The organism is Aeromicrobium camelliae (assembly GCF_003850045.1).
In the GTDB taxonomy this organism is placed as follows: domain Bacteria; phylum Actinomycetota; class Actinomycetes; order Propionibacteriales; family Nocardioidaceae; genus Aeromicrobium; species Aeromicrobium camelliae.
In genome coordinates this window covers 1-57,444 of record NZ_RQJX01000016.1, presented here as the reverse complement: position 1 = coordinate 57,444, position 57,444 = coordinate 1, and the positions used below count along the sequence as shown (strand labels likewise).

At 69.2% G+C, this 57,444-nt stretch carries 51 protein-coding genes (1 of these 51 only partly in view); 25 read left to right on the top strand and 26 right to left on the bottom strand.

From position 1 onward, the window contains the following. The 4 genes in view from dapF to galE are tightly spaced (at most 58 nt apart) and all read left to right on the top strand, a layout consistent with a single transcriptional unit that may run on beyond the window. On the top strand, positions 1-550 hold the 3' portion of the coding sequence (gene dapF / locus EHW97_RS11865; protein WP_124237387.1) for a diaminopimelate epimerase. Its footprint begins 272 nt before the window's first position; 550 of the gene's 822 nt are visible here — the last part of the coding sequence; the start codon falls outside the window, past its left edge; it ends in the stop codon at positions 548-550. Next, positions 547-1,929, top strand: a complete 1,383-nt coding sequence (gene hflX / locus EHW97_RS11860) for a GTPase HflX (RefSeq protein ID WP_243696422.1) — start codon at positions 547-549, stop codon at positions 1,927-1,929. The genes dapF and hflX overlap by 4 nt, the downstream gene beginning before the upstream one ends. 58 nt (positions 1,930-1,987) lie before the next feature. Then, positions 1,988-3,931: an ATP-dependent DNA helicase gene (locus EHW97_RS11855; RefSeq protein ID WP_124237385.1), complete on the top strand. Its 1,944-nt coding sequence runs from the start codon at positions 1,988-1,990 to the stop codon at positions 3,929-3,931. Positions 3,932-3,957: 26 nt separating this feature from the next. Beyond that, positions 3,958-4,917 (top strand): UDP-glucose 4-epimerase GalE, encoded by a 960-nt coding sequence (gene galE / locus EHW97_RS11850; RefSeq protein WP_124237384.1) that lies wholly within the window; start codon positions 3,958-3,960, stop codon positions 4,915-4,917. 1 nt (position 4,918) lies between these two features. Here the strand turns inward: galE and lexA are convergent, their stop codons facing one another. After that, entirely contained in the window at positions 4,919-5,641 is a 723-nt protein-coding gene (gene lexA, locus EHW97_RS11845; protein ID WP_124237383.1) for a transcriptional repressor LexA, read from the bottom strand. Between the two features lie 64 nt (positions 5,642-5,705). Continuing rightward, positions 5,706-6,656: a YihY/virulence factor BrkB family protein gene (locus EHW97_RS11840; RefSeq protein WP_124237382.1), complete on the bottom strand. Its 951-nt coding sequence runs from the start codon at positions 6,654-6,656 to the stop codon at positions 5,706-5,708. 212 nt (positions 6,657-6,868) lie between these two features. Here EHW97_RS11840 and EHW97_RS11835 point away from each other — a divergent pair, with 212 nt between their 5' ends. Continuing rightward, positions 6,869-7,270, top strand: a complete 402-nt coding sequence (locus EHW97_RS11835; RefSeq protein WP_124237381.1) for a LysM peptidoglycan-binding domain-containing protein — start codon at positions 6,869-6,871, stop codon at positions 7,268-7,270. Between the two features lie 76 nt (positions 7,271-7,346). On the opposite strand, the gene EHW97_RS15795 is transcribed toward EHW97_RS11835, so the two are convergent. Then, entirely contained in the window at positions 7,347-9,140 is a 1,794-nt protein-coding gene (locus EHW97_RS15795; RefSeq protein WP_124237380.1) for a DUF6596 domain-containing protein, read from the bottom strand. 316 nt (positions 9,141-9,456) lie between these two features. Here EHW97_RS15795 and nrdR point away from each other — a divergent pair, with 316 nt between their 5' ends. The 7 genes from nrdR (at position 9,457) to EHW97_RS11795 (ending at position 20,158) form a co-directional block, all read left to right on the top strand. Further along, entirely contained in the window at positions 9,457-9,972 is a 516-nt protein-coding gene (nrdR, locus tag EHW97_RS11825; protein ID WP_124237379.1) for a transcriptional regulator NrdR, read from the top strand. 35 nt (positions 9,973-10,007) lie between these two features. Beyond that, the gene (locus tag EHW97_RS11820) at positions 10,008-12,908 is read left to right on the top strand and encodes a vitamin B12-dependent ribonucleotide reductase (protein ID WP_124237378.1); all 2,901 of its coding nucleotides are present in this window, start codon (positions 10,008-10,010) and stop codon (positions 12,906-12,908) included. Between the two features lie 151 nt (positions 12,909-13,059). Beyond that, complete coding sequence (gene pgm / locus EHW97_RS11815) at positions 13,060-14,694, top strand: phosphoglucomutase (alpha-D-glucose-1,6-bisphosphate-dependent) (RefSeq protein ID WP_124237377.1); 1,635 nt, start codon at positions 13,060-13,062, stop codon at positions 14,692-14,694. 83 nt (positions 14,695-14,777) lie between these two features. After that, positions 14,778-16,847, top strand: coding sequence for an acyltransferase family protein (locus tag EHW97_RS11810; RefSeq protein ID WP_124237376.1), 2,070 nt, complete (start codon positions 14,778-14,780; stop codon positions 16,845-16,847). A 59-nt stretch (positions 16,848-16,906) separates the two neighbouring features. Beyond that, positions 16,907-17,344 (top strand): SRPBCC family protein, encoded by a 438-nt coding sequence (locus tag EHW97_RS11805; RefSeq protein ID WP_124237375.1) that lies wholly within the window; start codon positions 16,907-16,909, stop codon positions 17,342-17,344. Continuing rightward, positions 17,341-18,921, top strand: coding sequence for a phytoene desaturase family protein (locus EHW97_RS11800; protein WP_124237374.1), 1,581 nt, complete (start codon positions 17,341-17,343; stop codon positions 18,919-18,921). The genes EHW97_RS11805 and EHW97_RS11800 overlap by 4 nt, the downstream gene beginning before the upstream one ends. 58 nt (positions 18,922-18,979) lie before the next feature. After that, positions 18,980-20,158: an alcohol dehydrogenase catalytic domain-containing protein gene (locus EHW97_RS11795; RefSeq protein ID WP_124237373.1), complete on the top strand. Its 1,179-nt coding sequence runs from the start codon at positions 18,980-18,982 to the stop codon at positions 20,156-20,158. Between the two features lie 55 nt (positions 20,159-20,213). On the opposite strand, the gene EHW97_RS11790 is transcribed toward EHW97_RS11795, so the two are convergent. Further along, a complete protein-coding gene (locus tag EHW97_RS11790) occupies positions 20,214-21,548 on the bottom strand; it encodes a hypothetical protein (protein WP_243696421.1) in 1,335 nt (444 codons plus the stop codon). A gap of 158 nt (positions 21,549-21,706) precedes the next feature. On the opposite strand from EHW97_RS11790, the gene EHW97_RS11785 reads away from it, so the two are divergent. Further along, complete coding sequence (locus tag EHW97_RS11785) at positions 21,707-22,000, top strand: DUF2510 domain-containing protein (RefSeq protein ID WP_124237372.1); 294 nt, start codon at positions 21,707-21,709, stop codon at positions 21,998-22,000. On the opposite strand, the gene EHW97_RS11780 is transcribed toward EHW97_RS11785, so the two are convergent. Further along, positions 21,986-22,930: an ADP-ribosylglycohydrolase family protein gene (locus EHW97_RS11780; protein ID WP_124237371.1), complete on the bottom strand. Its 945-nt coding sequence runs from the start codon at positions 22,928-22,930 to the stop codon at positions 21,986-21,988. The two genes, EHW97_RS11785 and EHW97_RS11780, sit on opposite strands and share 15 nt — an antisense overlap. Further along, positions 22,927-23,250, bottom strand: a complete 324-nt coding sequence (locus EHW97_RS11775; protein WP_124237370.1) for a putative quinol monooxygenase — start codon at positions 23,248-23,250, stop codon at positions 22,927-22,929. The genes EHW97_RS11780 and EHW97_RS11775 overlap by 4 nt, the downstream gene beginning before the upstream one ends. Before the next feature lie 105 nt (positions 23,251-23,355). On the opposite strand from EHW97_RS11775, the gene EHW97_RS11770 reads away from it, so the two are divergent. From EHW97_RS11770 to EHW97_RS11755, 4 genes are read left to right on the top strand one after another with little or no spacing between them, the layout of a single operon-like run. Continuing rightward, positions 23,356-24,384 carry an iron-siderophore ABC transporter substrate-binding protein gene (locus tag EHW97_RS11770; RefSeq protein ID WP_208002014.1) on the top strand — a complete coding sequence of 343 codons (1,029 nt, stop codon included), beginning with the start codon at positions 23,356-23,358 and terminating at the stop codon, positions 24,382-24,384. Positions 24,385-24,395: 11 nt separating this feature from the next. Further along, positions 24,396-25,430 (top strand): FecCD family ABC transporter permease, encoded by a 1,035-nt coding sequence (locus EHW97_RS11765; protein ID WP_124237368.1) that lies wholly within the window; start codon positions 24,396-24,398, stop codon positions 25,428-25,430. After that, the gene (locus EHW97_RS11760) at positions 25,427-26,452 is read left to right on the top strand and encodes a FecCD family ABC transporter permease (RefSeq protein ID WP_124237367.1); all 1,026 of its coding nucleotides are present in this window, start codon (positions 25,427-25,429) and stop codon (positions 26,450-26,452) included. Before EHW97_RS11765 ends, EHW97_RS11760 begins: the two co-directional genes overlap by 4 nt. Beyond that, on the top strand, positions 26,449-27,273 hold the full coding sequence (locus EHW97_RS11755) for an ABC transporter ATP-binding protein (protein WP_124237366.1): 825 nt from the start codon (positions 26,449-26,451) through the stop codon (positions 27,271-27,273). Before EHW97_RS11760 ends, EHW97_RS11755 begins: the two co-directional genes overlap by 4 nt. Here EHW97_RS11755 and EHW97_RS11750 read toward each other — a convergent pair. The 6 genes from EHW97_RS11750 to EHW97_RS11725 form a co-directional block, all read right to left on the bottom strand. Further along, positions 27,266-28,120: a hypothetical protein gene (locus EHW97_RS11750; protein WP_124237365.1), complete on the bottom strand. Its 855-nt coding sequence runs from the start codon at positions 28,118-28,120 to the stop codon at positions 27,266-27,268. The genes EHW97_RS11755 and EHW97_RS11750 overlap by 8 nt on opposite strands. Before the next feature lie 48 nt (positions 28,121-28,168). Then, on the bottom strand, positions 28,169-28,876 hold the full coding sequence (locus EHW97_RS11745; protein WP_124237364.1) for an anti-sigma factor: 708 nt from the start codon (positions 28,874-28,876) through the stop codon (positions 28,169-28,171). Next, positions 28,876-29,469 carry an ECF RNA polymerase sigma factor SigK gene (gene sigK, locus EHW97_RS11740; RefSeq protein ID WP_124237363.1) on the bottom strand — a complete coding sequence of 198 codons (594 nt, stop codon included), beginning with the start codon at positions 29,467-29,469 and terminating at the stop codon, positions 28,876-28,878. The genes EHW97_RS11745 and sigK overlap by 1 nt, the downstream gene beginning before the upstream one ends. A gap of 20 nt (positions 29,470-29,489) precedes the next feature. After that, positions 29,490-30,110, bottom strand: coding sequence for a fasciclin domain-containing protein (locus EHW97_RS11735; RefSeq protein ID WP_124237362.1), 621 nt, complete (start codon positions 30,108-30,110; stop codon positions 29,490-29,492). Positions 30,111-30,183: 73 nt separating this feature from the next. Further along, the gene (locus EHW97_RS11730) at positions 30,184-31,689 is read right to left on the bottom strand and encodes a molybdopterin-dependent oxidoreductase (RefSeq protein ID WP_124237361.1); all 1,506 of its coding nucleotides are present in this window, start codon (positions 31,687-31,689) and stop codon (positions 30,184-30,186) included. Positions 31,690-31,724: 35 nt separating this feature from the next. After that, positions 31,725-34,304, bottom strand: coding sequence for a DEAD/DEAH box helicase (locus EHW97_RS11725; protein ID WP_124237360.1), 2,580 nt, complete (start codon positions 34,302-34,304; stop codon positions 31,725-31,727). 69 nt (positions 34,305-34,373) lie between these two features. Between EHW97_RS11725 and EHW97_RS11720 the strand changes: the two genes are divergently transcribed. From EHW97_RS11720 to EHW97_RS11710, 3 genes are read left to right on the top strand one after another with little or no spacing between them, the layout of a single operon-like run. Continuing rightward, a complete protein-coding gene (locus EHW97_RS11720; RefSeq protein WP_124237359.1) occupies positions 34,374-36,509 on the top strand; it encodes a carbon starvation CstA family protein in 2,136 nt (711 codons plus the stop codon). Next, the gene (locus EHW97_RS11715; RefSeq protein WP_124237358.1) at positions 36,506-36,685 is read left to right on the top strand and encodes a YbdD/YjiX family protein; all 180 of its coding nucleotides are present in this window, start codon (positions 36,506-36,508) and stop codon (positions 36,683-36,685) included. The genes EHW97_RS11720 and EHW97_RS11715 overlap by 4 nt, the downstream gene beginning before the upstream one ends. Before the next feature lie 39 nt (positions 36,686-36,724). Continuing rightward, positions 36,725-37,543 carry a dioxygenase family protein gene (locus EHW97_RS11710; protein ID WP_124237357.1) on the top strand — a complete coding sequence of 273 codons (819 nt, stop codon included), beginning with the start codon at positions 36,725-36,727 and terminating at the stop codon, positions 37,541-37,543. Here the strand turns inward: EHW97_RS11710 and EHW97_RS11705 are convergent. Further along, on the bottom strand, positions 37,533-38,186 hold the full coding sequence (locus tag EHW97_RS11705; protein ID WP_124237356.1) for a hypothetical protein: 654 nt from the start codon (positions 38,184-38,186) through the stop codon (positions 37,533-37,535). The genes EHW97_RS11710 and EHW97_RS11705 overlap by 11 nt on opposite strands. 208 nt (positions 38,187-38,394) lie before the next feature. Between EHW97_RS11705 and EHW97_RS11700 the strand changes: the two genes are divergently transcribed. Next, on the top strand, positions 38,395-38,745 hold the full coding sequence (locus EHW97_RS11700) for a hypothetical protein (RefSeq protein WP_124237355.1): 351 nt from the start codon (positions 38,395-38,397) through the stop codon (positions 38,743-38,745). A gap of 104 nt (positions 38,746-38,849) precedes the next feature. On the opposite strand, the gene EHW97_RS11695 is transcribed toward EHW97_RS11700, so the two are convergent. Both EHW97_RS11695 and trxA read right to left on the bottom strand, forming a co-directional pair. Next, positions 38,850-40,355 carry an acetyl-CoA hydrolase/transferase family protein gene (locus EHW97_RS11695; protein WP_124237354.1) on the bottom strand — a complete coding sequence of 502 codons (1,506 nt, stop codon included), beginning with the start codon at positions 40,353-40,355 and terminating at the stop codon, positions 38,850-38,852. Positions 40,356-40,406: 51 nt separating this feature from the next. Then, positions 40,407-40,778, bottom strand: coding sequence for a thioredoxin (trxA, locus tag EHW97_RS11690; protein WP_124237353.1), 372 nt, complete (start codon positions 40,776-40,778; stop codon positions 40,407-40,409). Positions 40,779-40,879: 101 nt separating this feature from the next. Between trxA and EHW97_RS11685 the strand changes: the two genes are divergently transcribed. After that, a complete protein-coding gene (locus tag EHW97_RS11685; RefSeq protein ID WP_124237352.1) occupies positions 40,880-42,019 on the top strand; it encodes a PQQ-dependent sugar dehydrogenase in 1,140 nt (379 codons plus the stop codon). Positions 42,020-42,198: 179 nt separating this feature from the next. Here EHW97_RS11685 and EHW97_RS11680 read toward each other — a convergent pair whose 3' ends face one another. After that, on the bottom strand, positions 42,199-42,402 hold the full coding sequence (locus tag EHW97_RS11680) for a cold-shock protein (RefSeq protein WP_121794043.1): 204 nt from the start codon (positions 42,400-42,402) through the stop codon (positions 42,199-42,201). Positions 42,403-42,826: 424 nt separating this feature from the next. Here EHW97_RS11680 and EHW97_RS11675 point away from each other — a divergent pair, with 424 nt between their 5' ends. Continuing rightward, positions 42,827-45,205, top strand: a complete 2,379-nt coding sequence (locus EHW97_RS11675) for an immune inhibitor A domain-containing protein (protein WP_243696425.1) — start codon at positions 42,827-42,829, stop codon at positions 45,203-45,205. 60 nt (positions 45,206-45,265) lie between these two features. Here EHW97_RS11675 and EHW97_RS11670 read toward each other — a convergent pair whose 3' ends face one another. Genes EHW97_RS11670 through EHW97_RS11625 form a run of 10 tightly spaced genes read right to left on the bottom strand, consistent with a single transcriptional unit; the run spans position 45,266 to position 53,574 of the window. Next, entirely contained in the window at positions 45,266-46,564 is a 1,299-nt protein-coding gene (locus EHW97_RS11670) for an MFS transporter (protein WP_124237351.1), read from the bottom strand. After that, positions 46,548-46,970: a MarR family winged helix-turn-helix transcriptional regulator gene (locus tag EHW97_RS11665; RefSeq protein ID WP_124237350.1), complete on the bottom strand. Its 423-nt coding sequence runs from the start codon at positions 46,968-46,970 to the stop codon at positions 46,548-46,550. Before EHW97_RS11665 ends, EHW97_RS11670 begins: the two co-directional genes overlap by 17 nt. A 28-nt stretch (positions 46,971-46,998) precedes the next feature. Further along, complete coding sequence (locus EHW97_RS11660) at positions 46,999-47,802, bottom strand: exodeoxyribonuclease III (RefSeq protein ID WP_208002011.1); 804 nt, start codon at positions 47,800-47,802, stop codon at positions 46,999-47,001. Positions 47,803-47,855: 53 nt separating this feature from the next. Further along, positions 47,856-48,680, bottom strand: coding sequence for an aldo/keto reductase (locus EHW97_RS11655; protein ID WP_124237349.1), 825 nt, complete (start codon positions 48,678-48,680; stop codon positions 47,856-47,858). Between the two features lie 34 nt (positions 48,681-48,714). Then, positions 48,715-49,962 (bottom strand): geranylgeranyl reductase family protein, encoded by a 1,248-nt coding sequence (locus tag EHW97_RS11650; protein ID WP_124237348.1) that lies wholly within the window; start codon positions 49,960-49,962, stop codon positions 48,715-48,717. Then, positions 49,959-50,693 (bottom strand): queuosine precursor transporter, encoded by a 735-nt coding sequence (locus EHW97_RS11645; protein WP_124237347.1) that lies wholly within the window; start codon positions 50,691-50,693, stop codon positions 49,959-49,961. The genes EHW97_RS11650 and EHW97_RS11645 overlap by 4 nt, the downstream gene beginning before the upstream one ends. Before the next feature lie 12 nt (positions 50,694-50,705). After that, positions 50,706-51,899, bottom strand: a complete 1,194-nt coding sequence (tgt, locus tag EHW97_RS11640) for a tRNA guanosine(34) transglycosylase Tgt (RefSeq protein ID WP_243696420.1) — start codon at positions 51,897-51,899, stop codon at positions 50,706-50,708. 5 nt (positions 51,900-51,904) lie between these two features. Further along, the gene (locus EHW97_RS11635; RefSeq protein WP_124237345.1) at positions 51,905-52,471 is read right to left on the bottom strand and encodes a M50 family metallopeptidase; all 567 of its coding nucleotides are present in this window, start codon (positions 52,469-52,471) and stop codon (positions 51,905-51,907) included. 3 nt (positions 52,472-52,474) lie between these two features. Next, a complete protein-coding gene (locus EHW97_RS11630; protein ID WP_208002010.1) occupies positions 52,475-52,879 on the bottom strand; it encodes a hypothetical protein in 405 nt (134 codons plus the stop codon). Between the two features lie 32 nt (positions 52,880-52,911). Then, positions 52,912-53,574, bottom strand: a complete 663-nt coding sequence (locus EHW97_RS11625; protein ID WP_124237344.1) for a hypothetical protein — start codon at positions 53,572-53,574, stop codon at positions 52,912-52,914. Between the two features lie 70 nt (positions 53,575-53,644). Here EHW97_RS11625 and EHW97_RS11620 point away from each other — a divergent pair, with 70 nt between their 5' ends. Next, positions 53,645-54,775 (top strand): metallophosphoesterase family protein, encoded by a 1,131-nt coding sequence (locus tag EHW97_RS11620; RefSeq protein WP_124237343.1) that lies wholly within the window; start codon positions 53,645-53,647, stop codon positions 54,773-54,775. 11 nt (positions 54,776-54,786) lie between these two features. Next, complete coding sequence (locus tag EHW97_RS11615; RefSeq protein ID WP_166367495.1) at positions 54,787-57,366, top strand: ATP-binding protein; 2,580 nt, start codon at positions 54,787-54,789, stop codon at positions 57,364-57,366. The last annotated feature ends 78 nt before the right edge of the window (positions 57,367-57,444 follow it).

Below are 57,444 nucleotides of genomic sequence, written 5' to 3'. Positions count from 1 at the left end.
CCTCCTCGAGGAGGGCCTGGTCAGCGACGACGAGTTTCTCGTCGGAACCCGCGACGGCGACAAGCGGGTCGTCGTCGACGGCGACCAGATCCGTGTCGACATGGGCGACTACGTCACCGGCGGCACCAGCAAGGTGACCACGGCCGAGGGTGCCACGCTCGAGGCCCGCGAGGTCCACACGGGCAATCCGCACGCCGTCGCGTTCGTCGACGATCTGTCGTCGGCGGGCGCCCTGCTCAGCGAGCCCGAGTTCGACCGCAGCGTGTACCCCGAGGGCGTCAACATCGAGTTCGTCGCGCGACGCGCGCACGGCCACGTCGCGATGCGCGTGCACGAACGCGGCTCCGGCGAGACCCGGTCCTGCGGTACCGGCGCCTGCGCCGTGGCGATCGCGACCGCGCTCGCCGACGGCCAGGACGCGGCTGCTCCGCGGTACCGGGTCGATGTTCCGGGTGGCACCGTCCTGGTCGACCTGACCTCCGACGGCCATGTGCACCTCACGGGGCCGGCCGTCATCGTGGCTTCTGGAACGATGGAGTGGCGCGCGTGACCGAACCGTTCGACAACGACCGCGGCGAACTCGAGCTCGAGGAGCGCTCATCGCTGCGTCGCGTGGCGGGTCTCTCGACCGAGCTGCGCGACATCACCGAGGTCGAGTACCGCCAACTGCGGCTCGAGCGCGTCGTCCTCGTCGGGGTGTGGACCGAGGGCACGGCCGAGGACGCCGAGAACTCGCTCACCGAGCTCAAGATGCTCGCGGAGACCGCTGGCTCGGAGGTGCTCGACGCACTCGTGCAGCGGCGGCAGAAGCCCGACCCGGCGACCTACATCGGCCGCGGCAAGGTCGAGGAGCTGCGTGCTGCAGTGGAGGCCAGCGGCGCGGACACCGTCATCTGCGACGGCGAGCTCGCACCCAGCCAACTGCGCAACCTCGAGGACCGCGTCAACGCCAAGGTCGTCGACCGTACGGCGCTGATCCTCGACATCTTCGCGCAGCACGCGAAGAGCGCGGAGGGCAAGGCGCAGGTCGAGCTGGCGCAGCTGCAGTACCAGACTCAGCGGCTGCGCGGCTGGGGCGGCAACCTGTCGCGTCAGGCCGGCGGTCGCGCGGCCGGCGGTGAGGGCATCGGCGGCCGCGGCCCCGGTGAGACCAAGCTCGAGACGGACCGCCGCCGCATTCAGGCGCGGGTGGCGAAGCTGCGTCGGGAGCTGGCCGAGCTGCGGGGGACCCGCGACACCAAGCGCGCCAACCGTCAGCGTCACCAGATCCCCTCGGTGGCGATCGCCGGGTACACCAACGCCGGCAAGTCGAGCCTGCTCAACCGGCTGACCAAGGCGGGCGTCCTCGTCGAGGATGCACTCTTCGCGACCCTCGACCCCACCACGCGTCGCACCCAGACGCCTGACGGCCGCATCTACACGCTGTCGGACACGGTCGGATTCGTCCGGCACTTGCCGCACCAGTTGGTCGAGGCGTTCCGCTCGACGCTGGAGGAGGTCGCCGATGCCGACCTCGTCGTCCACGTCGTGGACGGCTCGCACGTCGACCCGCTCGGTCAGATCGCCGCGGTGCGCGAGGTGTTCGCCGAGATCGGCGCCAGCAAGGTCCCCGAGATCGTCGCGATCAACAAGGCCGACGTCGCCGACCCCGACACCGTCAAGCAGATCGTCGCCAAGGAGCCGCACGCCGTGGTGGTGAGCGCCCGCACCGGCGAGGGCATCGACGAACTGCTCAACGCGATCGAGAGTGAGCTGCCGCAGCCGGCGGTGCCGGTCGACGTCGTGCTGCCCTACGACCGGGGTGACCTGCTCAACCAGATCCACGAGCACGGCGAGATCGATGAGGTCGAGCACCGCGGCGACGGGACGCACGTTTCGGCGCGTGTCGATGCCGACCTGGCCGCCGATCTGGCTCCCTACGCGCGGTGATCCGGACGGCTGTGGACACGCCGCCGCCCTCGCGGTCGCGGACGATAACCTGCTCGGCATGACCCCGACCGTCCGCGATGTGCTCGACGCTGCCGTCGCATCGGTCGGCGGCACCCAGCGGCCGGGCCAGGTGGCCATGGCCGAGGCCGTGGAACGGGCGTTCCGCGAGAAGAAGCACCTGCTCGTCCAGGCCGGGACAGGTACCGGTAAATCGCTGGGGTACCTCGTCCCGAGCCTGCTGCACGGCGACCGCGTCGTCGTGGCCACCGCGACCCTCAACCTGCAGCACCAGCTCGTCGAGCGCGACATCCCGGCGCTCAAGGACGCGGCCCGGTCCACGCTCGACGAGGTGCCGCACCACGCGGTGCTCAAGGGTCGCAGCAATTACGCGTGCCTTCATCGTGTGCGCGAGGGTGCTCCGGACGACCAGGGCGTCCTCGTCGAGGTGCCCGAAGGCACGCTCGGCGCCGAGGTCGTGGCGCTGCGCGAGTGGGCCGAACACGCTGCTGAAGACGGACACAGTGGCGACCGCGACAGCGCTCCGTCGCATTCGGAGCGCTCCTGGCGCCAGGTCAGCGTCAGTGCTCGCGAATGCCTCGGCGCGTCGCGCTGCCCCTACGCCACGGAGTGCTTCGCCGAACGCGCGCGTGAGGATGCGCAGGATGCGCAGATCGTCGTCACCAACCACGCGATGCTCGCGATCGACGCGATCGACGGCGTCCCGATGCTGCCGCAGTTCGACACGGTCGTCGTCGACGAGGCGCACGAACTCGCCGCGCGAGTCACGCAGGCGGCCACCCAGGAGCTGGATCCGGCGGGGATCGAGCGCGCGGCGCGTCGGGCCCGGCCGCATCTCGACGAACCGCAGACGGCCGACGACCTCAGCGACGCGGCCGACTCCCTGGCCGACACCCTCACCCACCTGCAGCCCGGACGGATCGATGAGATCAGCCAGCCGTTGCGCGCCGCACTGGAGTTCGTGCGCGACACCGCGCGCGCCTGCTTCTCCGCCTTCGGCAAGGAGTCCGGCGGACCCGGCGGTGAGGCGGACCCGGCCCGCCAGCAGGCGCGCGGGATGGTCGACGAGCTGCGGCAGGTGGCTGAGCGCATGGCACGCGGCAGCGAGACCGACGTGCTCTGGCTGGGCGACACGCGCAGCGGACTGCAGCTGCGGGTGGCTCCGATCGACGTGTCCGGCGCGTTGCGCGACAAGCTGTTCGGCGAGAAGACCGTCGTCCTCACCAGCGCGACGCTGACACTCGGTGGCACCTTCGATCCCGTCGCGCGATCACTCGGGTTGTGGGAGGACGAGGAGTGGATCGGACTGGACGTCGGGTCGCCCTTCGACTACGCCAAACAGGGGATGCTGTACGTCGCGCGGCATCTTCCCACGCCAGGGCGGGAAGGCCTCGAGGAGGACCAGCTCGGTGAGATCACGGCGCTCGTGAAGGCTGCCGGCGGCCGCACGCTCGGACTGTTCTCGTCGCGCCGGGGTGCGGAGCGCGCCGCCGAGTACGTCCGGCTCGCGCTTCCCGAGGTCGAGGTGTTGTGCCAAGGAGACGCGCAGCTTCCCGAACTCGCGCGACGGTTCGCCGCCGACCCGCGCACGTGCCTGTTCGGCACCTTGAGCTTGTGGCAGGGCGTCGATCTGCCCGGCGACACGTGCACCCTCGTCATCATCGACCGCATCCCGTTCCCGCGTCCGGACGATCCGCTCATGAGCGCCCGGCAGCGGCTCGTCGAGAAGCGCGGCGGCAACGGCTTCATGCAGGTCGCCGCCCACCATGCGGCGCTCCTGCTCGCCCAGGGTGCGGGGCGACTGATCCGCCGCGCCGACGATCGGGGGGTCGTGGCGATCCTCGACCCGCGGCTGGTGACGGCGCGGTATGGCGGATTCCTCGCCGCGTCGCTGCCCGGGCTGTGGCGCACCACCGACCGGGCGACCGTCATGGGCGCGCTGCGACGACTCGACGACGCTGCCACCGCCCGTGACGCCACCTGAGGCGGGCGCACCAGTAGGCTGACGCCATGGCGATCTTGGTCACCGGTGGTGCTGGATACATCGGTTCGCACATCGTTCGCGCGTTCCGGCTCGCCGGGCTCGACCCCGTCGTCGTCGACGACCTCTCCAGCGGCCATCGGGAGTTCGTCCCCGACGACGTACCGCTCATCGAACTCAACATCGTCCGCACCAAGAAGCTCACCGAGGCCTTGCGCGACCACTCGATCGAGGCCGTCGTGCATCTGGCCGGCTTCAAGTACGCGGGGGTGTCGGTCCAGCGGCCGCTGCACACCTACCAGCAGAACGTGCAAGGCACGGTGAGCTTGCTGCGCGCGATGGCCGAACACGACATCGACAAGATCGTCTTCTCCTCCAGCGCCGCGGTGTACGGCACTCCCGACGTCGATCTGGTGACGGAGCGGACGGCGACGCACCCCGAGTCCCCCTACGGCGAGAGCAAGCTCGTGGGGGAGTGGGTCATCGCGGCTCAGGGGCGAGCCACCGGCTTGCGGCACACGTCGCTGCGGTATTTCAACGTCGTGGGGTCGGCAACCGACGAACTCTACGACTCCAGTCCGCACAACCTGTTCCCGCTGGTGATCCGTGCCCTCACCGAGGGACACCGCCCGAAGATCTTCGGCGACGACTATCCGACGCCCGACGGCACCTGCGTGCGTGACTACGTGCACGTGGCCGACCTCGCGGATGCGCACGTGGTCGCAACTCAGAAGCTGCTCGCCGGGCAGGAGCTCGAGCCGGTCTACAACCTCGGCAGCGGTGATGGCGTGTCGGTGCGGCAGATCATGACGGCCGTCGCCAGGGCGACCGGGATCGACTTCGAGCCGGTCGTGGCGCCGCGCCGCCCCGGAGATCCGGCGCGCATCGTCGCGTCCGGGCAGCTCGCGGCTCGTGACCTGTCATGGACGATGCGCCACACCCTCGACGAGATGGTCGAGAGCGCCTGGAACGCACGCCACCAGAGCTGAGTCAGACTCGACGCAGGACAGCCGTGACCTTGCCGAGGATCGTGGCGTGGGTGCCGTCGATCGGCTCGTAGGCCTCGTTGTGCGGGAGTAGCCAGACCTGTCCGTTCTTGCGCTGGAAGGTCTTGACGGTTGCGTCACCGTCGATCATCGCCGCGACGATCTCGCCGTTCTCGGCAGTCGGCTGCTGACGGATGACGACATAGTCGCCATCGCAGATGGCCGCGTCGATCATCGAGTCGCCGCTGACCTCGAGTAGGAAGAGCGTGCCGTCGCCGACCAGTGAGCTGGGCAGCGGCATGACCTCCTCCACGCGCTCCTCGGCGAGGATCGGCCCGCCGGCCGCGATCCGGCCGACCACCGGAACATAGGTGGCGGTGGGACGGGCGTCGCCGAGCGCCGTCACGTCGGCGACCTCGTCAGGGTCGGCGTCACCGAGCGAGCGCCGCACTTCGGGCAGGTGGATCTCCAAGGCGCGCGGCCGGTTGGGATCGCGCTTGATGAAGCCCATCTTCTCCAGCATCCGCAGCTGGTGCGAGACCGAGGACGTACTGGCCAAGCCGACGGCCGCGCCGACCTCGCGCATGCTGGGCGGGTACCCGCGTTCGCGCAGACTATCGCGGAGGAATTCGAGCACCTTGCGCTGCCGCGGTGTCAGCCCGCTGGCATCGGCCGGGCCATCGGGCAGTTCGCTCACGGAGTCGGTGGATCGCGCGTCGCTGCTCATGGCCATGACCGTATCGAGACACCGCGGCGAAATCAAACACCTGTTCGAACCGTGGCGCGTCGCATCATCCGGGTCCGGGTTCCCGCCGGCGCCGCAGGTCGTCCAGGAAGGCGTCGAGCGTCGCCTCGATCTCGGCGTGGACGCGCTCCTGCTCGGTGCGGGCGAGCGAGGCCGCCTGGTCCTCTGCGACCGTCTCCGGTGTCACGACCGTCTCGTCCACGGCTTGGAGGGCGGCGCCGAGCAGGACCGCGAACAAGCCGATCCACAACCACAGCAGAAGCACCACGACGCCGGCCAGTGCCCCGTATGTCCGCCCGTAGTTGCCGAAGGAGTTGACATATACGGAGAAACCCACCGAGACGAGCAACCACAGGGCCGACGCGACGATCACGCCGCGGCTCATGAATCGATTGGGGTGGGGGCGGTTGGGTGCAAGGCGGTACATCATCGCGATGATCGCCATCACGAGAGCGATGAGGACGAGCCAGCGGGTCACCTCAGCCGCCCAGCGGACGCCGGGAACGGCGTCGACGAGATTCAAGACGGCGGGAACGACCGCTACGAGAGCGATCGCCACGATGGCGAAGCCGATCGCGGCGACGGTCATGCCGAGCGCCAGGGCCTTGCGCTTGACGAAGCCGCGGTCGTCACCGAGCCCGAACATGAGGTTCACGGCGGTCAGCAGGTTGCCGACCCCGCCGGACGCGCTCCACAGCGCGACGGCCAGGGCGATCACGGTGGTGACGCCCAAGGTCCCGCTCGACGTCGCGGTGAGTTCTTCGATCTGGCCGGTCATCAGCGAGGCGGCATCGGCGGGAAGCAGGTCCTCGAGGCGGTCGGTCTGTTCGGCGACCGTGCGTGGCGACGCGATGAGGCCGTAGAGCGACACGCCGGCGATCATCGCTGGGAACAGTGACGTGAAGGCATAGAAGGCGACACCGGCCGCCAGGAGGGGTGCCTGACGGGAGGACGCCTGTTTCCAGGCCAATTTCAGGGTCTGGAACAACGCTCGCATGCGACGAAACTACCGGCTGGAGAGGGTTCTCGCCGAGTTCGGCTGAGACGAATGTTCGACCACATGTTCGAACGGTGCTTGTTTTGTCAGTGGGTCGCCGTATAGTCGTACACGTGTTCGATCGAACGTCTGTTCACTTCGAATGACATCGTACGCCAGGCGTTCGGTTGGACACGCCAGACCCACCCTCTTCTTCCCCCTTGGAGGACGCTATGAGCACCATCGCCTATCACGAGCTTCCGGTTCGCCCCGCCCACCCGCGTGAGCGCCACTTGCACGCCGTGCCGCTGGCGGCTCCGTCCAGCCCGGCGGCGGCACCGTTGCGCCTCACTCGGCGCGGCCGTGTGGTCGTGTTCGCCGCGGTCGCGCTGCTTCTCGCGGTACTCAGCGTCGTGCTCGGCGCCTCGGTCGCTGCCACGGACGACGACGCCGCCCTCGCGACCACGACGGTGCAGGTCCAGCCCGGACAGACGCTCTGGGAGATCGCGGCCGAGGCCAACCCCCGCGGCGATATCCGCAGCACCATCGATGACATCGTGCGGCTCAACGCGCTGCCGAACGCCAGCGGGCTGAAGATGGGCACCACCTTGGCGGTCCCGGTCTACGAAGACTGACCCCCCACGACAACGGTCCCGGCGACACCACCTGGGGAAGGGTGGGTCGCCGGGACCGTGGCGTTGATGGGGCGGCTCAGTTGTCGAGCTGACCGCCCTGGTTCTCGAGGTGCGCGCGCACGAACCAGTGAAAGAGCTCCATCGTCTTGATCTGGCCGATCAGCATGTCCTCGGTGATCGGGTCGATCTCGGCGACCTGCGCCTGGACCTTGCGATGGTCGTCGAGCAGGCCGACGTAGACCTCGTCGAGGGCCTTGAGGTGCTCGGTGGTGGTCGCCCGGTCGAGCGGATAGCCCTTCCACGTCCGGCCCTCGACGATCGCGGTCGGCGTACCCTGCGGAGCCACGCCCAGGGTGGCGATGCGCTCGGCGGTCTCGTCGACCATGTCGCGCACCTCCACGACGTGCGGATCGATCATCTCGTGCACCGCGATGAAGTGCGGGCCCACGACGTTCCAGTGCACGTGCTTGAGCGTGAGCATGAGGTCGTTGAGTGCGTTGAGCCGGTCCTGCAGCATCGCGGCGACCTGCTGGCCGTCCTCGAGCGACAGTCCCGGAACCGTGTACTTCGGGGTAGCTGGCATGTCTTCACCGTACGGCGGTGTGTCGTCCTCGCAACTCGACGCGTCACGGGCCGAACGTGTCGTCATGTAGGCCTGCTCGGTCAGGTTGCCCGCCAGCTCTGCGCCCGTGCGCCACACGTCGGCGGCCTCGTCGGGGCGCCCGAGACGCTCCAGTAGATCGGTCTTCACGGCGAACCACAGGTGCGATTGGGCGGGGACCGCGTCGACGGCTTCGAGAGCTGCCTCAGGGCCGTCCACCTCGGCGAGTGCGACGGCGCTGTTGAGCTCCATCGCAGGGCTCGGAGCAAGGATTCGCAGTTCGTCGTAGTGCGCGAGGATCCGGTCCCACTGCGGCGTGCCGCCGTCGATGGTCGCGGCATACTCCGCCTGAATCTGCGCCTCGACCGTGTAGCGGGTGCGACGGCGCGACCGTCGCGCTTGGCGCAGGAGGAATCGGGCTTCAGCGGTCATCACACGGTCCCAGAGCCTCCGGTCCTGCTCGGGTAGCGCGACGAGCTCGCCGTCGGGCCGCACGCGTGCTGCCCGGCGAGCCTGGATGAACAGCATGAGTGCGAGCAGCCCCCGCACGTCGTCCTCGTGCGGTAGTAGCTCGAGCACCATGCGGGTCATCGCGATGGCCTTCGTCGACAGGTCGTCGTCGGTGAGCGAGGTGCTCTGCGATCCGACGTACCCCTCGTTGAAGATGAGGTACAACACAGCCAGAACGGCGTCGAGACGTCGCTGGCGGTCCCGCTGTTCCGGCTCGGCGAACGCGATGGCGCCGTTGAGAATGGGCGCTTTGGCGCGTTCGAGCCGCTGTGCCATGAGGGGCTCGGGCGCCACGAACACGCCGGCGATCTCGGCCGTCGTGAGCCCTCCGACCAGGTGCAACGTCAGCGCGACCTGGGCGGGAAAGGCCTGCGCGGGGTGGCAGCAGGTGAAGATCAGGGCGAGCCGCTCGTCGGCCGAGGCGTCAGTTCCCTGCGCCAGCGCCGCGAGCGCTGCCGGGTCGGCGCCAGTTCGGCGCAGACGTTCGACGGCCTTGCGGCGCGCCGTCTCGAGGATCCAGTGACGGCAGGACGGGGGAGTACCTCGGTCGGGCCAGTGGCGGGTCGCCTCCTCGAACGCATCGGCGACGGCGTCGACGGCAAGGTCGACGTCGCCGCCGGTGGCGTGGGCGATCACGGAGACGGCGCGCGCCCGCTCGGCACGGAAGACGCCTGCGATCTGGTCGATCGAGGCATTCTCCTCCGGGAGGTCGGACTCGCCGCGCCGCAGGGCATCACGACGACGTTCGGCATCGGCCACGTCAGTGTCTCCTCGTGGGCGGCGTGAGCTTCGGACGGCGCGTGCTCGGATTCGTGGTCATGGCGTGAGAGATCATTCCCGACACGCCGTCACAGCGCATGTGCAGGGCTGTGACCTGGGCAAACACAAAGTGTCAGACCCATGCGCCAGGCTGTTTGCATCGGGAGGGTCCGCGACGTAGAGTAACCACTAGATGTAGTAGTTACAGGCGTGTAGTTCTCCACATCTAGCCCACAGCGACAGCCGGGTTTCCCACAGGATTCGCGACCGTCCACATCGAGATCCACCGTTTTGTCCACAGCGAAAGGAGCCCGCGATGCGCTGCCCGTTCTGCAAGAACGACGACACCCGCGTGCTCGACAGCCGTGCCTCCGACGACGGCGGATCGATCCGCCGTCGGCGCGTCTGCTCCGCGTGCGAGAAGCGCTTCACCACGCTCGAGCAGATGCAGCTCACCGTGGTGAAGAAGTCCGGCGCCACCGAGCCCTTCCAGCGTGACAAGGCCATCGCCGGGGTCGCCAAGGCGTGCAAGGGCCGCCCGGTCTCGGCCGACGATCTCGCCTGCCTCGGTCAGCAGGTCGAGGACACGCTGCGAGCGAGCGGCGCGGCGGAGATCCCGGCCCACGAGATCGGCCTCGCGATCCTCGAGCCGCTGCGATCCCTCGATGAGGTCGCCTACCTGCGATTCGCCAGCGTGTACAAGGCGTTCGACTCCGCCGACGACTTCGTCGCGGAGATCGCCGCGCTGATGGCGGCCGCGACCGACGGCGAACTGGCCGAAGAGACGGCCCGCTCGGCGTCGCGCACCCACGACACCGACACCACGAACTGACACCACCACCACCGGAGAATCAGGAGCACCAAGGCATGACGGAGACGGTCAGCAACAGCCGAGCATCCCGCGGCGGGGCCGGCGCTCGCAAGGGCGCCAAGAAGGGCCTGTCGATCCAGCGGGTCTACACGACCGAAGGGGTCCACCCCTACGACGAGGTCACCTGGGAGCGCCGCGATGTGGTGCAGACCAACTGGAAGACCGGCGAGAACGTCTTCGAGCAGCGTGGCGTGGAGTTCCCGGACTTCTGGAGCGTCAACGCGTCCACCATCGTCACCACCAAGTACTTCCGCGGTGCCGTGGGCAGCGACCAGCGTGAGACGAGCCTCAAGCAGCTGCTCGACCGCGTCGTCCTGACCTACGTCAAGGCCGGCAAGGAGCACGGCTACTTCGCGACCGACGCCGACGCCGAGATCTTCGAGCACGAGCTGACGTACATGCTGCTGCACCAGGTGTTCAGCTTCAACTCCCCGGTGTGGTTCAACGTCGGTACCTCGAGCCCGCAGCAGGTCAGCGCGTGCTTCATCCTCGCCGTCGACGACTCCATGGACTCGATCCTCAACTGGTACCGAGAGGAGGGCCTGATCTTCAAGGGTGGTTCCGGTGCAGGCCTCAACCTCTCGCGCATCCGCTCGAGCAAGGAGCTGCTCCGTTCCTCGGGCGGCACGGCCTCCGGTCCGGTCTCCTTCATGCGCGGCGCCGACGCCTCGGCCGGCACCATCAAGTCCGGTGGCGCGACGCGCCGCGCGGCCAAGATGGTCGTGCTCGATGTCGATCACCCCGACATCGTCGAGTTCGTCGAGACCAAGGAGCGCGAGGAGGAGAAGATCCGCGTTCTGCGCGACGCCGGCTTCGACATGGACCTCGGCGGTTCGGACATCACCAGCGTCCAGTACCAGAACGCCAACAACTCCGTGCGTGTGAACGACGCGTTCATGGAGGCCGTGGAGAACGGCACCGAGTTCGGTCTCACCGCGCGGACCACGGGCGAAGTCATCGAGACCATCGACGCTCGTGAGCTGTGGGGCAAGATGGCCAAGGCCGCCTGGGCCTGCGCCGACCCCGGCATCCAGTACGACTCGACGATCAACGACTGGCACACGACGCCGGAGTCGGGTCGCATCACCGCGTCCAACCCCTGCAGCGAGTACATGCACCTGGACAACTCCAGCTGCAACCTCGCCAGCCTCAACCTGCTGAAGTTCCTCAATGACGACGGCACGTTCGCGGTCGAGAAGTTCGTCAAGAGCGTCGAGCTGATCATCACCGCGATGGACATCTCGATCACGTTCGCGGACTTCCCGACCGAGGCGATCGGCGACACGACGCGCAAGTTCCGCCAGCTCGGCATCGGCTACGCCAACCTGGGCGCCCTGCTCATGGCGTCGGGCTTGGCCTACGACTCCGACGGCGGCCGGGCGCTCGCCGCGGCGATCACCTCGCTCATGACCGGCACGTCCTACCGGCGCAGCGCCGAGCTCGCCGGCATCGTCGGTCCGTACGAGGGCTACGCCAAGAACGCCGAGCCGCACCAGCGGGTCATGCGCAAGCATCTCGCGGCCAACGACGACATCAAGACCAAGCACGCGATGGATATCGCCGTGCAGAAGGAAGCCACCAAGCAGTGGGCCGAGAACCTCAAGATCGGTGAGACCAACGGCTGGCGCAACGCCCAGGCGTCGGTGCTCGCGCCGACCGGCACCATCGGCTTCATGATGGACTGCGACACGACCGGCATCGAGCCCGACTTCTCGCTCGTCAAGTTCAAGAAGCTCGTCGGCGGCGGTTCGCTGCAGGTCGTCAACCAGACGATCCCGGTCGCACTGAAGAAGCTCGGCTACACCGGCGAGACCATCGAGGCGATCGTGGAGTACATCGCCGAGCACGGCCACGTCATCGACGCGCCGGGCCTGCGTCCGGAGCACTACGAGGTGTTCGACTGCGCAGTCGGCGAGCGCGCGATCAAGCCGATGGGCCACGTGCGGATGATGGCGGCCTGCCAGCCGTTCCTCTCCGGCGCCATCAGCAAGACCGTCAACCTGCCCGAGACGGCCACCGTCGACGACATCGCCGACATCTACTTCCAGGGCTGGAAGCTCGGCCTCAAGGCGCTCGCGGTCTACCGCGACAACTGCAAGGTCGGTCAGCCGCTCAGCGACGCCAAGGCCAAGAGCAAGGACGCCGACAAGCCGGCCGAGACCGAGGTCAAGACGGTCGTCGTCGAGAAGCCGATCCGTCGTCGTCTGCCCAAGAAGCGTCAGTCGATCACGACGAGCTTCAGCGTGGGCGGCGCCGAGGGCTACATGACCTCCGGTGCCCACGAGAACGGCGACCTCGGTGAGCTGTTCCTCAAGCTCGGCAAGCAGGGGTCGACCCTGGCCGGCGTGATGGACGCGTTCAGCATCGCCGTCTCGATCGGTCTGCAGTACGGCGTGCCGCTGGAGACCTTCGTCACGAAGTTCACCAACCTCAAGTTCGAGCCGGCCGGTCTCACCGACGACTCGGACGTGCGCATGGCGCAGTCGATCATGGACTACGTCTTCCGCCGCCTGGCGCTGGACTACCTCGACTTCGACACGCGGTCGGCGCTCGGCATCTACTCGGCCGAGGAGCGTCAGCGCTACCTCGACACCGGTTCGTACGAGCCCGTCGAGGGCGACGGCACGACGGCTGCCGAGCTGGTGAGCGATGAGCCGAAGGCCGACCCGCAGGTGGCCAAGCAGGTCGAGGCCGAGTCCGACGTCGCGTCGGCCAAGGTCCAGGTCGAGTCCGCCCGTCCGGCACCGTCGACGGCCCACACGTCGGCCGAACTCCTCGAGGAGATCACCGGCGGGGCGATCGACAGCCCGCTGTGCATGACCTGCGGCACCAAGATGCGTCCGGCCGGTTCGTGCCACGTGTGCGAGGGCTGCGGCAGCACCAGCGGCTGCAGCTGAGTCAGTGAGACAAGGGGCGGGAACCACGCGGTTCCCGCCCCTTGCGCGCGCTTGCTGGCTGCCCGCGTCTGCAGCGGCGGCGGGCACGGGAAGCGGATCGTAGAGTGGGTCCAGACCTCGACCGCAGCTTCGCTGCTGACCGAAAGGACCCATGAGCGCTGCCGATCCGCGCGCCGGCCACCCGGCCGAGCCCGCTGACCTCGTCGACCTCGCCCACCTGGTGACCGCCTATTACACGGTGCACCCCGATCCGGATGACCCTGCGCAGCAGGTCGCGTTCGGCACCAGCGGGCATCGCGGCAGCAGTCTCACCGCGTCCTTCAACGAGCACCACATCCTGGCCACGACGCAGGCGATCTGCGACTACCGCCGTGCCCAGGGCATCGGCGGTCCGTTGTTCATCGGCCGCGATACCCACGCGCTGTCCGAGCCCGCGTGGGCGACCGCGCTCGAGGTGCTGATCGCCAACGACGTCATCGTCCTCGTCGATGCGCAGGACGGCTACACCCCCACGCCTGCTGTCTCCCACGCCATCTTGCGGGCGAACCATGGAGGCGCAGCCGCGGACGGCATCGTGGTGACGCCTTCTCACAATCCGCCCACCGACGGCGGCTTCAAGTACAACCCGCCGCATGGGGGGCCAGCGGACTCCGAGGCGACGAAGACGATCGCGGCGCGCGCCAACGAGCTCATCGCCGGAGGACTCCGTGAGGTGCGCAGGGTGCCGTTCGCCCGCGCCCGCGCCGCGTGCGAGTCTTACGACTTCCTCGGCACGTACGTCGACGACCTTCCCACGATCGTCGATCTGGAGCGCATCGCCGGCGCCGGGGTCCGCATCGGGGCCGATCCGCTCGGCGGCGCCAGCGTGGCCTACTGGGAGCGGATCGCCGAAACGCACGGCCTGAACCTCGAGGTCGTCAACCCGCTCGTCGACGGCACGTTCCGATTCATGACGCTGGACTGGGACGGCAAGATCCGGATGGACTGCTCCAGCCCCTCCGCGATGGCCTCGCTCGTCGAGCGGCGAGATCGCTTCGACATCGCCACCGGGAACGACGCGGACTCGGATCGCCACGGCATCGTGACGCCGGACGGCGGGCTCATGAACCCCAACCACTATCTCGCCGTGGCGATCGACTACCTCTTCGGCGGAGCCCGCCCCGGGTGGGGGGACACAGCGACGATCGGCAAGACCCTGGTCTCCTCGTCGATGATCGATCGGGTCGCCCAGGGCCTGGGTCGCCCGCTCACCGAGGTTCCTGTCGGTTTCAAGTGGTTCGTACCGGGCCTGCTCGACGGGTCCTTCGGTTTCGGTGGGGAGGAGTCGGCCGGAGCCTCGTTCCTGCGTCACGACGGTTCGGTCTGGACGACCGACAAGGACGGCATCATTGCGTGCCTGCTGGCTTCGGAGATCCTCGCGGTGACCGGTCAGACGCCGAGTCAGCGCTACGCCGGCCTCACCGAGCGGTACGGCGACCCGGCCTACGCGCGCACCGACGCACCGGCCTCGCGGGAGCAGAAGGCCAAGCTCGGCACGATCGGTGCTTCCGACGTCACCGCCACGGCACTGGCCGGCGAGGAGATCACCGCCATCCTCACCGAGGCGCCGGGCAACGGCGCCCCGATCGGCGGAGTGAAGGTCACCACGGAGTCGGCATGGTTCGCGGCCCGACCGTCGGGCACGGAGGACGTCTACAAGATCTACGCCGAGTCGTTCCGCGGGCCCGACCATCTCGCGCAGGTGCAGTCCGAGGCTCAACAGCTCGTCGACGCCGTTTTGGCCTGAAACTGGCCCCTCACTGGTAGTCTGGCGCGGTTTGCGTGTTGTCACGCGGACGCGACCTTTCGGCTTCACAGGAGTAGTAGTACGTGGGTTCATCGACGCTGGGCACGGTCGATCCCGGGCACCGGAATCTCGAGACCTCGTCCCCGTCGCAGAGCGGCTTCATCATTGAGCTTCACGGGGTCCGCGGGATCGCTCTCGCACTCGTCGTCCTGTTCCACATCTTCGGGCAGGGCCGGGTGTCCGGTGGCGTCGACGTCTTCCTGCTGTTCTCGGGGTATCTGCTGACCGCGAGCCTGTTCCGCCGGTCCCTGCGGCGCGAGCCGGGCCGGGTGGTGCGGCATTACGCCCGCACCATGACGCGTCTCGTTCCGGCAGCGGTGACGGTGCTGGCCGGGGTCGTCGTCGCCGTCGTGGCGGTGCGTCCGCTCGGCGGCCAGGGTCAGGACCTGCGTGAAGTCATCGCCTCGCTGCTGTACGTGGAGAACTGGGAACTCATCAGCTCACAGTTGGCGTACGGAGCCGCGGGGCCCGATGCCAGCATCGTCCAGCACTTCTGGTCCTTGTCGGTGCAGGGACAGTTCTTCCTGCTCTGGCCCTGGGCCGTCGTCGGGCTCGTCGCGCTGGGGCAGCGGTGGAACGGGCGAGCCTGGATGCTCGCGTTCGCCGGGACACTCGCGATCACGCTGTTCTCGTTCGCCTGCGCCCAGGTCATGGTGGCCGTCGACCAGCCCCGAGCGTACTTCCACAGCGCCGCGCGCTGGTGGGAGCTCACGCTGGGTGGTCTCGTCGCCCTCCTGGCGGTGCGGTGGCAGGTGCCGCCGCGGGGGCGGGCGGGCTTGTGCTGGCTGGGGCTGGCGATCATCGTCTCGAGCGGTTTCGTCGTCGAGGGCGCTACCGCGTTCCCGGGCCTCTGGGTGTTGTTGCCCCTCGCCGGCGGAACCATGGTTCTTCTCGGCGGGAACAGCGGGGGAGGAGGGCCGGCCCGGTTGCTCTCGTCACGGCCACTGACCGCCGTGGCGAACCTCTCGTACGAGCTCTATCTGTGGCATTGGCCCGTCATCATCGTCACGCTCACGCTCCAGCAGCGTGAGGTCGTCGGCCCGCGAACCGCGGTGCTGATCCTCGGTGTCTCGTTCGCGCTGGCCTGGCTGACGCGTCGCTTCGTCTCGTGGCCCGCGCTGCGGCTTCGTCGGGCGTCCGCAGGCCAGGTCATCACCGTCCTCATCGCCGCCGTACTGATCGCAGTAACCGCGGTCTCGGCAGCCGGGCAGCGGATGGAGGAACGGGTGTCACAGGCCCTCGACCCTCAGGCGTATCCGCTCGCAGACTTCCCGGGTGCCGAAGTCGTGCGACAGCCCGCGTTGCGGCAGAACAGCTATCGCCTGCCCGCCGGACCGCCGCTCGACGTGATCGCTCAGGACAACGACGTCATCGGCTCGGACTGCTGGTACACCTCGCTCGACGACCCGGTGCGGTGGTGCGAGTACGGACCGTCCGACGCACAGGTCGAGATCGCGATGGTCGGCAGTTCCCGGATGGGACCGTGGTCGGTGCCGATGGCCGAACTCGCCGAGCGCCACGGGTGGAACGTCAAAGTGACGACCATGGGGGGCTGCCCCTTGCACAACGAGGCGCGCGGGTCGAGCTGCCGCACGTGGAATCACGAGGTGCGCACTCAACTGCGTGAGATGCAGCCGGATCTCGTCATCGTCGAGGGCACCAGGGTGACTCTCGGCGGTCAGAACGAGCACATCCTCGGTCGGCAGCGCGCGGCGTGGGAGGAACTCTCCCAGGAGGGCTTCGCGCTGGCCATGATCCGCGACGTGCCGCGGTTCTCCTTCAACATCGCTGACTGCTTGACCCTCCACCAGGACTCGACCGATGCCTGCGCAATGAACGCCCACGACCTCTACGCGCCGACCTCGCCCTTCGTCATGCTCGATGACAGGCCCGACTCCTGGCACGAGATCGACCTCACCGGCCTGTACTGCCCTGAGGGCGTGTGCCCGGCGGTCCTGGGCAACCTCATCACGCACCGCGACACCCGCCACTTCTCCGGGACGTTCGCCCGCACCCTCAGCGGCGGGCTGGAGGACGCCTTACGTCAAGAGTTCCCCGGGCTGTTCGTGGGGGACTCGACCGGTCTCGCGTAGCGCACCGTCGTGGTCCTCGCTCGGCTGCGAGCGGGCTGAACCTCTGGTGGACTGTCCCCATGACGACGATCACGCGGACGATCAAGGCCACGCCGGACGAGATCTGGGCGGTGCTGGCCGACGGCTGGCTGTTCCCCACCTGGGTCGTCGGAGCTTCCCGCATGCGCGATGTCGAGGAGGCATGGCCGGCGGAAGGCTCTCGAATCCACCATTCGGTCGGTGCCTGGCCCCTGCTCATCGACGACGCCACGATCTCCACTGGGTGCATCCCCGGCCGCGAACTGCAGATGCGAGCGCGCATCTGGCCAGCTGGTGAAGCCGAGGTGCGTCTGACGCTCACTCCTCAGGGTGGCGAGACGCTCGTGGAGATGGAAGAGCACCTCGTCGCCGGTCCGGCGATGCTCGTGCCGAACATCGTGTCCGATCCACCGTTGAAGTGGCGCAATGTCGAGACGTTGCGGCGGCTGGCCTTCCTTGCGGAGGGGAATGCTCGATGAGCCGGGTCGATGCCATCGTCATCGGTTCAGGTCCTAACGGTCTCGTCGGGGCCAACCGTCTCGCCGACGCGGGATGGTCGGTGCTCGTCCTCGAGCAGCAGCCGACCTACGGTGGCGCGGTCCGGCACGACACCGACGTCCACGAGGGCTTCCGGCACGACACGTTCAGCGCGTTCTATCCGCTCGCGGCCGCCTCTCCGGCGCTGCTGTCGCTCGATCTGGAGCGCTGGGGCGTGCGGTGGCGGCACGCGCCGGCCGTCCTGGGCCACCCGTTCCCCGACGGCTCGTGGGCGCTCCAGGTCCGCGACCGTGAGCAGACCGCCGCCGGCTTCGAGCAGGCGCAGCCCGGCGACGGGGAGGCATGGCTTCGCCTGTGCGCCTTATGGGACGAGATCGGCGAGCAGTTGATCGGCGCTCTGCTGTCGCCCTTCCCGCCCGTGCGTCACGGGGCAGGCCTGGCCGCCAAACTCCCCAAGGTCGGCGGGCTCGACCTCGTGAAGATGCTGCTCACCCCGGCTGTGGACCTGTGGCGGGGACGATTCCAGGGCAAACATCCGACGATCCTGCTGGCCGGCAATGCCGGTCATTCGGATATCCCGCTGGAGGCCCCAGGGTCCGGCGTCATGGGGCTGCTGATGACGATGCTCGGCCAGACCGTCGGTTTCCCGGTGCCCGAAGGGGGAGCGGGCGAACTCTCCGCCGCGCTGGTCCGTCGGCTCGAAGCGCGCGGCGGCTCCGTGCGCTGCAACGCCGAGGTGACACACATCGACGTCGACCGGGGTCGCGTGACCGGAGTCCGCACGGCCGACGGTGAACGATACGGGACCGATGTGGTGCTGGCTGACGTCAGCGCGCCCGCGCTTTACGGGCGGCTGCTCGACGAGCGCGACGTCCCAGCGCGCATCCAGCGCCGGATGAGCACCTTCCAGTGGGACCCGGGCACCGTCAAGGTGGATTGGGCGCTCGACGGGCCGGTCCCGTGGGATTCGCCGCCGGCGCAGACGCCCGGAACCGTGCACATCGCCGACTCCATGCCGCAGATGAGCGAGGCGCTCTCGCAGGTGCACGCCGGTCTCATCCCGGACAAGCCGTTCCTGCTGACCGGTCTCATGACGACGACCGATCCGACCCGTTCGCCCGAGGGCACCGAGACGATGTGGGCCTACACGCACGTCCCGCAGCATGTCCGCGGCGACGTCGGTGAGGAGCTCGAGGGCACCTGGGACGCCGATGAGCGCGAACGGTTCGCCGACCGGATGCAGGCCCGCATCGAGGCGTTGGCGCCCGGGTTCGGCTCCCGCGTGCTCTCGCGACGGGTTCTCGGGCCACGCGAGCTAGAGGCGCGCAACGCCAACCTGTTCGGTGGCGCGGTCGGCGGCGGGACGCAGCAACTGCATCAGGAACTGATCTTTCGGCCGGTGTCCGGGACCGGTCGTGCTGACACCGCGATCCGCGGGCTGTACCTCGCCTCGAGCTCCGCGCACCCCGGCGGCGGGGTGCACGGCGCGGCTGGGAACAACGCAGCGCGCGCGGCGCTGTTCAAGGCCCGGCTACCGCGGTCGCTCGGGATGCGTTGACCCCCGAAACGTGGCAGCGTCGAGAACCAGTCGACCAGCCTGAGGAGGCACCCCACTCATGCGAGCTCTGACCTGGCAAGGCCGACGCACTGTGAGCGTCGAGAACGTCCCCGATCCCACGATCCAGCACGACACCGACATCATCATCAAGGTGACGTCGTCGGGTCTGTGCGGCTCGGATCTGCACCTGTACGAGGTCCTCGGAGCCTTCCTCCACCCCGGTGACGTGCTCGGCCACGAGCCGATGGGCGAAGTCGTCGAGAAGGGGTCCGCCGTGACCAATCTGGAGCTCGGCGATCGCGTCGTCATCCCCTTCCAGATCTCCTGCGGCCACTGCTTCATGTGCGACCGCGGGCTGCAGACCCAGTGCGAGACGACGCAGGTCCGCGAGAGCGGCATGGGCGCCGCGCTCTTCGGCTACACCGATCTCTACGGGGGCGTCCCCGGCGGGCAGGCCGAGTACCTGCGCGTCCCCCACGGTGACTACGGGCCGATCAAGGTCGACCACGGGCCCCCGGACGACCGATTTCTGTTCCTCTCCGACGTGGTGCCGACCGCGTATCAGGCCGTGGAGTACTCCGGAATTCGCGAGGGTGAGACCCTCGCGGTGATCGGTCTCGGGCCCATCGGGGAGATGGCTTGCCGTATCGCCCTGCAGAAGGGCGTGCGTGTCATCGGCATCGACATGGTGCCCGAGCGGATCGGCCGGGCGGCGTCGCGCGGCGTCGAGACGATCGATCTGTCCAGCGAGGACGTCGCCGCGGTCGTGCGCGAGAAGACGCAGGGCCGTGGCGCCGACGCGGTCGTCGATGCGGTGGGCATGGAGGCACACGGTTCGCCGGTGGCCGAGACCGCGCAGAAGCTCGTCGGCTTCCTCCCGAAGAAGGTCGAGCAGACGGTGATGACCAACGCGAGCGTTGACCGACTCGCCGCGTTCTACAGCGCCATCGACATCGTGCGTCGCGGCGGCACGATCTCCTTGAGCGGCGTCTACGCCGGCGCGTCCGATCCGTTGCCGATGCAGACGATGTTCGACAAGCAGGTCACGCTGCGCATGGGTCAGGCCAACGTCCGTCGTTGGCTCGACGACATCATGCCGCTCGTCGAGGATTCCTCGGACCCGCTCGGACTCGAGACCTTCGCGACCCACCACGTGCCCCTGGAACAGGCACCGGAGGCCTACGCGACGTTCCAGGCCAAGAAGGACGGTGCCATCAAGTACGTCTTCCGTCCCTGACCGGAGTTGGTGCCGGACCGCTCCATCCAGGTGCGGTCCGGTGTCGTGCTCCGAGCTAGACGCCAGCGACGGCCTCATCCTGGGAGGAGAGGTCGGTCGATGACAGAGCGTCATCGTCGAGTTCCGGTGCCGGGCGCATCTTCGGAGGGCTCGGAGCCCATGGCTTGATGTTCTGGATGACATCGCCGTAGAACTCGTCCACTGTTTCAACGACCGAGTCGATAAAGCTCCCACGGCCGCGTCCGCGCTTCGACCCCATCGCGACGGAGAGAGCGACACGGAAACCCTTGATCTCGCGCCCTGGCTCAGGCGCGATCGACTTCGGATCTTCCCTCACCTTCTCCAGCAGTTCGGTCGGGCCTTCGCCGCGTGCCCGAGCGACGAGTGTTTCGATCCGAAGGTCGGCTCGTGCGTTCTTGAGTTGGCGGATCACCCAATTGACCCGTGTCAGTTGGCGGCCCGTCTGTGGGGCGGGAATGTCGACCTGGCACGTGACACGGTTCGCGCGAAGGTCGGCCGTGACCGTGAGGGGGCCGACGGCATGCGGGATGCGCAAACCGCCGGTGAGAACTCCCTCCGCGGCCAGTCGTCGCAGCAGGTTGTCGGTTCGCTCCTGTGGCTGTGCGATTTCAGACCGAGAGAGTGCTGGGGTGACGTCGATGCCTAGTTGCTGCCCGAGCCGCAATCCGGCGTAGCGGAGCAGCGCGTCGAAGCGGGAGGCCACCTCTGCGCCACCGCCATCGTTCGCTCGAAAGGTCCCTGAGGCAACCGCGTCTCGCACCGAGACCCAGTGCTGTCCCATGTCATCGAGTTCGAGCGCACCGGACTTCGAGTGCTCCAGATAGCGAATGAGCTCGCCCAGAATCCAGGCCTGTTCCGGATCGGCGACGCCGCGGTGTTCTTTCTGCATGATGGCGGTGAACAGCACGAACGACCACGGGATGTGATGCAAGGCCACCTTGCGTAGTTTGCGTCGATCAACCGCTGTCGGGTGCTGTCCGGGGACGGGCGGTATTTCGTTGCTGATCGTGACGAGAGCGTCGAAGCCCTCCGAGCGAGCGATGTCGAGGTAAGACTCGAGTTGGCGCGCCTCAAGTTCGTTCTTTCCAGTCTTGACTTCAACGAGCGCTGTCCACTGGCGCGCGCCGCGGCGAACGCGGATCAGGCCGTCAGGGTACACGCGGCCCTCACTGGTGTCGAAGGGAACCTCGATGTACGTCTCGGTCGTTCCGCGAATGGCGCCTAGAGGTCCGAGCAGCGCCTTCGAGAACTCCGGGACCACGCTGAGGACCGCGAGCAGCGCCGAAGTCGCTCGACGTTCTTGCTCCTGCGACCCGTTGATGCCCGACGTCGGTATCAACCGGGCCTGGTGCCAGCTCTCCTCATTCATGGCATCCCCTTTCATTGTCCGCATACGCTAGCCGAGAGGCGGACGGCGCCGGCTCATTTCATGCGACCGGCGGCAGTGTCGCGAACGTCTCACGCGTGAGGGGCCGGAAGGACAGCGCGGCGAGCTAGCGTCGAAGGTGAAGCCCTTCGAGGAGAACCATGGCACAGGACGGCTCGACGAGTCACCGCATTCCCGACTGGTATCCCGACCCCCGCTCCGAGGCCGCGTTGCGGTACTGGGACGGCGAGGAATGGACCAGCCATATCGCCCCACTGGATCTCGAGCGCCAGCTCGCGGACGCGAAGGATCACCGGCCCTGGTATCGCAAGAAGCGGATCCTGGTGCCGGTCGGCGTGGCAGCCGTGATCGCGCTGTTCGCCGCACTCGGGCAGGTTCCGTCTGATGACGGTGCCGCGCACAGCGCGGACGTGGTCGTGTCAGTCGTGCGCTGAGTCGAGGACGCGATCGGCGAGGTCGCTCAGGCCGGGTCCGTCGAGGTCGCCGTACCCGTGCACGGCCTGGCGCCAGGCGTCGGGGATGGCCGAAGCGCCCCAGCGGGCACCGAGCAACCCTCCCGCGATCGCCGCGATGGTGTCGGTGTCGCCACCGGCTCGCACGGCCGCGATGAGCGACATCGACAGGTGCACCGCTCCCTGTCCAGGCGTGGAGGTGATGGCCGCCCACGCGGCCTGCAGAGCAGCGACGGTGTAGCCGTTCGGCGTGAACGTGCTGGGGTCGGCCCCGGTGGCCGCGTCGATGCGTCGACGCCACGGTCCGCGGCTCGCCGGATCGATGAGGTCGAGGCCTGCCGCCAGATCGACGTCCCCGCCGAGCAGCGCGCGTCGGACCGCCTCGGTCCACAGCACACACGACTCCACGGCCTCGTGGTGCGGATGAGTGAGCTGCGCGACCTGCGCCGCGGAACGCGCCGTGCCGACGCGGTCGTCGGGACGCACGAGCGCCACGACCGCGGTACGCATCAGCGCGCCGTTGCCGGCCGCGTGCGGTGTCTCCTCGAGTACGGTGCGGGCAGCGTGCCGCATGGCGTCGGCCGTCGGTTCGACGGTCGCGGCGAACACGAGTTTGGTCTGACGACCCGCATGTTTGACACCGACCTTGCCCCAGGCGAGGAAGCGTCGGGCGAGATCGTCGAGCGCGGTGTCGTCGAGACCACCATGACCGGCGGCTGCCTCGGCGATGCAGACCGCCATCGCCGTGTCGTCGGAGTACTCGCCGGGAAGAAGGTCCGACTCGGGTCGTCCGACCATCTCCGGGACCGCGTCATCGGCGAGCGGCGGGCCGAATTCGTAGGGCACGCCCAGGGCGTCGCCGCAGGCTTGTGCCAGCAGGACGCCCCGGGCGCGATCGCGTCGATCGGTCACTCGACGGTCATCTCGCCCATCAGGTTCCAGTCGGTGGCGTCGATCTGCTCGCTGATGATCTGCGGGGTCGAGACGAGGGCTTGCGGGAGGTCCTTCATGGCCTGCTGGAAGTGCTCCGACTGCACGTGGGCGGCACCCGCCTCCGCGTCGCGGAACGCCTCGACCAGGACGAAGAGGTTCGGGTCGTCCACGCTGCGGGACCAGTCGAACCACAGGTTGCCCGGTTCAGCGCGGGTGGCCTCGGTGAAGGGGGTCACGTGGTCGATCCAGCGATCGGCCCACTCGGGCTTGACGGGGAACTTGGCGACGATGAAGATCATGCCCCCATTGTGACGCGTTCGGATCGCGGAAGCCCTTGTGCGACCCCCCAGGGCAGGGCGTAGGCTAGGCAAGCCTTACCTACTGGAGAAAGTTGAGTAGTGCCCATGCGCTCTTCGCGTGTCATGGCTACGGCCGCTGCGGCGGCCTCGGCCCTCGTCCTCGCCGCTTGCGGTTCCTCGGCCGACGACTCCGGCTCCGGGGACGACGCGTCCGCCTCCGGCGAGTTCCCCGTCACGATCGAGCACGCTTTCGGCGAGACGACGATCGAGTCCGAGCCCGAGCGGGTCGCCACCGTCGGCTGGTCCAACGACGAGGTTCCGCTGGCTCTCGGCATCGTTCCGGTCGGCATGGCGAAGGCCACGTGGGGTGACGACGACGGCGACGGCATCATGCCGTGGACCGAGGAGCGTCTCGAGGAGCTCGGCGGCGAGACGCCGGCGCTTTTCGATGAGACCGAGGGCATCGACTTCGAGGCGGTCGCCGACACGCAGCCTGACGTCATCCTCGCCGCGTACTCGGGCCTCTCCCAGGAGGAGTACGACACCCTGAGCAAGATCGCTCCGGTCGTGGCCTACCCCGACACCCCGTGGGGCACCGAATGGCGCGAGACGATCGAACTGAACAGCAAGGCGCTGGGGCTCGAGCAGGAGGGCAAGGACCTCGTCGCCGACCTCGAGCAGCAGATCGCCGACGGCGTCGCCGACCGCCCCGAGCTCAAGGGCAAGACCGGTGTGTTCGCTTATCTCGACCCGTCCGACCTCAGCACGATCAGCTACTACACGACCCATGACCCGCGAGCCGCGTTCCTCGTCGATCTGGGCCTGGAGACGCCCGCTCTCGTCGAAAAGGGCAGCGCATCGACCGACCAGTTCTTCCTCGACCAGAGTGCGGAGGAAGCCGACGCCTTCGACGACACCGACATCCTCATCGGTTACGGCAGCGAGGAGCTGGTGGCGACCCTGCAGGAGGATCCGCTGCTCTCGCAGATCCCGGCCGTGGCCAACGGGGCCATCGTCATGCTCGAGGACAACACGCCGCTCGCCGCGGCGGGTAACCCGTCGGCGCTCTCGGTGCCGTGGGCGCTGTCGGACTACCTCGACCTCCTGTCTGCCGCAGCCGCCAAGGTCCAGTGACCGTTACCTTCGTGAGAACAGCCGCACCGGACGACGCCCGACGGCGTCGTCCGGTGCCGGCCGTTCTCGCCGTGCTGATCGCCGGAGTGGCCGTCCTCGCTGTGGCGGGGGCGCTCTCGGTCGCGTTCGGCACACGCGTGGTCGGCTGGAACGAGTTGGTCAGTGCGTTCACCGGCGACGGTCACGGTGGCATCGCCGAGGCGGCGGTGCGCCAACGCATCCCGCGTACCCTGCTGGCGATGCTCGTGGGCGCCTCGCTCGGCGTCGCCGGCGCGGTCCTGCAAGGCCTGACCCGCAACCCCCTCGCCGACCCCATGATCCTCGGGGTGACCCCCGGCGCTTCGCTCGCGGTCGTCTCCGGCATCGCGTTCTTCGGGCTGAGCACGGCGACGGGGTACATCTGGGTCGCGATCGTCGGTGCCGCGCTCGCCTCGGCGTTCGTCTACGCCATCGGATCCCTCGGCCGCGGAGGCCCGACTCCGCTCAAACTCGCGCTCTCCGGGGCCGCGACGACCGCTGCGTTCACCTCGCTCATCAGCGCGATCCTGCTGCCGCGCGTCGACGTGCTCAACTCCTTCCGCTTCTGGCAAGTCGGCGGGGTCGGCGGCGCAACCTACACCAAGCTCGTCCAGGTTCTCCCGTTCCTCATCGTCGGAGCGATCATCTGCATCGCCTGCTCCCGCGGCCTGAACTCGCTCGCGCTGGGCGACGAGCTGGCGACCGGCCTCGGCGAGCGCGTCATGATGATCCGCGTCGTCGCGTTCATCGGGGCCGTCACGCTCTGCGGCGCCGCGACCGCCGTCGCCGGTCCGATCGCCTTCATCGGGCTCGTCGTGCCGCACGTCTGCCGGCTCCTGATCGGCGTCGACCACCGTTGGCTTCTGCCCTCGTCCGCGCTCGTGGGCGCCATCTTGTTGACCGTCGCGGACGTCGTCGGCCGGGTCGTGGCCCGCCCGTCCGAGATCGAGGTGGGGATCGTGACCGCCATCATCGGGGCCCCCTTCTTCATCTACGTCGTGCGCCGGCAGAAGGTGCGTGCCCTGTGAGCGTCGACGTCCTCGCCGCCGGCCGCGCCCGTCGCGCGCTGCGCCGCCGCGGTGCGCTCACCACCCTTGCCGTCCTGGTCCTCGGGACCTTCCTGGTGACGCTCATGGTCGGCCAGACGTTCTATCCGCCCCTCGACGTCCTGCGGGTCATCGCCGGTGAGACGGTGCCCGGTGCGTCGTTCACGGTGGGCGAACTGCGGCTGCCGCGCGCCATGCTCGCCGTGCTAGCGGGCGCCGCGTTCGCGCTGGGCGGCGTGACGTTCCAGACCATGCTGCGCAACCCTCTGGCCAGCCCGGACATCATCGGCATCACGCACGGCGCGAGCGCCGCGGCAGTCTTCGGCATCACGGTTCTCTCCGTGTCGGGCGCACTCATCTCCTTCGTCGCCGTGGTCGCCGCACTGGCGACGGCGATGCTGATCTACGTCCTGTCGTTCAAGGACGGTGTCGTCGGCACGCGTCTCATCCTCATCGGCATCGGCATCGCCGCGATGCTCCAAAGCGTCGTCTCCTACCTCCTGGTCCGTGCGGCGACGTGGGACTTGCCGGCCGCGATGCGCTGGATCACCGGCAGCCTCAACGGCGCCACCTGGAGCGAGGTCGTGACGCTCCTCGCGGCAGTCATCGCCTTCGGTGTCCTCCTGCTGTCGCAGAGCCGTCGCCTGGACCTGCTGCAACTGGGTGACGACACCGCGTCGGCCCTCGGCGTCCGGGTGGAACGCACCCGTGTCCTCGTCATCATCGCCGCGGTCGGTCTCATCGCCTTCGCCACCGCTGCGGCCGGTCCCATCGCCTTCGTGGCGTTCCTGTCCGGGCCGATCGCCGCGCGGCTTGTCGGCCCGACTGGCTCGCTGCTCGTTCCGGCCGCGCTGGTCGGCGCTCTGCTCGTCCTCGTCGCCGACCTCGCCGGTCAGTTCGCACTGGGGGCGCGTTACCCCGTCGGCGTCGTCACCGGCGTGCTCGGCGCCCCGTATCTCGTCTACCTGCTCATCCGCACCAATCGCGCGGGAGGTTCGTTATGACCGCCACCCACTCGCTCCACACGGAGCAATTGAGCCTCGCCTACGGTGACCGCACCGTCGTCGACCATCTCGACCTGACGATCCCCACCGGCAAGATCACGACGATCGTCGGCGCCAACGCGTGCGGCAAGTCGACGCTGCTGCGCGCGATGTCGCGGCTCATGGCGCCCTCGTCAGGTCAGGTGGTGCTCGACGGCAAGGACCTGCACCGCCTCCCCACCAAGGAGGTCGCGCGCACGCTCGGGTTGCTCCCGCAGTCGCCGATCGCGCCCGAGGGCATCGCCGTCGCCGATCTCGTGGGCCGCGGACGGCATCCGCACCAGAAGGTCTTCGCGCGGTGGAGCGCCGAGGACGAGGCGGCGGTGCTCGCAGCCCTGGAGGCGACCGACACCGTGGCCCTCGCCGACCGCGCCGTGGACGAGCTGTCCGGCGGTCAGCGGCAACGCGTATGGATCGCCATGGCGCTCGCGCAACAGACCGATCTGTTGTTCCTCGACGAGCCGACGACCTTCCTCGACGTGAGCCATCAGGTCGAGGTCCTCGACCTGCTCACCGACCTCAATCGCGAGCGGGGAACGACGATCGTCATGGTGCTTCACGACCTCAATCTGGCGGCCCGATACGCCGACCACCTGATCGCGGTGGCGGCCGGGCGTCTGCACGCGGCCGGCGACCCGGTGAACGTGCTGACCGAGGCGACTGTGCGTGACGTGTTCGGGCTGGAAAGCCAGATCATGGTCGATCCGACCTCCGGCAAGCCGATGATGCTGCCGATCGGCCGCCATCACGCTCGAGCGAGCGACACGGCGCCGGTCAGCTGATCGAGAGCATCGCGGTCAGGTGCTCCCACCGGGCCGTGGCGACCGGATCGCGCCGCAGCGGCTGACCGATCGCGATCGAGCAGCGGTGCGTGTGGTCGTAGAGCTCCAGGAGCGCGGCTCCGTTCTCCGGACGCACGACCCACGCCTCGCTGATCGCTGCGGGATCGACCCGCACGGTCCCCGCGCCCACCCGGGCGAAAGTCATCGACGCCCCGCCGCGCAACTCCTCGACGACGCCATGGACCGCGAGCAGGCAACCCGCCGCCGGCACGGCCAGCGTGACCGGGATGCGGTCGCGGTGCAGGTGATCGAGCGCGTGCAGGGCCAGGCCCGGCGCGATCGGGGTCACCAGATGCGTGCGCCGAAGCCGGTCGAGCGCGGCGCTGCGTCGTGCCCCGCCGTCGGCGACCAGGGTGTCGAGATGGCCCTGCGCATCGAGGGCGAGGAGGTGGCGAGCAGCCGCTTGAGGGTCATGTTCGGCGGACCAGGACAGCGAACGCAGCGTCGTGCCGGCGCGCACCGCGGACCGCGCGCTGGGCCCGGCGGGGCTGGCGACGCGGTGCACGACATCGCCATGCTGGTTGAGGAGCCGCACGGTGGTGCCGTCCGCGTCGGTGGCGAACGCGTCGAGGGACGCGGGGCACAGGCGCATCGTCAGCTCATCAGCGCCCTGGCTGGGCCACGGGGATCCGAGGCCACCGAGACGTCCGTATGAGCCGATCGCGCTCACGGCCGAGCTGGCGGTCGCGGTCGCAGCGACCGCAGATCCCCCGAACGCGGCGAGGACGGACCCGAGCAGGGCGAGGTCATCGCTCCAGCGTTCAGCGGGGGCGGGTTCGACGATCATGGGCACTCACTCGACAGGAGTAGTTAGGACTCCCTAACCTTAGCTGGTTCACGCGAACGAGAACAGGGCCACCGGCTCACTCGTCGGTTCCGGTGTCCGGGGATCGGACTCCACGGTGATCCCCGCCCCGATCGCCGATGCCGCGTCGCCCTTGAGCGGCATCGTCGTGTCCCCGGCCTCGTCGGGCATGGCTCCCGCATGGTGCATCGTCCCGTCGGAGTCCTGAAGCCACAGGACGTAGTGCCGGCCTTCGGGAGGCGGCGCCATGTCGCTCGTCTCGATCACGGCCCGCCCCAGGCTCTGGGAGCGCAGCACCGTCGCCACGGCTCCGTCATCGAACGAGACTGAGATCCGCTGCGCGTCGTCGGCACGTGCGATCTGCTCGGCCACCGTGAACTCGGGGCCCTGGGACGTTCCTTCCCAGGGTCGCGTCACCCCGACACCGACGCCGAGTGCGACCACGACCGCGGCGGCAGCAGCCGCGATCCAGGTGCGCCGCCGCCGTGCTCGCCGATCGTCGAGCCGGGGTGGTTCGGGACGGACCGTCGACACGAGACCGAGCACGTCGGCTCGCAGTGCGGGCGGCGGCTCCTCGCCGGCCAGCAGCGTCAACTCGGCCGCGGCCTCGCGCAAGGAGTCGACCTCCTCGCGGCACGCCGCACAGTGCTCGAGATGCGCCTCGAACGCACTGCGCTCGTCGTCGGTGAGGGCATCGACCGCGTACGCTCCCGACAAGCTGTGAATGTCGTCGGTCATCATGATCCTTCTACTCCCAGTGCGTCGCGCAGCCGGATGAGACCGTCGCGGATACGAGTTTTCGCTGTGCCCAGCGGGATGTCCAGCATCGCCGCGATCTCGCTGTGGGTGTACCCGCCGAAGTAGGCGAGGTCGACGGCCTTGCGCTGGGTCGGCGTCAGCGTCTCGAGCGCCGCCCGAACGCGCCGCGCCTCCCAGCGGTCCTGAGCGGCCTCGCTCGTCGTGTCATGCGCGACCTCGCGCTGCCGGTATCCGTAGGCGACGTCGCGTTGGTCGGCCGCTTCCGCGGCGCGGACGCGGTCGACGGCACGCCGGTGGGCGATGGTGAACACCCAGGCCAGGGCACTCGACCGCCGGGAGTCGAAGCGCGACGCATGGCGCCACAGGTCCAAGTACACCTCCTGCGTGACCTCCTCGGCTTGGGCCGGATCGCGGACGACACGACGCACGAGGCCGAACACGCGTGGCGCGGTGAGGTCGTAGAGCTGCGCGAACGCGTTCTCGTCATCGCGAGCACAGCGGCGCAGGAGTTCGGTGGCCAGGTCCGTGCCCTCCGGCTCAGGGCCGGAGGGCACGGAGGTCAGGTGGCTCACGGGGCGATTCTTCCCGACGTTCAGGGCATCAGCACGGCGTCGACGACGTACACCTTGGCGTTCGCCGTCGGGACGTTTCCGCAGATGACCGAGGCGTCGGCGACGGTGAAGTCCTCGCCCGAGCCGTCCACCATGAGCGTGTCACCGGCGAGGGTCTCGTGCTCCCCGGCGATCTCGTCGGGCCCGAGCTCGCCCTCGACCACGTGATGCGTCAGGACCGTGGTCAACTGGTCCTTGTCGGCCAGCAGCGCGTTCAGCTGGTCCTCGGGGATCGCGGCGAAGGCGTCGTTGGTCGGTGCGAAGACCGTGAGCGACTCGGCCGAGTTCAGCGTGTCGACGAGACCGGCTTCTTGGACCGCGGTGACGAGAGTACTGAGCAACGGGTTGTTGCTCGCCGCGGTCGCGACCGGGTCCTCGGCCATGCCGTCGAGCGAACCGGCCCCGGAGGTGGGGATCGCCTCGCACCCGGGACCGAAGGCGCCCATCATGTCGTCGCTGGGCTCCGAACTCTCCTGGGACGTCGACGGTTCGGAGTTCATGGAAGCCTCGGAGTCGTCGCCACTGCTGCAGGCGGCGAGACCGAGCGTGAGGGACAGAGCCGCGGTGGCGAGACCGGTGCGGCCGATGATCGTGCGCTTCATGATGGTGCCTTTCGTTGGGGGCTGACACCAGGGATTCGGAGCCCGGCGCCAGACGGATGGGTGAGAATTCCGTTCAGCGCACGCGGACGACGATGCTGTGGATGCCGCTGGAGCCGTCGGGGAACGGACTGGTGCGTTCGGTGGTCTGCACCTCGCCGTCACGGGTGATCGCGCGCGCCTCGACCACGTGGCGGCCTGGGGTGGCGTTCCACGGCAGGTACCACTGCCGCCAGTAGTCGACGCCGGCATCCGGGCCGAGTCGAGCCGGCCGCCAGCCGCCGTCGTCGATGCGCACCTGGACTTCGTCGACACCGCGCTGCTGGGCCCAGGCGACGCCCGCGATGACCCGTTCGCCTGCGTCGATCTCGCCGAGCCCACGCGGGGTGTCGATCCGGGCTGAGATCTTGATCGGACCCTCGACGGCCCAGTCGCGCGCCGTCCAGTAGGCCTCCTGCTCGGCGTACGTCGTCAAGGTCAGCCGCTCGAGCCACTTGGTGGCGCCGACGTAGCCGTAGAGACCGGGGGTGATGAGTCGCGCCGGGAAGCCGTGGTCGCGGGGGAGCGGCTCGCCGTTCATCGCGACCGCCACCATCGCGTCGCGCCCGTCCGTCGCGACGTTCAACGGGGTGCTGATGGTGAACCCGTCGACGGCGGTGCTCAGGATCTGGTCGGCACGAGAGCCCACGCCCGCGCGGTCCAACAGGTCGGTCAGGGGAACGCCGAGCCAGCGCGCCGCCCCGACGTAGGAGCCGCCGACCTCGTTGGACACGCACGTCATCGTGATGTCGCGCTCGATCATGTCCATGTCGAGCAGTTCGTCCCACGTGAGGGTGAAGGGCCGCTCGACGTCGCCGTCCACCGTCAAGGTCCAGTCGTCGACGTCCACGATCGGCACGGTCAGGTTGATGTCGACCCGGTAGAAGTCGCCCGTGGGTGTCCGGAAGGGGCTGAGTCCCTCGATCTCGAGGCCGTCGGGCAACGGGGCCGCGGGGTCCGCCGGCCGCGGGAGCGCCACGTTCGTGAGGGTGCGGCTTGCTCGGATCAGGGCTTCACCCGTCGCCGCGGCCAGCGCCGAGAGCAGGATGACGGCCCCGCCGCCGAGCAGCATGGTGCGGCGCGAGACGCCGGGGGCCGACGCCGCCGGCTCTCGTCGGTGCGGACGGGTGAAGCCCCGCAGGACCGCGAGCGCCACCAGGCCGGTGACGAGCGACGGCACGGCGTCGGCGACGCCGGCGACCGGCCGCGTGAGGGCCGCAGCGCCGCTGGCTGCGACGAGCACCACGAGCACGAGAGCACCCACCGCGAACCTCCGTGCGGCGAGGATGCCGCCGAGCCCGGCGAGCAGGAGGGTGCCGATGAGCACGGTGCCGATGAGGATCGGCTTGTCAGCCGTCCCGAACGTCGACACGGCCCATTCCTTCACCGGTGTCGGCGTCGCGTCGATGACGGTCGAGCCCACCGCGAGCACGGGAGAGGCGGCCGGAGCGATGAAGGCGGCCACGAGATGACCGAGACCGACACCGGCCGTCGCGGCGAGCACCCCGATCGCGGCGGACAGCAGGACGGTACGGGCTTTCATGCCGGTGGTTCGTCACCGGCATGTGATCGGATGGGTCAGCGGCGCAAGCGCACGAGCGCGGCGAGTTCGGCGTCGCTCAGTTCGGTGAGCGCCGCCTCGCCGGAGTTGACCACGGCGTCGGCGAGCGCACGTTTGGCGGTGATGAGTTCGGCGATCGACTGTTCGATCGTGCCCTCGGCCACGAGGCGGTGCACGTGGACGGCGGTGGTCTGCCCGATGCGGTGGGCGCGGTCGGTCGCCTGGTCCTCGACCGCCGGGTTCCACCAGCGGTCGTAGTGGATGACGTGGTCGGCGCGGGTCAGGTTGAGGCCCGTCCCGGCCGCCTTGAGCGACAGCACGAACACCGGGAACTCGCCGTCCTGGAAGCGCCGCACCATGTCCTCGCGGGTACGCACGGGCGTCCCGCCGTGGAGGTAGGCGTGCTCGATTCCCTGCTGGTTCAGGTGCCGGGCGAGCAGGTGCCCCATCTGCGCGTACTGGGTGAACACGAGGGTGCGGCCGTCCTCGGCGAGGATCTCGTCGAGCAGTTCGTCGAAGACCGTGAGCTTGCCGGACCGCCCGTCCAAGCGCCCGGTGGACTGGCGCAGGTACTGGGCCGGGTGGTTGCAGATCTGCTTGAGCTGGGTCAGCAGCTTGACCACGAGACCGCGCCGCTGGATGCCCTTGCTCTCCTCGATCTCGGTCATGGTGCGGCGCACGACCGCCTCGTACAGGCCGATCTGCTCGCGCGTGAGCTGCACGTGGTGATCGGTCTCGATCTTGGGCGGCAGTTCGGGCGCGATGCCCGGATCGCTCTTACGCCGGCGCAGCACGAACGGACGGATCAGCGTGGCGAGTCGCCGGGCGACCTCGTCGTCGCGGTCCCGCTCGATGGGGCGGGCCCAGTCGCGCCGGAACTGTTCGCGGTGTCCGAGCAGACCGGGCGTCGTCCAGTCGAGGATCGACCACAGCTCCGAGAGGCTGTTCTCGACCGGCGTGCCGGTCAGGGCCATGCGGGCGTCCGAGCCGATCCGCCGCAGCGCCTGCGCCGCACCGCTCGCGGCGTTCTTCACGTGCTGTGCTTCGTCGGCGACGACCATGCCCCAGTCGTGCTCGGCGAGGTCGTCGGCGCTCTGGCGCATCGTGGCGTACGTGGTGACGACGAAGCCGTCTTTCGCGTCGTTGAGCGTGCGCTGCGGCCCGTGGTAGCGGTGCACGTTCTGGCCGGGGGCGAAGCGCGCGATCTCCCGCTCCCACGTCGCGAGCACCGAGGCCGGGCAGACGACGAGGGTCGGGGCGGGTGCGGCCCGATGCAGGTGGAGGGCGATCAGCATGATCGTCTTGCCCAGTCCCATGTCGTCGGCGAGGATGCCGCCGAGTCCGAGCTCGACGAGTTGGTTCATCCACCGCAGGCCGTCGAGCTGGTACGCCCGCAGATCCCCGTCGAGGTCGGCGGGCTGCTCGATCCGCGTGTCGCGGGCGCCGAGGCTCGCGAGCCGCTCGCGGACGTCTTCGAGCCAGCCGACGGTGTCGACTTCGACCATCCGGCCGTCGATCTCGAGTTCGCCGGTGAGCGCCGCGCGGAGCGCGTCGCTCGCGTCGAGCTCGCGTCCTCCGCCGCGCAGAAGGTCGTCCAGACGACTCCGCTCGACGAAGACCCACTGATCACGCAGCCGCACCATGCCGCTGTGGCTGGCGGCGAGCTCATCGAGCTCGGCCTGCGTCAGACGTTCGCCGCCGACACTCACACTCCAGTCGAAGCGGAACAACTGGTCGCGGCCGAACGCGCGAGGGCGATCGCCGAACCCCTCGACCCGCTGAAGGACCGGCGTGGCGGCGACATCGCGCACGAGTTCTGCCGGCCAGACGACCTCCACCCGGTTGGCCATGAGAGGCGTCACGAGATCAGCTGAGGCGAGACGTCCGAGTTCGTCGCGGTCGAGGGCGACCGTCTCGGGTGGGGGAGTGCCGTCGTCGCCGGGGAGCAGGCGGTGCGCGGGCTCCCACGTCGCAGCAAGGCGCTCGAGCATGGCGCGGGTGGCGTCACGGGCGCCGGGGCCGAAGTGGTGGTCGTCGCGCGTCCACAGGTCGCGTGCGTCGACTTCGCCCCAGGTGCGGTCGGTGGGACGCACACGGAGGCGGACCGTCGCGACGCTGTCGGCGCCGCCGGCCTCGAACGCCGTCACCAGGCGGTAGGCGAAGGTGCGCGGCGGCTCGATCCGCGGCCTCGGCTGCTCGGGCTCGCGACGGCGCTGCGGCGTCGTGGCCACGGCGGGCGCATCGACGGCGAGCGCGGCGAGAAAGGCATCGATCTGACGTTGTCCGTCGGCCTGGGACTCGCCGATATGCGCTCCGGCCTCGCGCAGCTGCTGCAACTCGGCCGGGGAGGGCGAGGTCAGCGCGCCCGCGGCCATCAACCGGAGCGCGATGATCGCCGGCCCCGCCCACGCCCGCACGCTGTCGTGCGCGTTCATGGCACGGATACCGCCCGAGAGCGGGCCGACCGCCTCGTTCGCCGTCGCCTCGACCGGGCCCTGCGGGGCGTCGAAGACGAAGCGTGAACGAGCGGGGTCCTCCTCGGCGAGGAACCTCACAGGGTGCCGCAGCAAGATGATCAGCTGCGTCGAGGTCGGCATCCCTCCATTGTCCGACACCGGTTCAAGCTCCGGTCGCGCGGTGGGGGTGACGTGAGTCATACTGCGGCCATGAACCAGGTGACGAGCCGTGTGCTCTGGGTCGGGGTGGCCCTGGTAGGAGCGGCGTGTTGGACCGTGTTGGCGCTGGCCCGAGGAGAGGAGGTGTCAGCGCTCTGGATCCTGTTCGCGGCCCTGGCCTCGTACGCCATCGCGTACCGGTTCTATGCGCGGTTCATCGCCCGACGCGTGCTCCAGGTCGACGACACGCGCGCCACTCCGGCCGAACGGCTGGAGAACGGTCGTGACTACGAGGTGACCGACCGTCGCGTCCTGTTCGGGCACCACTTCGCCGCGATCGCCGGAGCCGGTCCGCTGGTGGGCCCGGTGCTGGCCGCGCAGATGGGCTACCTGCCCGGCACGATCTGGATCATCGTGGGCGTCATCTTCGCCGGTGCCGTGCAGGACATGGTGGTCATGTTCTTCTCGATGCGGCGCGACGGCAAGAGCCTCGGTCAGATGGTGCGCGAGGAGATCGGCGTCGTCGGCGGCGTCGCGGCCCTCATCGCCGTCTTCGCCATCATGATCATCATCCTGGCGGTGCTCGCCCTCGTCGTCGTCAATGCGCTGGCGGAATCGCCGTGGGGCGTGCTGTCGATCGGGCTGACCATTCCGATCGCGCTGTTCATGGGCTTCTACCTGCGCTACCTGCGGCCCGGCAAGGTCATGGAGGTCACCGCGATCGGCGTCGCACTGCTGCTCGTGGCGATCATCCTCGGCGGGTACGTGGATCAACTGGGGCTCCGAGACGCGTTGACGCTGTCGCCTGAGACGCTCGTGATCTGCCTCGTCGTCTACGGCTTCGTCGCGTCGATCCTGCCGGTGTGGATGCTGCTGACCCCGCGCGATTATCTGTCGACGTTCATGAAGGTGGGCGTGATCGTCCTGCTGGCGGTCGGGCTCGTCATCGCGGCACCCGTGCTGCAGGCCGAGCCGGTCACGAGTTTCGCCACTGAGGGCAACGGGCCCGTCTTCGCCGGCAAGCTGTTCCCGTTCGTCTTCATCACCATCGCCTGCGGTGCGCTGTCGGGCTTCCACGCGCTGATCTCCTCGGGCACGACACCGAAGATGATCGCCAAGGAAAGCCACGTCCGCATGGTCGGCTACGGCGGCATGCTCATGGAGTCGTTCGTGGCCATCAGCGCCCTCATCGCCGCCTGCGTCATCGACCAGGGCATGTACTTCGCGATGAACAGCCCCGCCGGGGCCACCGGCGGCACGTTCGAGGGCGCCGCGGAGTTCGTCGCCAACCTGGGCTTCACGATCTCGCCCGACCAACTGCAGGCTGCCGCGCAGGCAGTCGAGGAGGAGACGCTCGTGTCGCGCACCGGCGGTGCGCCGACTCTCGCCTTCGGGCTCTCGCAGGTCTTCCACGAGGCGTTCGGCGGGAACCTGCAGGCGTTCTGGTACCACTTCGCGATCATGTTCGAGGCGTTGTTCATCCTCACCGCCGTCGATGCGGGCACGCGGGTGGGCCGCTTCATGCTGCAGGACACGATCGGCAACGTCTGGAAGCGGTACGCGGACACCTCGTGGCGTCCGGCGGCCTGGTCCGCGAGCTTCCTGGTGGTTCTCGCCTGGGGTTACATCCTCTGGGTCGGCGTCCGCGATCCGCTCGGCGGCATCAATCAGCTGTTCCCGCTGTTCGGCATCGCCAATCAGCTGCTGGCCGCCATCGGCCTCACGGTGTGCGCCGTCCTGATGTTCAAACACGGCAAGGCGAAGTACGCGTGGGTCGCGCTCGTCCCGTTGACGTGGGATCTGATCGTGACGATGACGGCGAGCTTCCAGAAGGTGTTCAGCTCCGATCCGGCGCTGGGCTACTTCGCGCAGGCCTCGCGCTATCGCGAGGCGCGCGACGCCGGGGAGGTGCTCGCGCCGGCCGCCGACGCGGGGCAGATGGACCAGGTCGTCTTCAACTCGACCCTCAACGGCATCCTGCAGGCGACCTTCGCGCTGCTCGTCATCGTCATCGTGGTCAACGCGGTCGTCGTCGCGGTGAAGGCCTGGCGTGCCGGCGGTCTCCCCACCACCGAGACGCCGAAGGTCGAGTCCCGGATCGTCGCGCCCGCCGACTTCATCGCGACGGCCCAGGAGAAGGAAGCGGTGCGCGCGTGGGAGGCCGAGCGAGCAGGTGAGCGTCGATGATCGCGCGCGCCGTGGAGGGGCTGCGCTGGTATCTCCGGGAGATCTCCGGCGAGGCGCGCTGGGACGCGTACCGCGAGGAGTGCGCCCGCGAGGGTCGTCAGCCGATGAGCCGCCGCGAATACGAACGTCATCGGGCCGCGCATCGTGAACTCGACCAGCGGGGACGCTGCTGCTGACACTGCTATAGTTGAAGTATCAACTATCTAGGCGGTGTCATGGCGGAGTACTCGATCGGAGATCTCGAGCAGCGGCTGGTCGCGAGCCCACGGATGCCGGTGCTGTTCGTCGGGCACGGCAACCCGATGCACGCGATCAGCGACAACGCGTTCACGCGCGAGTGGGTGCGGGTCGGCCAGGAGCTGCCGGACGCGCAGGCGATCGTCGTGGTCAGTGCCCATTGGCTCACGCCCGGCACGACGCGTATCACCGACGCTCCGCGCAACCCGATCATCTACGACTTCGGCGGCTTCCCCGACGAGCTCTACCGGGTGCAGTACGAGACGTTCGGCGACGAGATCGTGGCACAGATCCTCGCCCGCGAACTGGCCGCGTACGAAGCGCAACTGGACCGTCAATGGGGTCTCGACCACGGCACCTGGAGCGTTCTGCGCCACCTCGCCCCGGCACCCGAGGTGCCGGTGCTGCAGATCAGCGTCGACTACGCGATGCCGCTGCCGCAGCTGTACGAGCTGTTCGCGCGGCTGCGGCGGCTGCGCCGACGCGGTGTCGTCTTCATCGGCAGCGGGAACATCGTCCACCACCTCGGTGCCATCCGCTGGCACGGCGGCGGCGCCTGGGACTGGGCCGAGGAGTTCGACGCCGCGAGCGCCGAGGCCATCGCCGGTCGCGACGTCGCGCGCCTCGTCGACCCGTACCGGCACTGGGACGCCGCCCGACTGGCCGTCCCCACCGACGACCACTACCGGCCGATGATCGCCGCGCTCAGCCTGCTCGAGGCTGACGAGGACGTCACGTTCTTCAACACCGAGATCGACATGGGCTCGGTCGGCATGCGCTCCTTCATCACCGCCTGACTCCGGTCACCGCCGGCCCGGCCCGGTCGGTCCCGGCCCGGTCGGTCCCGGCCCGCTCGGTCTCGTCGCCCCGGTCTCCGCGAGTGGCGCAGAATGGGGCCGTCGGCGAGCCATTTGTCCCCACTTTGCGCCACTCGATCAGCACTTTGCGCCACTCGCCGGGCGCTGTGGATAGCCCGGCGCACCAGGTCGGCGATTGGTCGATCCTTGCGGCATGACCGCGATTCGCCATGGTGACGCTGCCGAGCACGGACTCACGCGCGACCAGCTGCGGCACGCGCGTTGGGCACATCCGGTCAACGGCGTCGCGCTGCCACAGGTCGAGTTCGACGATCTGCGAGCACGGTGCCGTGCCGTCGGCTTGGTGCTCAGCGAGGGCGCGGTCTTCACGCACCTGACTGCGGCCCGCTTGCGCGGATGGTGGCTGCCGCGGATCGATCCCTTTCCAGTCATCGCGTGCACCGACGGCGCGGCGCCTCACCACGATCGCCGGGGTGTCTATGTGCGGCGGTGCGAGATCCCGCAGCATCACCGGACCGAGGTGCACGGAATCCCGACGTCCTCGCCGGAATGGACGATCGTCGAGGCCGCGGAGCACCTGCGCCTCCTCGATCTCGTCGTCCTGATCGACGGTGCGTTGCATCAGGGGGCGACGACTCTCGAGCGCCTCAGGGAGGCGATGGTGCCCGGCCGGCGGGGTGTCCGGGTGCTGCGCCAGGCACTCGGACTGGCAGATCCGCGCAGCGAATCGCCGTGGGAGACGGTCCTGCGGCTCGTGCGCGTGCTCAGCAACATCCCCGTGCGGACGCAGGTGCCTGTGCGCGACGACCACGGCGAGCTGTTGGCCCCGCATGGACCTTCAGGTGATCGGCACGTCGCGTTTTCCCGAGTACGACGGACTGCATCACGCGACGCCGCGCGAGTTTCAACGGGCCTTGCAGCGCGAACGGACCCTCAAGCGGTTCGGCGTGGACCGCGCCGGTTACTCGAACCTCGACATCCTCGGAGGGTTGGACCAGATTGTGGCGGATGCGGTCGAGGCGCTCGGACGAACTCCCGGATCGCATTCGACCACGGTTATTCGCGACGAACTACGCCGCTCCTCCTTCACGCCGTCAGGCTACGCGGACTTGCTGCGTCGTCTCGCTCGCTTCGATCGCCAGGAGTCCCCGCGCCGACGCCCCGCGAGCGGCGCAAAGTGAGGAGCGAGTGGCGCAAAGTGGGGGCGTAACGGTGCTCAATGGCCCCACTTTGCGCCACTCGCGGTCAGGGGCGGTCGGGGGCGGGTGACGGGAGTGGGAGGTGGTTACATGTGGCCGGTGTCGAGGTAGCGCTGGTGCCAGCTCAACGCCTCGTCGAGCAGGTGGGGTGTGTGGCGGGCCGTCGGCCTGCTCGCCTTGGCGCGGGCGACGTAGTCGGTCAACCGATCCCGGAAATCCGGGTGCGCGCAGTTCGCGATGATCCGATCCGCCCGATCCGTGGGGGAGAGGCCGCGTAGGTCCGCCAGCCCCTGCTCGGTGACGATCACGTGAACGTCGTGCTCGGTGTGGTCGACGTGGCTGACCATCGGCACGATCGTGGAGATCGCTCCGTCCTTGGCCGTCGAGGGCGACAGGAAGAAGTTGAGGTAGGCGTTGCGCGTGAAGTCGCCGCTTCCGCCGATGCCGTTCATGATCGCGCTGCCCATGACGTGGGTGGAGTTGACGTTGCCGTAGATGTCGGCCTCGATCATCCCGTTCATCGCGATGACGCCCAGGCGCCGCACGAGCTCGGGGTGGTTCGAGATCTCCTCGCTGCGCAACAGGATGCGGCCCTTGTACGCGTCGATGTTCTCCATGAAGCGCTGCACGCCGGTGTCGGAGAGGCCGAACGAGGTGGCGGAGGCGGCGCGCAAGGTCCCGGAGTCGAGCAGGTCGAGCATGGCGTCCTGAAGCACCTCGGTATAGGCGACCAGACCGCTGAACTCGCTTCCGTCGAGCCCGGCGAGGACGGCGTTCGCCACGTTCCCGACCCCGGACTGCAGCGGAAGTAGTTGCGGGGGCATCCGCCCCGCGACGACCTCATGGCGCAGGAAGTCGAGCAGATGCGCTGCGATGGCACGGGAGGCCTCGCCCGGCGGGTCGAAGGGCGAGTTGCGGTCCGGCGCGTTCGTCTCCACGACCGCGACCACCTTCTGCGGATCGACGCGCAGATAGGGCTCGCCGATCCGCTCCATCGGGTCCACGAGATTCAACGGCCTGCGGTGCGGCGGGAGCGCCGTTCCGTAGTAGACGTCGTGAAATCCCTCGAACTCCCGCGGCTGCCAGTGGTTGACCTCGAGGATCACGGCGTCGGCCTGGTCCAGCCAGGTCTTGTTGTTGCCGATCGAGCTGCTCGGGACCAGCAGGCCGTCGGGGAGCGCGGCGGTGACTTCGACGACGGCCACGTTGAGCCGACCGTAGAAGCCGAACCACATCTGCGGAGCCGAGTGGCTCAGGTGCGTGTCGACGTAGTCCACCTCGCCGGCGTTGATGAGCGCGCGGAGCGTGGGGTCGGAGTTGTAGGGGAGTCGGGTGCCGATGCCGTGTGCCTCGGCGAGGACGCCGTCCGCCTCGGGCGCGGTGGACGCCCCGGTCCACAGGCCGACCCGGAAGTCCTCGCCGCGTTCGTGCGCCTCGGTGATCCGCCGGGCGAGGGCCGTCGGGACGGCCTTGGGGTACCCGGCCCCGGTGAAGCCGCTCATGCCGACGTTGTCGCCCGGCTTGATGAGGGCGGCAGCCTCCTCGGCGGTACTCAGGCGAGAACGGAGAAGGGGGCAGGACACGCGCGTCATACGACGATCGTGCCCTGCCCCCTCGTCATCACTGACGCCGGGGAGCGGCGATCAGTTGCTGGCCTGCTGCTGCTCGGCGATCTGCCGGCGGACGTCGTCCATGTCGAGGTCCTTCACCGCGGTGATGACCTGCTCGAGCGCCTCGGCGGGCAGAGCGCCCGGCTGGGAGAACACGAGGATGCCGTCGCGGAAGGCCATCAAGGTGGGGATGGACGTGATCTGCGCGGCGGCGGCGAGCTCCTGCTCGGCCTCCGTGTCGATCTTGCCGAACGTGACGTCGGTGTGCTGCTCGCTCGCGGCGTCGTAGACGGGCGCGAACTGCTTGCACGGACCGCACCACGAGGCCCACCAGTCCACGAGGGTGATGCCCTCGCCGGTGACGGTCGACTCGAAGGTCTCCTTGGTCAGGTCGATGGTGCTCATGACTGCCTCTCGTAGGAATCGTGTCACCCGGTACAACGCATCGGCGCGTCCGGGCATTCCCACGCCGCGCCCGCGACGGACGAGCGCGGCATCATCGAGGCATGAAACGCACCGCCGTGGCCGCCGCGACCGTGACCCTGTTTCTCGCCGGATGCAGTGGCGACCGGGAGCACGAGAACACCAGTGAGTCGACGCCACCGACCTCGCCGGCGTCATCGAGCACACCCGCACCGACGGCCGGCGCTGAGGTGCGCACCGTCGAGCCGCGAATCGACGCCGAGGTCGCCAGCGGGCTCAACGTGCCCTGGGCGATCGCGTTCCTCGAAGACGGCAGCGCACTCGTATCCCAAAGGGACAGCGCGACGATCGTCAGAGTCGGCACAGACGGCGCCGTGACCGGGGTGGGCGAGGTGCCCGGGGTCCAACCGGGCGGCGAGGGGGGACTGCAGGGACTCGCGGTCGACGCCAACCACACCACCGTCTTCGCCTACCTCACGAGTCCGATCGACAACCGGGTCGTGCGCATGTCGTTCGACGGCACCACCCTCGGCGAACCGGAGCCGATCCTCACCGGGCTCGCCAAAGCCCAGAACCACCAGGGCGGCGCCCTGCTCTACGAGGAGGAGTCCGACTACCTGTTCGTCGCGGTCGGTGATGCGGCCCAGGCCGAGCTGGCACAGGACCGCTCCTCGTTGAACGGCAAGATCCTGCGGATCGACCGTGACGGCAATCCTGCGCCGGGCAACCCGTTCGACAACGAGGTGTGGTCGTACGGGCACCGCAACGTCGAGGGGCTCGCGTTCGACAGCGACGGCAGGCTCTGGGCGAGTGAGTTCGGTGAGAAGGGCGCCGACGAGCTCAATCTCATCCGGCCCGGCGGCAACTACGGCTGGCCCGAGGTCGAGGGGACGTCGGACGATCCGCGGTTCGTCGCGCCATCGGCCACGTGGTCCACGGACGAGGCGTCGCCCGCCGGGCTCGCGATCGTCGGCGACACCGCCTATCTCGGAGCGCTGCGCGGGCAGCGGTTGTGGTCCGTGCCCCTCGACCGCGACCGCGCCGGGACGCCGGTGCCTCATTTCGTCGAGGAGTACGGTCGCATCCGCGCTGCCGCCGCCGCGCCTGACGGCACGCTGTGGATCTCCACGAGCAACACCGACGGCCGCATCGCCCCGCGCGCGGGCGACGACCGATTGATCCGCGTGGTCGTCCAGGAGGGGTTGTCGGACGCGGAAAGATGAGGATAGCCTCCCCTTTGGGGGTCGGGCCCCGCCGGCACTCCCTCCCTCACCGGTGCGGCCCGTGAACTCTCCCTCGGCGGGCGCTACGACCTCCCTCCTGGCGCCCGCCTCACACAGCAGCACCCCCACTCGCCGAGCGAGTGGGGGTGCTGTCGTGAGTGCGGGTGAACCCGCGGAGATCACAGCGGGCGGATGTTCGCGGCCTGGAGGCCCTTCTGGCCCTGCTCGACGTCGAACTCGACCTTCTGGTTCTCGTTCAGCGAGCGGTAGCCGCTCGCCTGGATCGCGGTGTAGTGCGCGAACACGTCCTCGCTGCCGTCGTCCGGAGCGATGAAGCCGAAGCCCTTCTCGGCGTTGAACCACTTGACGGTTCCGGTAGCCATGGTGTTACTCCTCTTTCGATTCTTCTAGGCGAAGGCCGATCGCGGTTTCGTGACCGGCGGTCGCGACGCACATCCAACCGCGAGAGGAACTCACCCCGGCTGGGGTACTGCATTCATCTGGTCCAACGTCGTGCAACTGGCACCACCTTATGCGACCGGAGCCCCATCTGGGTAGCGTCCCGCGTTCGCCCACGTCAACATCAGGTGAACTATCGCGACCGCTGCCGGTTCGGGCTACGCGAACTAGTCCGATACGACTACTCGATGCGGAAGTCAAGACTGCCATTGCACGGTGATCGGGTCGTACCGTGTGCCGTGGCGCGCGTCTCACGAGGACGTCGCCTGGTGGAGCCGGCAGTGGTCGGCGCCAGATCGCAGATCCACCATTCGGGGGATCCTCGTCAAGGAGGACATTGTGAAACGCATGATGACGGGCCTCGTGGGGCTCGGACTCGTCGCTTCGGGATCGCTGGCTTGGTCCGCGCCCGTCGCCGCCGAGCCCGCTCCGCCCGTGGCCGGACCGGATGCGACGTCGAAGGTCGACGACTTCCCGCATCCGCTGGAGGACAAGCGGCGCGAACTGCGGGAGGCAGCGGTCGCTGACGTCGTGAGCGGCGAGGCCACGCCCGAACAGCGCGGCGGCAGCACGGTGCTCAAAGTGGGGGAGTCAGGCTCGCCTGCTGAGGTCGCGGCGCAGTCCAACCCGCGCGCCCGCCAGCAGATGGCGCGCAAGGGCAAGGACAAGCACCAGGACCAGTACGTGGAACTCTCGCAGGAGCGAGCCGACAAGATCTTCGTGATCCTGGCCGAGTTCGGCGACGAGCGTCACCCCGACTATCCGGACCAGGACACCGACCCCGACACCCCCGGACCCCAGCGCTTCGACGGACCGCTGCACAACCAGATCCCCGAGCCCGGGCCGAACGACAACTCCACAGTCTGGCAAAAGGACTTCAACCGCGAGCACTACGAGGAGATCTACTTCGGCACCGGCAAGGGCGTCGAGTCGGTCAAGACGTACTACGAGACCCAGTCGTCCGGGCGGTACACCGTCGACGGCACCGTCTCGGACTGGGTGAAGGTGCCCTACAACCAGGCCCGATACGGACGCGAGGACGCGGGCGCGTGGAACCTCGTGCAAGACGCGGTCAACCAGTGGGTCGAGGATCAGCGCGCTGCGGGCCAGACCGACGAGCAGATTCGTGCGGCGCTCGCCGAGTACGACCAGTGGGACCGGTACGACTTCGACGGCGACGGCGACTTCAACGAGCCGGACGGCTACATCGACCACTTCCAGATCGTGCACGCGGGCGGCGGCGAAGAGGACGGCGATCCGATGTACGGCGAGGACGCCATCTGGTCGCATCGCTGGTACGCGTTCGGCACCAACGCCGGGCTCACGGGCCCGGAGCAGAACCCGCTCGGCGGTGCCGAGATCGGGGACACGGGCATCTGGGTCGGTGACTACACGGTCCAGCCCGAGAACGGCGGGCTCTCGGTCTTCGTTCACGAGTACGGGCACGACCTCGGTCTGCCCGACGCCTACGACACGTCCGGCGGCGGCGACAACAGCAACGAGTACTGGACGCTGATGGCGCAGAGCCGGTTGAACGCCGAAGGCGAGCCGCTCGGTACCCGGCCGGGCGACCTCGGGGCGTGGGAGAAGCTGCAGATGGGCTGGCTCGACTACGAGGCCCTGCTTCACACCGACAAACGGGTCCTCGAGCTCGGTCCGCAGGAGTACAACACGAAGAAGCCGCAGGCGGCCGTCGTGGTCCTGCCGAAGAAGGAGGTCGTGACCGACAACGGCGCGCCGGCCTCCGGCGAGCGGCAGTTCTTCTCCGGGGCGGGGGACGACCTGGTGTCGTCGATGACGACTGAGCTCGACCTCACCGAGGCGACGGGAGCGCAGCTCACGTCGAAGATCCGGTACTCGATCGAGGAGGGCTACGACTACGCCTACCTGCAAGCCTCGACCGACGGTGGCCAGAGTTGGGTCGACCTCGACGGGACGATCGGCGGCGAGCCCATCGGCACCGACACCGCCGGGCGTCCGGCGATCGACGGTGAGCAGTCCGACTGGGCCGATCTGGTGGTGCCGCTCGACCAGTTCGACGGGCAGACGATCCAGTTCCGGTTCCACTACCGGACCGACGGTGGGCTCACGATGCCCGGGTTGTTCCTGGACGACGTGGCCGTGACGGCGGGCGACACCGAGATCCTCTCCGACGACGCGGAGACCGATTCGGGACTGTGGCAGTTCGACGGATTCTCGGTCGTGGGGGCGACCACGACGACCGAGGCCAGCCACTACTACATCATGGGGCACCGTTCGTACACGAGCTACGACCAGTACCTCAAGACCGGCCCGTACAACTTCGGCTTCATGAACACGCGCCCGGACTGGGTCGAGCATTACGCTTACCAGACGGGGCTGCTGATCTCGTACTGGGACACCTCGGTGCCCGACAACAACCAGAGTCAGCATCCGGGGTCGGGCCGCAACCTGATCATCGACGCGCATCCGCGCCCGATCATCAACATCGCGACCGGGCAGCCGTGGCGGGCGCGCGTCCAGATGTACGACGCCCCGTTCTCGACGAGGAAGGCCGATTCGATGACGTTGCACACCGACGGCGTCCCCAGCTACATCCGGGGCCAGGACGCTCAGCCGGTGTTCGACGACACGAAGCAGTACTTCTTCGAACAGTTGCCCAACCACGGCGTCAAGCTGCCGGCCACGGGCTTCAAGGCGAAGGTGCTCAACGAGAAGGGCACCTCCCTGAGGGTCAAGTTCAACTGACCCTCCCCTGAACCGAAGGGGGCGCGCATCCGGGGGGACGGCGCGCCCCCTTCGCCATGCTCAGCGATGCTGGGCGCGCAGCTCGTCGTCGACGGCGCCCGGAGCTCCACCGAACTCGTCGGCGACCTCACCGGCGACCTCGGCGTCGTCGGTGGGGGACCGGTGGCCGTCCTCGTCCACCCCGCGATCCGCATCGACGAGGATGCGGTGGACGCTGGCGAGGGTCACCACGGCCACGGCGACGGTCACGGCGCCGAGTGCGAAGGGCACGTGGACACTGAAAGCCGCAGAGAGATGGCCGGCGGCGAATGGCGCCAGACCGCCGCCGATGAAGCGGACGAAGCCGTAAGCAGCGGACGCGACCGGTCGTTCGACCGGCGACACCGACATGACGGCCTGGGTGACGAGGGTGTTGATGACACCGATGAAGACGCCGGAGATCACGACGCACGCCACCATGACGGACTGACGGTCGGTGAATGCGGCCATCACCGCGAGGTCGACCGCGAAGAGTCCGAACACGACGTAGAGCGTCGGCGCGGTGCCGAAGGCTGTTTGCAGGCGCGGGGCGGCGATGACCGAGAAGATCGCGACGAGCACACCCCAGGCGAAGAACACCCAGCCGAGCTGCATGACGCCGAGCTCGAGCGGGAACGGAGCGTAGCCGAGCATCGTGAAGAAGCCCCAGTTGTAGAGCAGCGCCGCGATGCTGACGGTGAGCAGCCCGCGATGGGTGAGGGCCCGCAGCGGTGCGGTGATGGACGTCGGGTGGAGAGGCTTCGGCGTCGCGGGAAGCAGTAGCACGGTCGCGACGAGCGCGATCGACATGAGCGCGGCGACGCCGTAGAACGGTCCGCGCCAGCTGAGACTGCCGAGCGAGCCGCCGACGAGCGGTCCCGCGGCGATGCCGAGACCCAGGGCGGCCTCGTACAGGATGATGGCGCCGGCGAAGCCGCCGCGAGCACTCGACACGATGGCCGAGAGCGACGTGGCGATGAACAGCGCGTTGCCCAGGCCCCACCCGGCACGAAACGCGACGATGCCGCCGATCGAGGACGCCGAACCGGCGAGAGCAGAGAAGGTCACGATGATCACCAGGCCGATGATCAGCGTGCGTTTGGCGCCCAGTCTGCTGGAGACCGCGTTGGTGACGAGCATCGCGACCGCGGTCACCACGAGATAGCTGGTGAACAGCAGGGTCACCTGGCTCTCGGTGGCATCGAGCTGGGTCTTGAGCGCAGGCAGGATCGGGTCGACGAGGCCGATGCCCATGAAGGAGATGACGCAGGCGAACGCGACCGCGTAGACGGCGCGCGGTTGACGGAAGAGAGAGCTGGAGTGGTCAGTGTTGGTGGTCATGGATCTCGATGAATCGCGTGAGGGCGGGCAGGGCGGAGGAGATCGCGGCGCGTTCGGCGTCGTCGAGCTTGTCGAGCGTGGCGCCGATGAGCTCGTCGTAGAGCCGACGGCGGGCGGAGAGCGTGGTGAGTCCGGCCTCGGTGATGCTGATGCGGCTCGCGCGCGCGTCGTCCGGATCGGTCTCGCGGCGCACCAGGCCGGCGCCCTCGAGGCGCTGGACGAGATTGGTCATGGCGGGTTGGCTCACGGCTTCGCGTTCAGCGAGAACGGTGATCCGCTGCGGCCCGCAGCGTTCGAGCTGGCTCAGCGTGCTCGCCCCGGCACGACTCAGCGAGCCGCGCGGAGTGCGTCGCACGAGCACATGCGACAGCTCCCGCAGGACGGGAGCAGGATCGGCACTATTCATAACCTCGTTATATCACGAGGCTATGTATCTATTCGGCGAGGAGGTAGTCGATGACGAGCGGAGCGTGGTCGGACCAGCGCTCGCCCCAGCTCGGGGCGCGGTCGACCCGCGCCGACTTGGCCGCCTGCGCCAGTTCGTGGGTCGCGAGCTGGTAATCGATCCGCCAGCCGGTGTCGTTGTCGAAGGCCTGCCCGCGCATCGACCACCAGGTGTAGGGACCGTCGACGTCGCCCGCGAGCATGCGATGCACGTCGACCCAGCCCAGTTCGCCGAAGAAGCGGTCGAAGTAGGCACGCTCCTCGGGCAGGAAGCCGGCCTTGGTGCGGTTGCCCTTCCAGTTCTTGATGTCGCGCTCGGTGTGGCCGACGTTGAGATCGCCGGTGATGACCGCGTGGTTTCCGGCCGCGCTGAGCTCCTGCATGCGGACGGTCATCTGGTCGAGGAACCGGTACTTGTCGTCCTGGCGCGGCGTGCCCGCCTCGCCGGAATGCACGTAGACGGAGGCGGTGGTGAGCGTGCTGCCGTCGGACAGGGTGATATCGGCCTCGATCCACCGGCCTGCGTCATCGAAGTACGGGTCGCCGTTGCCGATTCGCGTGGCCGTGACAGGCAGGCGGCTGACTACGGCGACTCCTGCGCGTCCCTTGGCCGCCGCCTCGGTGTGCGCGATCGTGTACCCCGAACCCTTCAACAGCTCGTGAACGAGCTCGTCGGGGCAGCGCACCTCCTGCAGCGTCACGACGTCGGCATCGGCCTCGTCGAGCCAGGTCTGCATCCCCTTGCGGAGGGCTGCGCGGATTCCGTTGACGTTGATGGTGGCGATGCGAAGCACGTAGCGAGGCTACCGGCCGGCCCCGACAGCGCGGCGGGGCCGGTGATGCGGGGTCAGAACTCCTCGTGGGTGCGGGGGTCGCCGCCGATGCGGCCGCCGTTGTCGAGATCGGCCATGCGGTTCATGTCGTCCTCGTCGAGCTCGAAGGAGAACACGTCGAGATTGCCGCGGAAACGCTCCGGCGTGGCGGACTTGGGGATGGGGGCGACCCCCAGCTGCACGTGCCAGCGCAGGATGACACGGCCAGGGTCGACCTCGTGCTTCTGCGCGACGGTGCGGATCGTCGGGTGGTCGAGCAGGTCGGATTTGCGCCCCAACGGGCTCCAGCTCTGGGTGACGATGCCGCGGTCGGCGTCGGCCGCGCGCTGCTCGGCCTGCGGGAAGTAGGGGTGGAGCTCGATCTGGTTGACCGCCGGGACGACGCCGGTCTCCTCGATCAGCCGGTCCACGTGCTCCGGCAGGAAGTTCGAGACGCCGATGGATCGCGTGAGACCGCGCTCGCGCAGATCGATCATCGCCCGCCACGTGTCGACGTAACGGTCGACGCGGGGGAGCGGCCAGTGGATGAGGTACAGGTCGACGTAGTCCAGCCCCAGCCGCTCGAGGGAACTCTCCAGCGACGCCAAGGTGCTCTCGTAACCCTGGTCGTCACCGGGGACCTTCGTGGTCACGAAGAGTTCCTCGCGCGGCACCGAGGATGCGGCGACGCACTGACCGACCTGGGACTCGTTCTCGTAGCGCTTGGCCGTGTCGAGCAACCGGTAGCCGGCATCGATCGCGGCGACGAAGGTGTCCGGGTCGTCGATGCCGTAGGTGCCGAAGCCCAGCTGGGGCATCCGGTGACCGTCGTTCAGTTCCAGCAGCGGCGAAGTCGTCATGTCCTTTACGCTACTGCGGAGCGCGGGATGCGGCTCAGTCGCTGAAGGGTGGACGCTCGTCGAGCGCGATAGACCGCCGACCGGCCCAACGCCAGACGCGGGCGACAGCGTCGCGATCCTCGTCCGTGACGAGATTGCCCATGACCCGCAGCGCGATCGTCATCAGCGCGTGACTGCGCATGCCGAGTGGGCCGAGAGTCGGCAGGAGCCGCGGAACCGTGATCAGTCCCGCCAGTCTCCGGGCGATCGAGAACGCCTCACCGTAGTGCCGGGTCAGCAGGGCGGGCCAGGCTGCCGCGAGATCGGCGCCGGTCGCGAGGAGCTCGGCGGCCTCGCGACCGGTCTCGAGACCGTAGTCGATGCCTTCGCCGTTCAGGGGGTTGACGCACCCGGCAGCGTCGCCCACGAGCGCCCAGTTGGGTCCGGCCACACCGGAGACGGCACCGCCCATCGGCAACAAGGCCGAGGTGGGCAGGCGCAGGTCGGCGCCCAGGTCCCACTCCTCGCGTCGCAGCCAGGCGTAGTACTCCATCAACGGTCGGATCTGCACGCTCGCAGGACGTTTGGCCGTGGCGAGAGCGCCGACACCGAGGTTCACCTCGCCGTCGCCGAGCGGGAAGATCCACCCGTAACCGGGCAGCAGCTCGCCATCCTCGCCACGCAGCTCGAGGTGCGACGAGATCCACGGGTCGTCGCTGCGGCCGGACTTGACGTAGCTGCGGCCGGCGACCCCGTAGGCGGTCTCGCGGTGCCACTCGCGCCCGAGGACGCGCCCGAGCGGCGACCGAACGCCGTCCGCGACGATGAGCCGCCGGCACATCACGCGGTGCTCCTGCTTGTCCGCTCCGAGCTGGAACACGACCTCGGTCACCCGGCCACGCTCGTCGCGGACGGCGTCGACGGCGCGGGCGCCTTCCAGCGGTCGGGCGCCGGCGGCCAGCGCGGTGCGGAAGATGCGGTCGTCGAGTTCCGTGCGGGGGACGGCGGAACCGTGATCGGGCAGCGAACCGCCGGGCCATGGGAGCAGCAGTTCCTGACCGAACCCGGCAGCGCGCAGGCCGCGGTTGACGGTGTGGCCGCGCACCCAGTCGCCGAGTCCGAGCCGGTCGAGCTCGGCGATCGCACGCGGCGTGAGCCCGTCACCGCAGGTCTTGTCCCGGGGGAAGCTGGCCGCGTCGGCGATCACGGTGTCGAGTCCGAGGCGCGCCGTCCATGCGGCGGCCGCCGAGCCGGCGGGACCGGCGCCGACGACGAGCACGTCGGTGAAGGCGGGCATGGTCATGGCGTGGTCTCCGCGTCCCAGTACGTCGGCTCGCGGCGCTTCAGCCAACCGATCACGGTGACCGTGACCGGCATGACGATGATCTCGACGGCGACCTTGAACAGCACGCCGACGACGAAGTAGTTGAGGAAGACGCCGAAGGAGTCGATGCCGATGGCCGTGGCGGCGATGGCGCAGAAGATGAGGGTGTCGGCGATCTCGCCGACGCCGGTGGAGGCGATGAGGCGAGCGACCAGGCCCTTCTCCGCGGTGCGGCGCTTCATCGCCACCAGCACCCACGCGTTGAGGAACTGCCCGACCACGTAGCCGGCGAGGCTCGCCAGGACGATCTGCGCGACCGGACCCACGACGGACTCGAACGCCGCCTGGTTCTCATAGAAGGAGGCCGCCGGAGCGTGCTGGACGAGCCAGAACGTCACCGAGGCCAGCACGGCCATCGCGAAGCCGACGACGATCGCGCGGCGCGCCGCGGCGAAGCCGTACACCTCGCCGATGACGTCGCCGAGGATGTAGGCGACCGGGAACAGGATCGCGCCGCCGTCGGTGACGATCGGCCACAGCTGGACCGGCCCGAGTGCGAGGCTCCCGCTGCCGATCTCGATGCCCTTCGTGGCGGCGATGTTCGAGACGATGAGCACGACGCAGAACATCGCGAGCGCGACGTCGTAGTGCGAGGAACCGCGCGAGGCGAAGCGCACGGCAGGTTTTGGTGAGGTTGCCTGCGAACTCATGCCTGCATCCTCTCACGCACCGTAGAACCGCCCGAGGGTCTCGGCCTTGAACTCCCAGTACGTGCCGTCCTCGATCGAGGCGCGGATGTCGTCGACGAGCCGCACGGTGAAGCGCTCGTTGTGGATCGTGCAGAGTGTGGCGCTGAGCATCTCGTTGGTCTTGAACAGGTGGTGCAGGTACGCCTTCGTGTAGTGCGCGCACGTGTAGCAGTCGCACTCGTCGTCGATCGGGCCGAAGTCCCGGCGTGAAGCGGCGACGTTGAGGTTGTACCGTCCGGTCCGCGTGTAGACCCGCGAGGACCGCGCGACGCGTGACGGACCCACGCAGTCGAAGGTGTCGCACCCGTTCTCGACGCCGGCGAAGAAGTCGTCGGGCTCGCCGATGCCCAGGAGGTGTCGCGGCTTGTCCTCCGGCAGTTCCTCGACCACCCAGCGGCAGATGGTCCCGAGATTCTCCTTCTCGATGGCCCCGCCGATGCCGAAGCCGTCGAACGGCAGGCTCGCCAGGTCGCGCGCGGCCTTGCGGCGAAGATCCTCGTACTGCGCGCCTTGGACGACGCCGAAGAGCGCCTGATACGGCTTGTCGCTGCGCTCGCGGGTCAGTCGCTCGTGCTCGACGACGCATCGCTGCGCCCAGGCCTGCGTGCGGGCGAGCGCCTCCTCCTGGTAGCCGCGCGTGTTCATGAGCGTGGTGAGTTCGTCGAAGGCGAAGATGATGTCCGCCCCGAGCTCGTGCTGGATGCGCATCGAGATCTCCGGGGTGAACCGGTGCGTGCTGCCGTCGAGGTGGCTCTTGAACGTCACCCCGTCGTCGTCGACGTGGGCGAGTCGTTCCTTGCCGCTGGCGATGACGTCGTCGGCCGTCGCGCGGCTGCTGTCCATCGACAGGGTCTTCTTGAACCCGACGCCGAGGCTCATGACCTGGAAACCGCCCGAGTCGGTGAAGGTCGGCCCCGGCCAGTTCATGAAGCGGCCGAGTCCGCCGGCCTCGTCCACGATGTCGGAACCGGGCTGCAGGTACAGGTGGTAGGCGTTCGCCAGGAGTGCCTGCGCCCCCAGCTCGGCCATGTGCTCGGGGAGGACGGCCTTGACGGTCGCGCGTGTGCCCACGGGAATGAACGCGGGCGTGCGGATCTGCCCGTGCGGGGTCGTGATGACGCCGGAGCGACCGGGCGCATCGTCGAGGCGGCTGCCGATGGTGAACACGCCGTCTAGTGTCCCATCACGCCAAGCCAGCAGATGGAGAGGGAGAGCGCGGCGACGGTCGCGAACAGGGCGTTCCAGACGACCGCCGGCAGGGGAGTGAGCTGGGCGAGGACGTCCGCGTCACTGGTCCGGCTGCGCGAGCGCCGCCGGTGCCCCCACAGCTCGAGCGTGGCGCGCAGCCCGCCGGCCGCGAGGAACCATGCTGCGGCGAATCCGGCCGTCTCCGCCCACGCCGGGTCGGGCACCCGCGTCTGCAGGAGCCAGACCGCGGCGGCGGCCGGTACCAACACCAGCAGACCGAACCAGGTCCGGATGACGAGGATCATCCCCGCGAGGATCGCGAAGACCATCCACCATGCCCACGTGCTGCGTCCGGCGAGCACCAGCAGCATCATGAACGCGCCGAGGACCGGCGGGAACGTGTACCCGGCGACGGCGGTGGCGACCATCCCCGGGCCGAACGGACGACCGATCGACTCGGTGATCCCGGACGTGTCCCGGTGCAGGCGGACTGCCCGGACGCGCCGCCCGGTGAGGGCGGCGGTGGCCGCGCCGATCCAGGCAGGTTCCACCGATCAGACGATCGGCTTGTCGACGAGCTCGACGCGGGTGGCGTCGCGCTCGTTGGCCCCCATCGCGGCGGCCATGCGGTGGTGAACCGCTCCTTCACGGTGGCGGCTCTGCCGGTCGAGCGTCAGACCCAGGGCGGTCTGCGCCCAGGCACTCGTCGGCTCCAGCTCGACGAGCCGGCGGAACGCGTCCTCGGCGGGTCCGAGCAGTGCGGCTGCGAACTGAGCACGTCCGTACAGCTCCCAGGCCGCAGCGTTGGAGGGCTCGGCCTCCAACACCGGGCCGAGGACGCGGGCGGCCTCGCGGGGGTACCGCGACTCCACGAGCTCTTCGGCCAGGCGGAAGGCGTCGAACAGGCCCATCGCGGCGATCTTCTCGTCGGTCAGGGTGGGCTTCATGTAGATGGTCACAGCGCCTCCTTCCAGGCTCGCTCAGCTCAACGTCACGGGGTCGGAGAAGATTCCCCGAGCGTCGGTGTGGGCGTCGGCAGTTGAGGCGCCTCGGCCGTCGGCTCCTGGGTCGGGGTCGCCGACGGTTCGGGCGTGGTGCTCGGGGCGTCTTCGGTGGGCAGGCTGGTCGCCGTCGGCGTGGGCGCCGGAGCGGTCGGGCCCTGCGGCGTGGGGCCGCCGTCGCGGCTCACGCTGGTCGGCACGATGCGCGAGTTCGACTCGTTCCCGTACGACCTGCCGCTGACCACCTCGTACGCGCCGATCACCGCGACGGCGATGAGCAGCGTCGCCGCGCTCACGAGGGCCACCGTCTTCCAGTTGACGCGGGCCAGCAGCGCCTTCCAGTCCGAGCGGGGCTCAGGGTGGTCCTCGGTCACGGACTCGGCCTCGACCACCGACTCCTCGCCGCCGGATGCGCCTTCGACGACGCTGCCCTGCTCGGTGACCAGGAGCGTCTTGCTCCTCTCGATGCCGCGCTGCAGGCTCGCCGAGTACAGCGTCGTCGCCAGACCGGCCACCACGCTGCCGACGGCCGCGCCGATGAGCGTTCCCGCCACGCCGAGCCAGGAGGCCAGCCAGGCCGAGGTCATCGCGGCCAGCGCACCGGCGATGAGCTGGAGCGCCGACAGCTCCCCGAAGAGTCCTTTCCGCGCCATGCTCTCGACACTAGCGAGGCCACCAACGCGCCTTCCCGGTTCTGTCATCGCCGCTCGTTATCGTCGAGTCATGCGCTTCGTGGCCACCGCCGACTGGCAACTGGGGATGCCGGCGGCCTTCCTGCCCGACGAAGCGCGCGCACGCTTCGCCCAGGACCGCATCGAGGTGCTGCGCCGGATCGGCGCGGTCGCCCACGATCACGACGCGCAGTTCGTCGTCGTCGCCGGCGACGTCTTCGACGCCAACCAGTTGCACCGTTCGGTCGTGGCGCGCACCTTCGACGCGCTGCGCGAGTGGAGCGTGCCGGTGTACCTGCTGCCGGGGAACCACGACCCGCTGGACGCCGCGAGCATCTACCGGGCTCGCGAGTTCGTGGAGGCCCGTCCCGATCACGTGCACGTCCTGGACGCGGCGGGCGTCCACGAGGTCGCTGACGGCGTCGACGTGGTGGCGGCGCCGTGGTTCACCAAGTTCCCGCTCGAGGATCTGGTGGCCGGCGCGCTCGCGGAGGTGCGTCCGGAGCCCGCACGCATCCGCGTCCTCGTGGGCCACGGCGGGCTGCTCGGCATCGACCGGGTCGACCCCGCCCTCATCGATCGTGAGGCGCTCGTCCGGGCGCTGGAGGAGCGTCGGGTCGACGTCGCCATCCTCGGCGACCGGCACTCCTGCACCGAGGTCGCGCCCCGTCTGTGGTACCCCGGAGCACCGGAGGCCACGCGCCACCGCGAGACCGATCCGGGGCATGTCCTGCTCGTCGAGGTCGACGACGACAGCCACGAGGTCGCCGTCACCCCCGTGCGCGTCGGGCGGTGGTCGTTCCGCACTCTCGACGCGCCCGTCGACGGCGTGGACGACCTCGACCTGCTGGAGGCCGAGTTGGAGGCCATCGAGGACAAGCACCTGACCGCCGTGCGGCTCGTCCTCACCGGAACGCTCACCGTGGGGGAGAAGGCGCGCCTCGACGCGCTGCTCGAGCAGAGCGCCGACCGGTTCGCGGCCGTGCGCGTGTGGGAACGGCATACCGACCTCGCCGTCCGGCCCGATGACGAGGAGTTCCGCGAGCTGGGTCTGACCGGTTTCGCCGCCGACGCGGTCGACGACCTCGTGGCACAGCTCGACGGGGAGCACGCGCAGGAGTCCCGCGACGCGCTAGGGCTGTTGTACCGCCTGGTCGGCGGAACGGTGCGGGGGCCCGCATGAGGGTGCTGCGCATGGTTCTGGAGAACTTCCGGGGCATCGACGGACCTCGCGAGATCGTCTTCGCCGAGCGGGGCGTGACGCTGGTCGAGGGCCCGAACGAGGCGGGCAAGTCCTCCATCGCCGAGGCGCTGCGGCTGGTGCGCGACTTCAAGGCGTCGTCGCAGGCGGCTGACGTTCGCGCGGTCCGGCCCACGCATGTCCAGGCCGACCCGCGGGTCGAGGTCGAGCTGCGCACCGGGCCCTATCACCTCGTCTACGCCAAGACCTTCGGACGCAAGGGCACGACGCAGCTGACCGTCCACACGCCGACGGCCGAGAGCCACACCGGCGATGCCGCCCACGACCGGGCGTCGGCGATCTTCGCCGAGACGGTCGACGCCGAGCTGTGGCGCGCGCTCCACCTCGTTCAGGGCCAGCCATTGGACCAGCCGGTGCTCGCTGATCTCGAACCGCTGCATCTCGCCCTCGCCGAACGCGACGCCGGCGAAGGTGCCGAGGTCCATGCCGACCTACTGGCTCGCGTGGAGGCCGAGTACCTCACGTACTTCACCGCCACGGGACGGCCGACCGGCGAGTACGCCCGCCTGCGCGAGTCGCTCGACACAGCGATCGAGCAGGAGCGGCAGGCGCGCGCGGAGGTCGAGAGCGTCATGCGGCTCGTCGAGCGGCACGAGCGTCTCCGTCTGCGCCGCGACGACCTCGACGGCGAGCTCGCGGACCAGCGCAAGGAGGCGCAGAACCTGCGCGATCGCTCCGACGCGCTCGACCAGCTGCGCGACGAGTGCCGTGAGGCGCGTCAGGTCGCCCACGGCGCCGAGCAGAGTGCGCTGGCAGCACGACGGGCGCAGCAGCGCCGGGCCGAGCTGCTCGAGGAGTTCGCGGCAGCGCAGGAGGCGCTGGCGCTGGCTGAGCAGACCGCCGACATCGCGCGCGGCGAGCTGGCGAAGCTGGAGTCCGCGCCGATGCCTGACGACCCCGACGGCGCGATCGATCAGGCACGCGAGGCACTCGACGACGCCGCCGCCCGCCTGGACGCGGCGCGCGCGGAATCGGAATGGCGACGAGCGCACGAACGGCTCGAGCGGGCCCACGAGGCGGTGCGCCAGCTCAACGAAGCGTCCGAGTCGCTGGCCTCTCACACGGTCACCGCGGACGTTCTCACCGCGCTCGTGGACGCCCACACCGCGTGGCGCACCGCGGAGGCGCGCAGCCTCACCGGCGCACCGCAGATCCTCGTGGAACGGCTCGGCGAGACCGTCCCCGTGCTGGACGGCGTCGCCATGGAGGGCGACACCGCGCAGATCGCGGCGTTGCGTCCGACGGTCGTCGAACTCCCCGACGGGGTCCGCATCACCGTCTCTCCCGATGCCCAGATCGCCGAACGGGCCGACGATGCCGAGGCCGCCCAGCAGGATTACCGCCGCCTCCTCGCCCAGGCTGGGGTGACGGATCTCGACGACGCTCGCGAGCGCGCCGCGCGACGTGACGAGGCACGGCGACAGGTCGACGCGGCTGCCGCCGCGTTGCGGGCCGTCCTCGACGGGGCCACGGAGGCGGAGCTCGCCGCCGAGGTGGCCGCCTTGAGTCAACGTCGCACGCAGGTGGACGACGTCCCGGAGACGGCCGAAGCCCGCGCCGGATACGAGGTCGCCAAGCAGCGGTACGAGCAGGTCGTGCGCGACTCCCAGCTCGCCCGCCAGGAGCGTGCTCGTCGTGCCGCCCTCGCGCAGGCTCTCCGCGAACGGGTGGCGTCGGCCGACGCCGACGTCGTGCAGGCGCGGGCTCGGTGCGAGCGGGCGGCCCTCGTCCTCGAGGCAGCACGCGCCGAGGCGAGCGACGAGGAGGTCGAGGCCGGGCTCGCGCGTGCTGACGAGGCCCATGCCCAGGCGCTCGCGACCGTCGAGGCGCTCGACCGCGATCTGCGCGAGCACGGAGCGGACCAGATCGCCGCCGACCTCGCGACGGCCGAGGAGGTACTCGGCTCCACCGAACGACGCGCTCAACAGCTCGCCGAGGAACTGGTCGGCGTCGATGCGCAATTGGAGCTGCTGGGCCGCGACGGTCTGCAGGATGCGGCGAACCGCGCGGCCGAGAAGGTCGCGGACCTCGAGCGTCGCTGGGCGTCGCTCGATGCGCGGGCACGCGCCGCGCGCCGTTTGCACCAGACCCTGTCAGACCACGCGCAGAAGGCACGGCAACGGTATGTCCGTCCGTTCCGCGAGGCGATCGTCGACCTCGGACGCACGGTCTTCGGCGAGGGCTTCGACGTCGAGATCAGCGACGAACTCGCCATCGTGAGCCGCACGCTGGACGGTCGCACCGTCCCGTTCGGCTCCCTGTCCGGCGGCGCACGCGAGCAGCTGGGCGTGCTGGGTCGCATCGCCACCGCGCGGCTCGTGAGCGAGGAGTCAGGTGCGCCGGTGGTGCTCGACGACGCGCTCGGCTACGCCGACCCGATCCGGCGCCAGCGAATGATGGCGACGCTCCACCGGGTCGCCCGGGAGGGCGCCACGCAGATCATCGTGCTGACCTGCGAGCCGGGTCGCTTCGACCGGCTCGCTCCCGACGCGTACGTCCGGCTCGAGGCCTAGGTGTGATGTCCAGGCAGGTTGTTCTCGATCCTGCTGATGGGTGGTAGTGCTCCGAGCGCGGAGTGGGGCCTGTGGTGA

Bases quoted from the DNA above. Each gene is read 5' to 3' on its own strand.
- EHW97_RS11855 (WP_124237385.1), top strand. From the start codon at position 1,988: ATGACCCCGACCGTCCGCGATGTGCTCGACGCTGCCGTCGCATCGGTC.
- galE (WP_124237384.1), top strand. From the start codon at position 3,958: ATGGCGATCTTGGTCACCGGTGGTGCTGGATACATCGGTTCGCACATC.
- lexA (WP_124237383.1), bottom strand. From the start codon at position 5,641: ATGAGCAGCGACGCGCGATCCACCGACTCCGTGAGCGAACTGCCCGAT.
- EHW97_RS11840 (WP_124237382.1), bottom strand. From the start codon at position 6,656: ATGCGAGCGTTGTTCCAGACCCTGAAATTGGCCTGGAAACAGGCGTCC.
- EHW97_RS11835 (WP_124237381.1), top strand. From the start codon at position 6,869: ATGAGCACCATCGCCTATCACGAGCTTCCGGTTCGCCCCGCCCACCCG.
- nrdR (WP_124237379.1), top strand. From the start codon at position 9,457: ATGCGCTGCCCGTTCTGCAAGAACGACGACACCCGCGTGCTCGACAGC.
- EHW97_RS11820 (WP_124237378.1), top strand. From the start codon at position 10,008: ATGACGGAGACGGTCAGCAACAGCCGAGCATCCCGCGGCGGGGCCGGC.
- pgm (WP_124237377.1), top strand. From the start codon at position 13,060: ATGAGCGCTGCCGATCCGCGCGCCGGCCACCCGGCCGAGCCCGCTGAC.
- EHW97_RS11805 (WP_124237375.1), top strand. From the start codon at position 16,907: ATGACGACGATCACGCGGACGATCAAGGCCACGCCGGACGAGATCTGG.
- EHW97_RS11800 (WP_124237374.1), top strand. From the start codon at position 17,341: ATGAGCCGGGTCGATGCCATCGTCATCGGTTCAGGTCCTAACGGTCTC.
- EHW97_RS11795 (WP_124237373.1), top strand. From the start codon at position 18,980: ATGCGAGCTCTGACCTGGCAAGGCCGACGCACTGTGAGCGTCGAGAAC.
- EHW97_RS11790 (WP_243696421.1), bottom strand. From the start codon at position 21,548: ATGAATGAGGAGAGCTGGCACCAGGCCCGGTTGATACCGACGTCGGGC.
- EHW97_RS11785 (WP_124237372.1), top strand. From the start codon at position 21,707: ATGGCACAGGACGGCTCGACGAGTCACCGCATTCCCGACTGGTATCCC.
- EHW97_RS11775 (WP_124237370.1), bottom strand. From the start codon at position 23,250: ATGATCTTCATCGTCGCCAAGTTCCCCGTCAAGCCCGAGTGGGCCGAT.
- EHW97_RS11770 (WP_208002014.1), top strand. From the start codon at position 23,356: ATGCGCTCTTCGCGTGTCATGGCTACGGCCGCTGCGGCGGCCTCGGCC.
- EHW97_RS11755 (WP_124237366.1), top strand. From the start codon at position 26,449: ATGACCGCCACCCACTCGCTCCACACGGAGCAATTGAGCCTCGCCTAC.
- EHW97_RS11750 (WP_124237365.1), bottom strand. From the start codon at position 28,120: ATGATCGTCGAACCCGCCCCCGCTGAACGCTGGAGCGATGACCTCGCC.
- EHW97_RS11745 (WP_124237364.1), bottom strand. From the start codon at position 28,876: ATGACCGACGACATTCACAGCTTGTCGGGAGCGTACGCGGTCGATGCC.
- EHW97_RS11735 (WP_124237362.1), bottom strand. From the start codon at position 30,110: ATGAAGCGCACGATCATCGGCCGCACCGGTCTCGCCACCGCGGCTCTG.
- EHW97_RS11730 (WP_124237361.1), bottom strand. From the start codon at position 31,689: ATGAAAGCCCGTACCGTCCTGCTGTCCGCCGCGATCGGGGTGCTCGCC.
- EHW97_RS11725 (WP_124237360.1), bottom strand. From the start codon at position 34,304: ATGCCGACCTCGACGCAGCTGATCATCTTGCTGCGGCACCCTGTGAGG.
- EHW97_RS11720 (WP_124237359.1), top strand. From the start codon at position 34,374: ATGAACCAGGTGACGAGCCGTGTGCTCTGGGTCGGGGTGGCCCTGGTA.
- EHW97_RS11715 (WP_124237358.1), top strand. From the start codon at position 36,506: ATGATCGCGCGCGCCGTGGAGGGGCTGCGCTGGTATCTCCGGGAGATC.
- EHW97_RS11710 (WP_124237357.1), top strand. From the start codon at position 36,725: ATGGCGGAGTACTCGATCGGAGATCTCGAGCAGCGGCTGGTCGCGAGC.
- EHW97_RS11705 (WP_124237356.1), bottom strand. From the start codon at position 38,186: ATGCAACGCACCGTCGATCAGGACGACGAGATCGAGGAGGCGCAGGTG.
- EHW97_RS11700 (WP_124237355.1), top strand. From the start codon at position 38,395: ATGGACCTTCAGGTGATCGGCACGTCGCGTTTTCCCGAGTACGACGGA.
- EHW97_RS11695 (WP_124237354.1), bottom strand. From the start codon at position 40,355: ATGACGCGCGTGTCCTGCCCCCTTCTCCGTTCTCGCCTGAGTACCGCC.
- trxA (WP_124237353.1), bottom strand. From the start codon at position 40,778: ATGAGCACCATCGACCTGACCAAGGAGACCTTCGAGTCGACCGTCACC.
- EHW97_RS11685 (WP_124237352.1), top strand. From the start codon at position 40,880: ATGAAACGCACCGCCGTGGCCGCCGCGACCGTGACCCTGTTTCTCGCC.
- EHW97_RS11680 (WP_121794043.1), bottom strand. From the start codon at position 42,402: ATGGCTACCGGAACCGTCAAGTGGTTCAACGCCGAGAAGGGCTTCGGC.
- EHW97_RS11675 (WP_243696425.1), top strand. From the start codon at position 42,827: ATGATGACGGGCCTCGTGGGGCTCGGACTCGTCGCTTCGGGATCGCTG.
- EHW97_RS11670 (WP_124237351.1), bottom strand. From the start codon at position 46,564: ATGACCACCAACACTGACCACTCCAGCTCTCTCTTCCGTCAACCGCGC.
- EHW97_RS11665 (WP_124237350.1), bottom strand. From the start codon at position 46,970: ATGAATAGTGCCGATCCTGCTCCCGTCCTGCGGGAGCTGTCGCATGTG.
- EHW97_RS11655 (WP_124237349.1), bottom strand. From the start codon at position 48,680: ATGACGACTTCGCCGCTGCTGGAACTGAACGACGGTCACCGGATGCCC.
- EHW97_RS11650 (WP_124237348.1), bottom strand. From the start codon at position 49,962: ATGACCATGCCCGCCTTCACCGACGTGCTCGTCGTCGGCGCCGGTCCC.
- EHW97_RS11645 (WP_124237347.1), bottom strand. From the start codon at position 50,693: ATGAGTTCGCAGGCAACCTCACCAAAACCTGCCGTGCGCTTCGCCTCG.
- EHW97_RS11625 (WP_124237344.1), bottom strand. From the start codon at position 53,574: ATGGCGCGGAAAGGACTCTTCGGGGAGCTGTCGGCGCTCCAGCTCATC.
- EHW97_RS11620 (WP_124237343.1), top strand. From the start codon at position 53,645: ATGCGCTTCGTGGCCACCGCCGACTGGCAACTGGGGATGCCGGCGGCC.
- EHW97_RS11615 (WP_166367495.1), top strand. From the start codon at position 54,787: ATGGTTCTGGAGAACTTCCGGGGCATCGACGGACCTCGCGAGATCGTC.